The following is a 48,845-nucleotide window of genomic DNA, read 5'->3' as shown; positions in this document are numbered from 1 at the left end:
TCGACCTCGCCGCGCATGTCCGGCGTCACATCGGCCATGGCCAGCAGCAGCCGTTCGCGCTCCGGCAGCTGTTGCTTGGCGGCGGCGGCAAAGAACAGTTTTGGCAGGCCGCTCTCGACATAAGGCAGCTGTTTGCCGCGCGATAGGTCATAGACCTCCTGCTGCACCAGCGTCAGCACCGAGCGGATTTCGAGCCCGTCCGTACCGAGATATTTGGTCAGCGCCGTGGTGAAAGGCGAGTTCTGGCCGGTGCCGTCAGCGGCTGTCTCGCCGGGCGCGGCTGAAAAGGCGAACAGGATGTTTTCCGCCTTCCCGATGCGGCCGAGACCTGGCTTGACCTTGTCAGCGACATCCTTCGCCAGCGAGGTCGCACCGCGCCCCTCGCCGTTGCCGCCCGCGAACGGATCGCTGCGGCAGGCATCGAGCACGATCAGCCCGACCTTGGCGGTGGCGGCGACCGCAGCGCGCACCTCTTCCAGCGGTAGGCTGGTCTTGTCCAGCGCGTCGAGCGAGGAGGCATCGGCATCGACCGGCAGCAGCCGGTTGTCGCCCGAGATTTCCACGCCATGGCCGGAGAAATAGACCAAAGCGACATCGGCCCCTTTGGCATCCTCGCGAAAATCGTCGAGCGCGCGCCGCATGCGCCGGAGGTCGCGGTTGGTTTCGAGAACGACCTCGAAGCCGAGCGCCTTCAACGCCGCTTGCATCGCCTCGCCATCATGGAGGGGATTGGCCAAGGGCCTGACCAGCCGGTAGTCGTCTTCGGCCATGATCAGCGCCACGCGCCGCTCCGCCACCGCGGTGGCGGTGGCAGACAAGAACAGCAGCAAGGCAAGCAGCAAACGCACGTCGAACCGCCCCCGGCTCAGTCGCTTGCCGACAATTCCACCTCTTTATGGCGTGAGCAAGCCGGGCATTTGGCCAAAACCCGGCTCTTTCAGGCAGCGCGCATCGGCTTCAACGCCTCGCTCCAGCGCGACAGCTCGTCCAGCATGGTCTTGGCCCCGTTGGCAACCAGCTCGTTGGCGTTGAAAGCGCCGCTCTTGTCGAGAAGCGTCTGATACATCGGCAGTGCAATGCCTTCGGGGATCGGCATGATGCCAACCGCCGCCAGCAGCGGCTTCAAGGCCTGCGCCGCGCGCAGTCCGCCGGAGACGCCGCCATAGCTGAGGATGCCTGCCGGCTTGTATTTCCATTCCCGCGCGAGATAGTCGATCGCGTTGACGATCGCGGGGGCCGCGAAATAATTGTACTCCGGCGCAACGAACACAAACGCGTCACCGGCACCGATCGCCTTTGACCAGGCCTTGGTATGGTCGTTCTGATAGTTGCCGAGCCTGGGATGATGCGGTTCGTCCAGCACCGGCAGGTTGAAAGCGTGAATGTCGGTCAGCACCGGCTCGAATTTCCCGTGCTCCCGCGCAAATTTTTCGAGCCATTCCGCGAAAACCGGTCCGGCCCGGCCAGGCCGCGTGCTGCCGATGATGATGTTCAACTGATGCTTCAAGGGAGGCTCCTGTGTGTCAGCGGTATCTGTTGGTAACTGTCACTACGGCAGAGTGTTGTGGTGGACAAGGTTGGACGTCTGGCGCAACGGTCACGATCGGATGAACAGACTGTCCGCCTCGTGCCGTGACTTGCCTGCCGTTCGGTCACATGGACGCCCGGATTGCCAGCCACTACATTCATGAGAGCAGCGGAGCACTTCATGGACATCCAGCCCGCCCCTTTTGTTCCTCCCGCACCGAAGCCGCGTACAACGCCGCCTTCGACGCTGGAGATGATCCGCATCGTCTACCGCAATCCGCTCGAACTGTGGGGTGAGCACACCTACAACGAGCCCTGGGTTTCGGCGAACGGGGTTGGTGGACATCTGATCGTCGCCAATGATCCGGGCCTCATTCGCCATGTGCTGGTCGACAATGCGAAAAACTACAAGATGGCGACGGTGCGCCAGAAAATCCTGCGGCCGATCCTGCGCGATGGCCTGCTGACCGCCGAAGGCGAGGTGTGGAAGCGATCGCGCAAGGCGATGGCGCCGGTGTTTACGCCGCGCCACATCTTCGGCTTTGCCCAGCCGATGCTGAAACGCACGCTGGAGTTCGTCACTCGCTACGAGGCGGGCGGCACGTCCGATATCGCCCATGACATGACCTTGCTCACCTACGACATTCTGGCCGAGACGCTGTTCTCCGGCGAGATCGCGGGCGAGCCGGGCAGTTTCGCCAACGAGATCGACCGCCTGTTCGAGACCATGGGCCGCGTCGATCCGCTCGACCTGCTGCGCGCGCCGGACTGGCTGCCGCGGCTCACCCGCATTCGCGGCCGCAAGACCATGGCCTATTTCCGCAAGATCGTCACTGACACGGTCAAGATGCGAGAAGAGAAATTCAGGCGCGATCCCGATGCCGTGCCGCAGGATTTCCTGACGCTGCTGCTCAAGGCCGAAGGCCCGGAGGGCCTGACGCGAGCCGAAGTCGAGGACAACATCATCACCTTCATCGGCGCCGGCCATGAGACGACGGCCCGCGCGCTGGGCTGGACGCTGTACTGCCTCGCCGAATCGCCTTGGGAGCGCAACCGGGTCGAGCAGGAGATCGACCAGGTGCTGGCGCGCGAGACCGATCCGACCAAGTGGCTCGACGCCATGCCGCTGACACGCGCCGCCTTCGACGAGGCGCTCCGGCTCTATCCGCCGGCGCCATCGATCAACCGCGAGCCGATCGAGCCGGAGATGTGGAAGGATCTTTATATCCCCAAGCACGCGGCAGTGCTGGTCATGCCCTGGGTTGTACACCGCCACAGGAAATTATGGGACCGGCCGGATGCCTATCTGCCCGAGCGGTTCCATCCGGGAAACCGCGAAAAGATCGACCGCTTCCAGTATCTGCCGTTCGGTGCGGGCCCACGCGTCTGCATCGGCGCCAGCTTCGCCATGCAGGAGGCAATCATCGCGCTCGCTATCCTGTTGTCGCGCTTCCGCTTCGATACGACCGCCGAAACGAAACCCTGGCCGGTGCAGAAACTGACCACGCAGCCGCAAGGCGGGCTGCCCATGCAGGTTACTGCCCGCCATCGTTGACGGGCAAGAGCCGCCGCCTGGGGCTTATGCTGCGGGTTTGCGCTGTTGGAACTGGCCGGCGGCGCGGAAGCGCCAGAGGTAGCTGGGCAGGATCGTCGCGATCGATTGCGGCTGGATACCAAGCCCGGTGAGTGTCCGGTTGGCCTTGGCAGCGGCTTCCGAAACGATGTTGTGCTCGCGCAGCTGCATCACCTGGTCCTTGGTCAGCAGCGGATTGGGCAACAGGCCGAGGATCGAGGCCTGGATGTTGGCCACCCACCACGGCACCGGCAACAGCAGGCGCTTGCGCTCGATGACAGTGAGCAGCTCTTCCATGCACTGCTTGAAGGTCAGCACATTGGGACCGCCAAGCTCGTAGATCTGGCCGCCATTGATCTTGCCGTCGACCGAACGTGCCACCGCTTCGGCGACGTCGCCGACATAGACCGGCTGGAACTTGGTCTGGCCGCCACCGATCAGCGGCAGCACTGGCGAATAGCGCGCCATGTTGGCAAAGCGGTTGAAGAACTCGTCCTCCGGGCCAAAAATGATCGACGGCCGCAGGATGACGGCATCGGCGATCGTCTCCAGCACGGCCTTTTCGCCAAGCGCCTTGGTGCGTGCGTAGTCCGATTCGGAGTCTGGATCGGCGCCAAGCGCGGAAATATGGGTCAGCCCGGCACCAACGGAGCGCGCGGCCTCGGCGATGGCGCGGGAACCGAATTCGTGGACGGCGGAGAATTTCTGCCGGCCGGTCTCATGCAGGATGGCGACCAGGTTGACGACGTGGTCAGCGCCCTGCACGGCGCGGTCGACCGACCAGCGCATGCGCACATTGGCCTGTACCGGCTGGATCTCGCCGACATTGCCGAGCGGCTGGAGATGGCCGGCAAGATCGGGCCGCCGGCAGGCGACCCGGATGCGGTAGCCACGCTTGGCCAGCGCCCGCACGACATGGCGGCCGACAAAGCCCGAGCCGCCAAAGACGACGACGAGCTTCGGGGTCTGCAGGATTTCGGTCATGGCTGGCTCCGGCGCACGTTCCAGATGGCTTGGCTGAAGCCGTTTCATAGTCGGTTTTGCGCCAAAGGCAAAGGGCGACGCGTCGTCGCGTCGCCCTTCTTGCAGAGCAATTCTAGGAAAAGTGTTAAGCGGTTTTCCCTTGGGAATTGCGTCTAAACAGAGGCTTGTCAGAACGCCTTGCCGAGACGGGCGTCGACTGACTGCCGGTTGCCGCCGCGAATGACGAAGAACAGCAGAATAGCGGCCCACAGCAGCGATTTTTCCGCGCCGGAGTAACCCTGGCCCATAGTCACCCAGTGGAACCAGACCGTGACCAGCAGCACGAACAGGCCTGCAAAGGCGGCCGGCCGCGTCAACAAGCCGATGGCGATGAAGATGCCGCCGAAGAATTCCGTACAAGCAAGCATCACCGACCAGAACGCGCCGGGATAGAAACCGAGGCCTTCGACCATCTCGGCGGCGCCGAAAGGATTGGTGATCTTCTGCGAGCCGTGGATGGTGAGAAACGCGCCGGCGACGACGCGCAGCACGGTTTCGCCGGCGTCATGCAGCGACGAATACAGGCGGCCAAGTGCGGGAATGATCAGTCTGCCGCGGGAAGCGTCGGTGGTTACGGACATCGTAGCTCCTGTTTTGTGGACATCCCCTCGCAAACGCCCGATGGCCTCCATCAAGTCAAGTTAACAAAAGTTAACTTTCATAATCATGTTTCATCGTATGCGTGGGACGAAACGCAGAAAACCTCGCCGAAGCGAGGTTTTCCGGGTGAAGCTCATATCGAAAACAGGGTCCAACGAGGCGGCCTGACCTGAGACGGTATCAGCATGGCGTGAAGCAAGTACGCCCGCCCAGCCCTTGACGCATCCGACAGAAGACACCGACCGGGCAAACCCGACCCGGACAGCTATTTGTCGTCGGCAAGTGCCGGAAGGTTCATCGAAGCGCGGAAAAATTTGTGATCTGCTGCTTCAGGCCGAATAGCGCTCGGCGAATTCCGAAATACGCTGCACGACCGCCTTGGGTGCTGTGATGCCGCGCGCCTGCGCCTTCTCGGCTGCCTCGGCCCGGGCACGGCCGGGCACATGCACGCCGAAGCGGCGACGCAGGCGGTCGAGCTGGTCCTTCATCCGCTGTTCGAAATCGGGATCGAGCAGCTTGGGCTCGACGGCAAGCACGAACAGGCCGGTTCCCGGGCTGTCCGGCCCGCCGCTGAACCATGGCGCGTCGAGCGACCAGTTGGCGCCTGAAAGGCCGGCCGCCAGCACCTCGACCATCAGCGCGATGTTGGCGCCGCGCTGGCCGCCAAAGGCAAGCATGGCGCCCTTCATGGCCGCAGCGGGATCGGTCGTCGGATTGCCGCTCGCGTCCAGCGCCCAGCCTTCCGGGATCTTCTTGCCGTCCTCGGCCGCCTTGCGGATGTTGACGAAGGCGGTGGCGCTCGACGACTGGTCGATGACCAGCGGCGCACCGTCGGCGGCAGGCGCGGCAAATGACATCGGGTTGGTACAATAGACCGGCTTGACCGAACCCGAGCCGGCAAGCACGGCCGGACCGTTGGTGGCGGCGAAGGACACCAGTCCCTGCGCGGCCAGGCGTCCGGTGAAATAGCCGAGCGCACCGCACGTATAGGCGTTCTTCTGCGAGAAGATGGCGACGCCGAATAGTTTTGCCGCCTTGGCCAGGTCGTCGATGGTGCGGTCAAAACCGGTATGCGCTAGCCCGCCGCGTGCGTCGGAGAGATAGACGGCCAGCGCCGGCCTCGTGATCACCGGATCGGCATTGCCGTCGATACGGCCGGCTTCCAGCGCTTCGAGATAGTCGATGAAATGCGTCAGGCCCACCGTAGAAAGCCCTTCCGCCTCGGCTGCGATGATCGACGCTGTGAGCGATTGTGCAGCCTCCTCATTGGCGCCGGCGCCGAGTGCCGCCATCCGGCACAGTCCTCTTGCCTGGTCGAGACTGAGTTGCATCATGGTGGTCCTGCGATTGCGGAAATCTGATTGCGTTGTCTGGACTGTGATTAGCAGCAGATGAGGCGGTGTTTGTGTTGAAAATCGTCCGCGACTGCAAGAAAAGCGGCGGACGCGTCCGCCGCTACCGCCCCGGCACGGGCTAGCCGATCTTGTTGGGGATCCGCGCCTCGATCCTGCTGAAAGCGAAGACCAGGATACCGGTGATCGTCATGTAGATCAGCGCCAGCAGCAGCAGGGGTTCATAGGTGAGGTAGGTGTCCTGCCGCACCTTGCCCGCGACGGCGAAGATATCGATGACGCTGATCGTCGCCACCAGCGGTGTCGATTTCAGCTGCAGCACGGTCTCGCCGGTCAGCGTCGGCAGCGCCCTATAGAAGGCCTGCGGCAGCCAGATGCGGCGGAAGATTTTCCAGCGGCTCATGCCAAAGGCACGAGCTGCCTCCAGCTGTCCCTTTGGCACGCCGGCAAAGGCACCGCGCATCACCTCGCCCTCGTAACCGGCGAAGGACAAGGTCAATGCCAGCACACCGTAGGGCCAGGCTTGCCGCAGATACGGCCACATCCAGGATTCACGGATCCACGGATATTGCGGAAACAGCGAACCCAGGCCGTAATAGAGCAGCCATAGCTGGATCAGCAGCGGCGTGCCCCGGATAACCGTGCAGAAGACCTTGGCCGGTGCCGCGAACCAGAAGGAGCCGGTGGCCTGCGCCAACCCCAATGGCACGGCGAGCAGGAAACCCAGCACGCACGTGACGGCCAGGATCCATAGTGAGCGCCAGATGCCGAGCAGACCCATCTCGTAATATTGCGGCAGCCAATCCCAGCGCATGAAGAAGATGGCACCCAGAACCAGCCCCAGCGCGATCAGGATCAGCACGATACGGTGCGGCTGCAGCCACAGCGACGTTCGCGCGACAACGTTGATGATGGCCGCTTCGTTGGCCATCAGCGCGCTTCCTTGAGCGAGGGCATGCCGCGTCGCGACCATGCCTCGACGCGGCCGATGAGGAAATTGGAAACCAGCGACAGCAGCAGGTAGAGCACGGCCGCGGCAAAGAAGAAGGTAAAATAGGCTTTGGTGACACCCGCGGCCTGCCGCGTTGCCAGCGCCAGTTCGTAGAACCCGACGACCGCCAGCAGGGCGGTGTCCTTGGTGGCGATCAGCCAGAGATTGGCAAGGCCTGGTATGGCGAAAGGCAGCATTGCCGGCAGCGTTATACGCCGCAGCATCAGGCCCGGCGACATTCCATAGGCACGGGCAGCTTCGATTTGCCCTTGCGGAATGGCGAGGATCGCGCCGCGTATCACCTCCGTCGAATAGGCACCCTGGACGAAGCCCAGCACGGCGATGCCGGCGGCAAGGCCACTGATGTCGACGCGCTGATAGCCCATCGCCGTCAGCGCCTGGTTGATCAGGTCGGTTCCGGCATAATAGAGCAGCAGGATCAGCACCAGTTCAGGCACCGCGCGCACGATCGTGGTATAGACAGCCAGGAGGTCGCGCACCACCGGGCCGCCATAAAGCTTGCCGAAAGCGCCGCCAGTGCCGATCAAAAGGCCGAGGCAGGTGGCGCCGAGCGCGATCTCGATCGAATGCAGCAGCCCGACCAAAAGCTGACTGCCCCAGCCCGGCGGATTGGGCGAGAGAAGCTCGACAATGCCGGCCGCCGAGGCCGAAAGAAATGCGTCGATCAGCTTTGCCCCCAGATTGTTGGCGTCAGCCGCTGGCCATTTTCGTCAGCGAAAGCGTGCGTGGACAGGTTCAGGCGAAACCGCACGGCGCACGATGCGCCGCGCGGTCACAAGCCAGGCTTGCTAATCAGTTCGACTGCGCGCCGCCGCCGCCGTAAATGTCGAAATCGAAGTACTTCTTCGAGATTTCGTCATATTTGCCGTTGGACCGGATCGCCTTGATGCCGGCGTTGATCTTTGCCTTCAGGTCGGTATCTTCCTTGCGCACGCCGGCGCCCACGCCCGGTCCAAGCACCTCGTCGTCCGGCGCCACCATGCCTTTCAGGTCGCAGCAGGCCTTGCCCTGGTCGGACTTGAGGAATTCGCCCAGCGCGATGGAATCGGCCTGCACCGCATCGAGGCGGCCGGCGGCGAGATCGTTGTTGGCTTCGTCCTGGGTCTGGTATTCCTTGATCTCGGAAGCCGTGGCGCCGAAGTGCTTCTTGGCGTAGACGGCATGCACGGTCGAGACCTGGACGCCGATGACCTTGCCCTTGAGATCGTCCGGCCCGGGGCCGAATTTCTGATCCTTCGGTCCGATGATCGCCGTCGGCGTGTTGTAATACTTGTCCGAGAAGTCGATCGTCTTCTCGCGTTCGGCGGTGATCGACATCGACGAGACGATGAGGTCGATCTTCTTGGTCGTCAGCGCCGGGATGATGCCGTCCCAGGCAACCGGCGTGATGACGCAGTCGAGTTTCTCTTCAGCGCACACGGCGTCGATGAAGTCGATCTCCCAGCCGACCCATTTGCCCGACGCATCCGGCGAGGTGAAGGGCGCATAGGGCTCGGCGGCAACGCCGATCTTGACCGGATCGGCCTTGGCCACGCCCAAGGCGGCGACGCCGAGCAGCAGCGCTGCGGCGAATGTCTTCAGAACAGTCTTCATTTCAAAACTCCCAGTTTGTTGTTGGTTCCCGGTTTTCTTCCGTCTCGGCCTGTCCCTAGCCGATGTTGCGGATGAACTGCTTCAGCCTTTCGGATTTCGGTGCGCCGAAGATCTGTTCCGGCGGGCCTTCTTCCTCGACCAGCCCGTTGTAGAGATAGACGACATGGGTCGCGACCTCGCGGGCGAATTTCATTTCATGGGTGACCAACACCATGGTGCGGCCCTCGCGCGCCAGGTCGCCGATGACCTTCAGCACCTCACCGACCAGCTCCGGGTCGAGCGCCGAGGTCGGCTCGTCGAACAGCATGACGCGTGGATTGATGGCGAGCGCCCGGGCGATAGCGGCGCGCTGCTGCTGGCCGCCCGAGAGATAGGCTGGATAGACGTCGCGCTTTTCGGCCAGCCCGACGCGGACGAGAAGCTTTTCGGCCTGGGCGATCGCCTCGTCGCGCTTGACACCCAGCACATGCACCGGAACCTCGATGACGTTCTCGATCAGCGTCATGTGGCTCCACAAATTGAAGTTCTGGAACACCATGCCGAGCTTGGAGCGGATGCGCTCGATCTGCCTGCGGTCGGCGGGAACGGTGTGGCCGTGGCTGTCCGCCTTCAGTTTGATCTCTTCGCCATTGACGCGGATGATGCCGCTGGTCGGATTTTCGAGGCAGTTGATGCAGCGCAGCAGCGTCGACTTGCCGGAGCCCGAGCCGCCAATGATGGCGATCACCTCGCCGTCGCGCGCCGACAGCGACACGCCCTTCAGCACATGCAACTGGCCGAATTTCTTGTGCAGGTTCTCGACATGGATGGCTTCGGCGGCGCCGTCCTGCGCCGTATGTTTCAATGCGGGTGCGGCGCCTTGAGCCATCATCCCCTCGACGCTCCACGGAGCGGTCGAGCTCGTCGCTGCTGGATTTTTTTACCCATTACCCGTCACTGGACAGAGTTCCCATTCTCAAGATGGACCGTTCCGCTTGCCTCCGTCAACCATGGTTTTTGGACCATTGATCACAGCTTGCTGTAGTGGTTAGTGGCGGCAGCGATGTTTCGGGAGAAATTAGTGGGCAAAACATACGGTTCGCAGTCCATGGCAGGGTCGCTCAAGCGCGTGCTGATGCGCTCCGCGTCGAGCGCCATGCGCCACGCCAGGGCACAGGAATGGCACTATGGCCCGGGTTTCGACCCACAAAAAGCCGCTGCCCAGCATGAACAGCTGACTGGCATGGTCGCGGCTGCGGGCGCTGAGATCGAATGGCTGACTGATGCCGATGACGGGCTGGCCGATTCCGTCTTCACCCACGACCCCTCGCTGATGACCGACCACGGCGCCATCATCCTCTCAATGGGCAAGGCGCTGCGCCGGCCCGAGCCCGGCCTGCATGAGGCGGCCTATATCAGGATGGGCATTCCCATTCTCGGCCGCGTCGAGAGCCCCGGCCAGGTGGAGGGCGGCGACTGCGTCTGGGTCGATGCAAAAACCCTTGCCGTCGGCCGTGGCGTGCGCACCAACCAGGACGGCATCCAGCAGCTTTCGAACCTGCTCTCGCCGAAAGGCATTTCGGTTTTTGGCTTTGACCTGCCGCTCTGGCATGGCGAGGAAGCCTGCCTGCATCTGATGTCGGTGATCAGCCCGCTCGCCGACGATCTGGCGCTGGTCTATTCCCCGCTCCTGCCGGCCGCCTTCTACCAGATGCTGCGCGCGCGCGGCATCAAGCTGGTCGAGGGCGATGCCGGTGAGTTCATGGCCTCCAACGGCTTGAGCCTCAACGTGCTGCCGACCGCGCCGCACAAGGTGATCGCCGTTGCCGGCTTTCCCAAGACGGCCGAGGCCATGGAAGCCGCCGGCTGCAGGGTCGCCACCTTCGAGGCGGACGCGCTCTGCATCGCTTGCGAGGGCGGCCCGACCTGCCTGACACGCCCGGTGCTGCGCCAATGATGACCACTGGGATGAATACAGGGACGACCACTGGGCCGACCATCGGCGAAGCCCTGATCACACTACTCGAAGCCCATGGCGTCGACACCGTCTTCGGCATTCCGGGCGTGCACACGGTCGAGCTTTATCGTGGCCTGGCGCGCTCGAAAATCCGCCATGTCACGCCGCGCCACGAACAGGGCGCCGGCTTCATGGCCGACGGTTATGCCCGCGCCAGCGGCAGGCCGGGCGTCGCTTTCGTCATCACCGGACCGGGACTGACCAACACCATTACCGCCATGGGCCAGGCGCGCGCCGATTCGGTGCCGATGCTGGTCATCTCCGGCGTCAATGCCACGGCGACGCTGGGCAAGGGGCTTGGCTTCCTGCATGAGCTGCCGGACCAGCGCGGCATGATGGAGAAAGTGGCGCTGTTGTCGCAGAGGATCACAGAGGCCGGTGAATTGCCGGGTGCGCTGGCACAGGCCTTCGCCCTGTTTTCATCGTCACGCCCCGGCCCGGTGCATATCGAGATCCCGACCGATGTCATGGTCAAGCCGGCGGACGGCATCGCGGCTCTGTTGAGCAATGCAGCCCCGCCCGCGCCCGACGGTGCGGCGATAGCGAGTGCAGTCAAACTCATCGCCGCGGCTCGCCGCCCTCTCATCCTGGCCGGCGGCGGCGCCAAGCGCGCCGAGGCGCCGTTGCGGCGCCTGGCCGAGAAGCTGGGCGCGCCGGTCGTCGAGACCACCAATGCGCGCGGCCTGCTGCATCGCCACCCGCTCTGCGTGCCGGCAAGCCCAAGCCTTAAGGCGGTCCGTGCTTTGATGGCCGACGCCGATCTGGTGATTGCCGCCGGCACGGAATTCGGCCCGACCGACTATGACGGCTATGGTGACGGCGGTTTTGTGCTGCCCTCCAACCTGATCCGAATTGATATCGGCGCCGACCAGCTCGCGCGCCGCCCGGTGACGGTTGGCATCCAGGCCGACTGCGCCGAAGCAATCGAAGCCCTGCTCGCCGCGATCGGCTCCGCTCATGTAGCCGCGCCAGATGGCGAGGGGCGCGCCGCCTCGGTGCGGAAGGCTGCGTTTGCCGAGTTGAGCCCGGCCTATGTGGCGCAGGTGCATGCCGTGGAAATGATCCGCGACGCCTTGCCGGGTGCGATCATCGTCGGTGACTCGACGCAACCGGTCTATGCCGCCAATCTCTATTACGACCACGACCGGCCAGGCGGCTGGTTCAACGCCGCCACCGGCTTCGGCGCGCTTGGCTACGGTCCACCGGCGGCGATCGGGGCGGCACTGGCCATGCCCGATGCGCCGGTTGTCTGCCTGACCGGCGACGGCGGCTTCCAGTTCACGCTGCCGGAGCTGGGTGCGGCACTTGATGCCGACGCGCCAGTCATCTTCGTCGTCTGGAACAACAGGGGCTATCGCGAGATCGAGACCTCGATGCTCGATGTCGGCGTCGAACCTGTCGGTGTGTCGCCGGCGCCGCCGGACTTCTGCAAGCTGGCCGAAGCCTACGGCATATCAGCCGAACGGCTTGCCGATATCGGCGCCTTGCCACAGGCACTGAAGCGCGCCCGGGCAACCGGGTTGCCGCATGTCATCGAAATCACGGTCGATTGAGCGTCCAGGCTGGCGTTGATTTCCCAGCCTGCAGCGGTCCCTTCGCCGGCTAGCCTGTTGTACGACTACAGCCGCGTGGCTGCCGGCATAGTCGTTTATGCGGCCTGACGCATGCAAAGACGCAACAGCTGCCATGTCGAGATATCAATTGAGTGATCGCGCGAAAGGCGCGACGCTTCGCGTCGGGCGCGGCAATCAACATAATTATAAAAAAATGACAGGATCGGTCCAGGATGATGGAAACACTTGAAGGCAGGCATATCGTTGTGACCGGTGGAACCGGCGCGCTCGGCGGTGCGGTTGTTGGCCGGCTGCTGGAACAGGGCGCGATCTGCCACGTCCCGAACGCGCACGCCGCGGCGCCGCAGCATTTTCCCTTCGCCGAGCATGCAAGCGTCAAGCTGGCGCACAATGTCGACCTGTCGGACTCCGCCAAAGTTGAAGCCTTCTATGCTCAGGTGCCTGCCTTGTGGGGATCGATCCATCTCGCCGGCGGCTTTACCATGGCGCCGGTGGAAAAGATCGAATCGGCGTCCTTTGCCGAGATGATGGACACCAACGCCCGCACCACCTTCCTGTGCAGCCGCGCGGCTGTTCGCTCGATGCTGGCGTCAGGCACCGCAGGCCGCATTGTCAATGTCACCGCGCGCGCCGGGCTCGACCCCAGGCGCGGCGCCGGCATGGTCGCCTACACGGCCAGCAAGGCGGCGGTGGCCGCCATGACGGTGGCGATGGCGGAAGAGCTCAAAGCCAAGGGCATCCTGGTCAATGCCGTGGCGCCGTCGACGCTCGACACGCCGGCGAACCGCGCCGACATGCCTGATGCGGATTTCACCAAATGGGTCAGCCTCGAAGCCGCGGCCGAAGCCATCGCCTATCTCGCCTCGCCCGCCAACCAGGCGATGAGCGGTACGCTGGTGCCGCTTTACGGCCGGGCCTGAGTCATAGGCACAATTCTTCAGTTTCAGACGTAAGACATAAACAGAGAAAAACCCCGCCGGATCGCTCCGGCGGGGTTTTGTATGAGGTGACGTCGCGCGCCGGGGCGCGCGGCGGCCTTAGCTGCCCTGCTTCTTCAGCGCGGCACCCAGGATGTCGCCCAGCGAAGCGCCGGAGTCGGTCGAGCCATACTGAGCAACGGCTTCCTTCTCTTCGGCGATTTCCAGCGCCTTGATCGAGACCTGCAGCTTGCGGGTCTTCTTGTCGAAGGCGATGACGCGGGCGTCGACCTTCTGGCCGACGGTGAAGCGCTCGGGGCGCTGCTCGTCGCGGTCGCGGCTCAAGTCGGAGCGCTTGATGAAGGTCTCGATGCCGCTTTCGACCAGCCGCACTTCCAGACCGCCATCCTTGACGCCGATGACTTCACAGGTGACGACGGCGTTCTTGCGCAGTTCGCCGCTGTTGGCCGCTTCGCCGACCGTATCCTTGGCCAGCTGCTTGATGCCGAGCGAGATGCGCTCCTTGTCGATGTCGACGTCGAGCACCTGCGCCTTGACCATGTCGCCGCGATTGTACTCTTCGATGACCTGCTCGCCCGGACGGGTCCAGTCGAGGTCGGAAAGGTGCACCATGCCGTCCACGTCGCCTTCCAGGCCGATGAACAGGCCGAACTCTGTCTTGTTCTTGACCTCGCCCTCGACCTGGCTGCCGACCGGATGGGTACGCGCGAAGGCTTCCCATGGGTTTTCCAGCGTCTGCTTGAGGCCGAGCGAAATGCGGCGCTTGGCCGGATCGACCTCGAGCACCACCACGTCGACTTCCTGCGTCGTCGACAGGATCTTGCCGGGATGCACGTTCTTCTTGGTCCACGACATTTCCGAAACGTGGATGAGGCCTTCGATGCCCGGCTCCAGCTCGACGAACGCGCCGTAGTCGGTGATGTTGGTGACGGTACCCTTGATCTTCTTGCCGATCGGGAACTTGGTGCCGATCTCGGACCACGGATCGCTCTCGAGCTGCTTCATGCCGAGCGAGATGCGGTGGGTTTCCTGGTTGATGCGGATGATCTGCACCTTGACCGTCTGACCGATGTTTAGGATTTCGGTCGGATGGTTGACGCGGCGCCATGCCATGTCAGTGACATGCAGCAGACCGTCGATGCCGCCGAGGTCGACGAACGCACCGTAGTCGGTGATGTTCTTGACGACGCCTTCGACAACCTGGCCTTCTTCGAGGTTCTGCACGATTTCCGAACGCTGTTCGGCGCGGCTCTCCTCGAGCACGGTGCGGCGCGACACCACGATGTTGCCGCGGCGGCGATCCATCTTGAGGATCTCGAAGGGCTGCGGGTTGTGCATCAGCGGGGAGACGTCGCGGATCGGGCGGATATCGACCTGGCTGCGCGGCAGGAAGGCCACGGCGCCGTCGAGGTCGACGGTGAAGCCGCCCTTGACCTGGTTGAAGATGACGCCTTCGACGCGCTCACCCTTGGTGAACTTCTCTTCGAGACGGACCCAGCTCTCTTCGCGGCGGGCCTTTTCACGCGATAGCATCGCTTCGCCAAGCGCGTTCTCGATGCGCTCGACATAGACCTCGACGGTGTCACCGACCTTGAGGGTGGTGTCCTTGCCCTTGACGCCGAATTCCTTCAGCGGCACGCGGCCTTCGACCTTGAGGCCGACGTCGATGATCGCCATGTCTTTTTCAATGGCGGTGATGATGCCCTTCACGACCTGGCCTTCGCCGGAATGGCCGGCGGTAAATGATTCTTCAAGCAGGCTCGCGAAATCGTCGCGAGTGGGATTTGCAGCTGACATATTTTCTCCTGGAGTGCCCCGCATCTAGAAGCGGGACGGGCGCCGTGGGTTAGCGTTGCGTTGGCCTGCCGGCGTTCCGGGCTAAAAAAGCCCTGGGCCGCTTTCTAGGCGGCAATTCCGGCGCATGAAGAATGCTGGCAGACTGGTTCGTGCCCGATATGGGTATTTTCTGCACTTCCGGCAACGGAAACACGGGAGAAAACCCGGATCAGGCCTTGTTTCTCCTGGCCAGCACGTCATCAACGATCGCCATGGCCGCAAGAAACGCGGCTTCTATAGCCATTTCGCTGGTATCAAGCAAGTGCGCGTCGGCGGCCGGCATCAGCGGCGAGTCGGCACGGCCCATGTCGCGCTCGTCGCGGCGCACGATGTCGGCCAGAATTTCGGCGAAATTGGCGGTGCCGCCGATGCTTTCGATCTCGGCCAGCCGGCGCCTTGCCCGCACTTCCGCACTGGCGGTCACATAGAGCTTGATGTCGGCCTCGGGGCAGACGACGGTGCCGATATCACGACCGTCCAGCACTGCGCCGGGCGGCGTCCTGGCAAAGTCGCGCTGCTTTTCGACCAGGATGCGCCGCACCGTCGGGAAAACCGCGATCTTCGAGGCCGCCTCGCCGACGGCATGGGCGGACAGCACCGTACGGTCGAGCTTGGCCAAATCGACCTGGCGGGCAGCCGTTTCGGCAGCGGAGACATTGTCGAGCGGCAACGCGTACTGGATGAGTGCGTAGGCGACCGCTCGATAGGTGAGGCCGGTGTCGAGCAGGTTCAGCCGGTAGTGGTCGGCGAGCCGCCGGGCGAGCGTGCCCTTGCCGGCGCCGGCGGGTCCGTCGATAGCGATGGTGAAGGTCGAAGTCATTGACGACAACAAGCCGAGAACCGGCCTCAATGCAATATGCCACTATGGGGTTTGAGGAAGCCCTTTCAACGCGAAACTGGCCGCGCAATTGTCCTAAACAGGTAGAATACCCAACCCAGTACATGGCCGAAAAAATATACACTGAGGATCGCATAGCCACCCATTGCGAAAAATATCGCCTTTGGTTGCATGTTGATTTTTATAAGTTCGAGCACCCAACCGAAGTGCAGGCCGTACGTACACCCTATCGGCCCGCAAGATGAACCCATGCTCGCAATGGTAAGCCCGACCCAAGATCCCCCGATCAAGCCGAAGCGTATGAGTGAATAGTTCCGCTCATTGATCAACTTGGCCACGGATATGGCCTTCGCGATGATCAAAACGACACCTGCGACGACCGCAAGCAAAATCGAGGCAAGAATACTCATGGCTCTCCCCAATGTTCGTACGACCTTGAAGGGCCGACCTTAAAGAACAATTGAGTTCGTAGCCAAATTTGACGGCAATTCCAGGTTCAAGAAATCTGCGCGCCCAGCCCCGTCATCAGCCCCATGAACTCCGGAAAACTGGTCGCGATCATGGCAGCGTCATCGATGGTCACCGGCTTTTCCGTTGCCAGCCCCATGACCAGAAAGCTCATCGCGATGCGGTGGTCGAGATGGGTCTGCACCGTCGTGTCCTGGCCATTGGGATGGCCGCCAAGGCCCTTGCCGCCTGGTTTGCCGCGCACGGCAAGCGACGCTTCGCCCTCGGTGCAATCGACGCCGTTGAGCTTTAGGCCGTTGGCGACCGCCGACAGCCGGTCTGATTCCTTCACACGCAGCTCTTCCAGCCCCTGCATCAGCGTCTCGCCTTCGGCGAAGCTCGCGGCAACAGCCAGCACCGGATATTCGTCGATCATCGACGGCGCCCGCTCTGGCGGCACGGCGACGCCCTTGAGTTCGGAGTAACGCACCCGCAGATCGGCGACATCCTCGCCGCCGGCGTTGCGCGGGTTCAAAATGTCGATCTTGCCGCCCATTTCCTGCAAAGTGAGGAGCAACCCGGTGCGCGTGGGGTTCATCAGCACGTTTTCGATGATGATGTCGGAACCCGGCACGATGAGAGCCGCCACCAGTGGGAAGCCGGCCGAGGACGGGTCGCCGGGTACGGCGATCGTCTGGCCGGTCAGCTTGCCCTGGCCTTCGATGAAGATGTGGCGCACGCCGCGTTCGTCGGTCTCGACCGAGAGGTTTGCACCAAAGCCCTTCAGCATCTTTTCGGTGTGGTCGCGCGTCATCACGGGTTCGATGACGGTGGTGATGCCCGGCGTGTTGAGGCCGGCGAGCAGCACCGCCGATTTGACCTGCGCCGAGGCCATCGGCACGCGGTAGGTGATCGGGGCGGCGTGCTTGGGGCCATGCAGCGTGATCGGCATGCGATCGCCGGGTGTGGCCTTCAGCACCTGCACGCCCATCTGGCGCAAGGGTTCGAGCACGCGGCCCATCGGCCGGCCGGAAAGCGAGGCATCGCCGATAAAGGTCGTTTCCATGTCATAGGTGCCGACAAGGCCCATGGTGAGCCGCGAGCCGGTGCCGGCATTGCCGAAATCGAGCGGGCCTTCCGGCTGCAAGAGTGCGCCATTGCCGGTGCCGCGGATCACCCACTCGGCGCCGTGCTTCTCTATATGCGCGCCCATCGCCTTCATGGCGGCAGCCGTGCGCATCACGTCCTCGCCTTCGAGCAGGCCGGTGACGCGGGTTTCGCCCGAGGCGAGGCCGCCGAACATCATGGAGCGGTGGGAGATCGACTTGTCGCCCGGCACGCGGGCCGTGCCGGAAAGGGCGGATGATTTACGGGCGGTGGCCGGCTTGGGGGCGGCGGCGTGAGACATGGAATTTCCCTGGACGGATTGCCGGCGCGCCGGCGCTTTTCATTTGTTGCGGCGGTCTCGTATCACGGCGGGGCGAAATGGTCATCCCCATGGTCGTCACTTGGCGCGAGGCCTTTCAGTGCTTGGTTTTGTGACGCCGGCTTTTCGCTTTGACAGCGCTGCAAACTGTGGTTAAGGGGACCACTCTTTTATTGACGAGGCTCGACGTGGCAAAAAACGAACTTGGCACAAAGCGTGTCGACCCTGAAACGGGCCGGAAATTCTACGACCTGAACAAAGACCCGATCGTCTCGCCCTACACCGGCAAGACCTATCCGCGTTCCTATTTCGAGGACGGCAAGATCGCCGCCATCGAAGAGGAAGAGGAAGTTGCCGAGAAGGAAGTGGACGCCGAGGAAGAGGAAGGCGTCGAGGTCGTGTCGCTCGAAGAGGCCGACGAGGACGTCAAGGGTGACGATCTGCCGGATCTCGGCGACGACGAAGACGATGTCGACCTGGGCGACGACGAGGATGACACCTTCCTTGCCGACGAAGAGGAAGAAGACGACGATGTCGCCGACATGATCGGCGTTGGCGACGACGACGACGAGGTCTGATCGGCCTTTGGCGAAAGGCGTTTGCCGGCTTTCGCGACGTTGCAATAAAAAGCCGGTGTTCAGGCTTGATATCTGGGATAGGCGGGGTTAGAAGCCGCCTGCACTAACGGCGCGGTGTTCCAACCCGCGCTGATCTCTTCGCCGGAAACGGCGCCGGCTGACTGCCGGAAGTGGGGCCATAGCTCAGTTGGGAGAGCGCTTGAATGGCATTCAAGAGGTCGTCGGTTCGATCCCGATTGGCTCCACCAAACAGTCTTCAGCTTTCAGTACTGACGCCCGCCGAAGGTTCTTCTGACCTTGAGCGTCCTTTGAAAAAGACACGGACCTACAGGCAGCCGGCGAATTGTTCGCCGACCGCGCAAGCGCCTCCCCGCCTACTCCGAAGTCCCCGACCAGCTGTTGAAGCGCTCGTTGAGCTCCTCCAGGTGGTCGAGCCAGAAGGCGCGGGCCTCTTCGCTGCCGATATGCAGGCCGGTCTTGAGGTTGTCGCCGGCCGGCAGCAGCGTGATGCGCTCGGGCTTGATGAATTTGTCGGCGCCGTTGATCGTCGTCCCGTATGCGAAGATGTTGGTGAAATCGGCCTGCCGTTTCGGGTCGGACGCATATTTGATGAATTGGTGAGCGAGCTCGATGTAGGGCGACTTGGCGGGAATGGCCCAGGCGTCGACATCATACTGGGTATTTTGCCAGACAATGCCGAAATGCTTGCCCTCGTCCAGCGCCGCGGAAACCCGGCCATTGTAGGCGAGCGCCAAGGCGACGTCGCCTGATGCCAGCCACTCCGTCGGCTGCGCGCCGGCCTTCCACCACTGAATCTGCGGTTTGATCGTGTCGAGCTTGGCGAAGGCGCGGTCGATGCCTTGCGGCGTCGACAGCACCTTGTAGACGTCGGCGGGTGCCACGCCGTCGGCCATCAGGGCAAATTCGAGGTTGATCTTCGGTCCCCGGCGCATGGCGCGCTTGCCTGGCCATTTCTGAAGATTGAAGAAGTCCTGCACCGTTGCCGGGCCCTCTTTCACGCTGTCCTTGTTGTAGGCGATGACGATCGACCAGGCCGTCGTGCCGACACCGCATTGCGAAACCGCGTAGGGCACGAAATCCTTCTTGTCGCCGATCTTCGACCAATCGAGCGGCGCGAAGATGCCTTCCTCGCAGCCGCGCACCAGCTCGGCGGTCTCGACCTGGACGACATCCCAGGGCACGACGCCGGTATCCTGCATCGCCTTGAACGGCGCCCAGCCGCCTTCATAGACGTCGTCGAGAACCTTGATGCCTTTCTCCATGCCGAAGGGCGTGAAGTAGATGTTGCGCTTGGCGTCCTGAACCGCGCCGCCCCAGGCCGTCACGGTGAAATCCCGCGCCTGTGCCAGGCCTTGCTGCGCGATGCTCAGCACGGCTGCCAACAACACACTCCCGACGAAACCCTTCATATCAGATCCCCCATTTCGCGGACCTTCCATGGTCGCCCGCCCCTATCTTGGTAGCGTATGCCGCGCGACGCTGCGTGACGATTTTTGGGAGGATACCCCAAAAATCTGGCGCGTCAGGCCTTGCCCAGACCGCGCAAGGCGTGGCGGCGCAGGATCTCGAACAATCCCAGGAAAATCAGCGTGCAGGCGATCAGCAAGGTGGCGACGGCCACGATCGACGGTTCAAGCTGGTCGCGCAGGCCGGCGAAGAGTTGGCGCGGCAGCGTGAATTGCGCCGGCGAGGCGATGAACAGCGCAACCACCACCTCGTCGAAGGAGGTGATGAAGGCAAAAACCGCGCCCGACAGCACGCCCGGTGCGATGATCGGCAGCGTTATCATGCGGAAGGTGGTGAGTGGCGTTGCGCCGCAACTCCGCGAGGCACGCAGCAACTGGCGGTCGAAGCCATGCAGCGTGGCCATGACGGTGATCACCACGAACGGCGCCCCAAGCACCGCATGCGCCAGGATCAGGCCGGTGAATGTTCCGGCCAGACCAATACGGGCATAGAGGAAATAGACCCCGAGCGCGATGATGATGGGCGGAACGATCAGCGGCGACAGGAAGATGGCGATCACGATCCCGCGCCCGGGAAACCTCGCCAATGCCAGCCCGCAAGCGGCCGTCGTGCCCAGCACCGTGGCGATGATGGTCGCAACACTCGCCACGATCAAACTGTTCCTCAACGCCGTGAGCCAAGGCGACAGCTGCAGCACCTGTTCGTACCAGCGCAGCGACAATCCCGGCAGCGGATAGCTGAGGAATGTGCCCGAGCTGAACGAGATCGGGATGATGGCGACGATTGGCAGGACCAGGAAGGCGCATGCGAGCACCACGAGGATGCGCAAGGCGACGCCGCCCAGCCGCTGCTGCCAGGTGCGGTAAGCACGCGAGGAGGTCATGACCGTGCTCACGGCAGGAAACCGCGTGCGCGAAACAGCCTGGAGAAGGTGAGATAGCTGACCAGTGTCGAGATAAGCAGCAATGTGGCGGCGGCACTGGCCATGCCCCAATTGCCGATCTCCAGCGCGAACTCGGTCACCAGCGAACTCAGCATCTGGTCGCCGGGGCCGCCGACCAGCGCCGGCGTGGTGTAGTAGCCAAGCGACAGGATGAAGACGAGCATCGCGCCGGCGCCGAGCCCGGGCAGCGATTGCGGCAGGTAGACGCTGAGGAAAGCCGACAGCGGCGTGGCGCCTAGCGAACTGGCGGCGCGCATATGCAGCGCGGGAATGGTTCTCATGACGCTGTAGAGCGGCAGCACCAGGAATGGCAGCAGCACATGCACCATCACGACATAGACGCCGAAGCGATCGAAGATGAGTTGCACCGGCTGGTCGACGATCCCAAGCCAGACAAGCAGGCTGTTGACGATGCCGTTCTTCTGCAGCACGACGATCCAGGCGGCCGTTCGCACCAGTACGGAAACCAGGAACGGCAGCAGCACCGAGCCAAGCACCAGGCGCCTGGCGAACGGTCGGCAGTGCGCGGCATAAAAAGCCAGGGGATAGCCGATGGCGACGCACAGCAGCGTGACGACGATGCTCATCCAGAAGGTGCGTGTGAGATAGGTGATGTAGACAGCGCGGTCCGGCGCGACGCTGACGATGCTGCCATCCCATTCCCGTTCGAGATCGAGCACCTGCAGCAGATAGCGCGGCGTAAGCGGCCCGGCGGCCGACTTCATGGCCCGCCATGTGGCGACATCCTCCCAACGCGGATCGACCGCCGCGAAGGCTGCCCTGTAAGGAGGGGGCAACGTTTCGGCTTTGCGCGCGGTCTGCATCACCAGGCTGCGCAAGCCCGGTATCTCCTGATTGAGTCGCGTTGCGATGCCGGCGACCGTTTTTGCCGCGTAGCCTTGCGCCAGATCGGCGGCGAGCGCGGCATAGGTGGTTTCATCGGGCAGGGCATCGCCGCTCCAGTTGGCCAGTGCCGCGGTCGTTCGCGGCAGTGCCGTTTTCATCTCCGTGCTCGAAATCGAAAACAGCAGCGTCGAGGCGATCGGCAGCACGAAGATTGCCAGCATGAAGGCAAGCAGTGGCGTCACCAGCCCGAAGGCGCGCACCTGGCGCCTCCGCTCGGCGCGGCGCAGGCCGGCACGCAGATCGGTCATCGCTGCTGGGCTGGCAGCCGTCATCGCGCCTGCCTTGCATCCAGCACGCGGGCGCTGCCCGCCGCCCAACGCAACGCGACGCGTGCGCCGACCGACAACCGCTCGGGTGCTGCGACCGTCGTCCTTGCCATGATGTCGGCGCAGCCGTCGACCTCGATTTCATAGCGTAGATGATCGCCATGGTAGATCTTCGAGCGCACGGTCGCCGGTATCGCGCCCGTGTCATCCGCCTTCGGCTGGCTGAGAATTGTCTGCTCTGGCCGCACCGCGACGTTGACGCGCATGCCCGGCTTCGCTGCGATCGCATTGGTGGCCTGGACGGTGACGCCGCAGTCGAGTTCAACCATGCAGACGCCCTCGTCCTCGCGCACCGTGCCGGGAAAATTGTTCATCTCGCCGATGAAGTTGGCGACGAAGGAGGAGTTCGGCGTTTCGTAGATCTGTTCAGGCGTTCCGACCTGCAGGATTACGCCCTTGTCCAGCACCGCGATCCTGTCCGACAGGGTCAGCGCCTCCGACTGGTCGTGCGTGACATAGAGAACCGTCACGCCGAGCGCCGCATGAAGATGCTTGATCTCGATCTGCATCTCTTCGCGCAACTGCTTGTCCAGCGCCCCCAGCGGCTCGTCCATCAGGACAATGTCTGGCCTGAAGACGAGCGCGCGGGCAAGCGCCACGCGTTGCTGCTGGCCGCCGGAAAGCTGTGCCGGCAGCCGCTCGCCGAAGCCGTCCAGATGGATCATGCGCAGCGCCTCGTCGACCCGCCGCGCGATCTCGGCCTTGGCCATGCCGCGCTGCAGCAGAGGATAGCCGATATTCCGACGCACGCTCATATGCGGAAACAGCGCATAGCTTTGGAACACGATCCCCATATTGCGCCGGTGGGCCGGGGTGTGGTCGAGCGACCGGCCGTCAAGCAGCAGGTCGCCCTCGGTCGGGTTCTCAAATCCGGCCAGCATCATCAGCAGTGTCGTCTTGCCCGAACCGGAGGGCCCGAGCAGCGTCAGGAATTCGCCGCGCCCGATATCGAGGTTGAGCCTGTCAATGACGTTACCCAGCCCGTCATAGGTCTTGCTGACATCTCGGAATTGGACGATCGGCGCGGCCGCGGCATCGTGGGCCGGCTGTGCCTGGGCATCCTGGGGCGGCCGCTGTCCGGCATCCAAATGGCCGGCAAGGGCCGAAGGCTGCTCGTTCATGATCCCCCTCTGGAACGAAGTCGTTGCGGATGTTGCCGGTCCAGTCCGAAATAGCAAGCTGTTGACCAGCATGCGGTGTCAACTTGCCGGCACGGCGCGTCGGTGCTTATTTGCGCCGGGTTGGGCAGGGGTAAGACGGTGATCAAGCGAATAGATTTGCTAGGGGAGCGTCAGCCCCGATTGGCCAGCTTGAAGGCAAACGCCGAGCTTTCGCTGAAACATCGCATCGTTCTGGCTGTGGCGCGGCTCGTCATCACGCTTCGGCATCCGCTGCTTGTCGCGCGCTTCGCGAGAAAACTCCGCTACCTGCCCAATCCCGCCGCACCGCAGCGGTACAATGAGTGCATGCTTTGGCGCCGGCTGATCGACCACAATCCGCTGTTCGTCACGCTGTCGGACAAGCTTGCCTCGAAGGATTACATCCGAAGCATCTGCCCCGATCTGCCGGTGCCCAGGACGCTGTGGCGGGGCCGCGATCCCAACACGATACCGGCCGCCCTGCTTGCGGGCGATGTCATCGTCAAGGCCAACCATGGCTGCGACATGAACATCGTCGTTTCAGGCGGCCAGCCGGATCGCGCCACCGTTGTGGGTGAGGCGAGGGGGTGGCTTGCCAAACGCCAGGGACGCTACAACAGCGAATGGGGCTATTGGCCGATCGTGCCTGAAATACTGGTCGAGGAGATGCTGCCGCTCGCCGGTGGCGAGATCGCCACCGAAATCAAGGTTCACATGTGCAGCGGTGTCGTCTGTTTTGTCAGGGCCGAGGACAAGAAGCTCCTGATGTCGCGCATGTTCGATCCCGCCGGCAATCCCTTGCCCGGCCGCGACATCGATTATCCCCGGGAGGATCAGGCGCTTCCGGTGACCCCGCGCCTGTCCGAATGCATTCGCCAGGCAGCCGCCATTGCTCCGCGTATCGCCGGCGATCTCGATTATGTCAGGGTCGATTTCCTCGTCACTAGCGAACGGCTGTTCGCCGGTGAGGTCACCGTCTACACGGCGGGTGGTTATTCCACCTGGAGCAATCCCGCCATCATGGCCGGCATCGAGCGGCACTGGCGGCTCGATCAGGCTGATTTCTTGCGCAGGCGGCACACCGGGCTCATCAGACTCTACGCCGAGGCGCTTCTTGCAAAATGTGGGAGGGATGGCAGCGATCCGGTACCGGTTCATCTGGCCGAAAAACAGCCCGTGCAAAGCCTGTCGAGCTAAAGCGCGTCAGGCGCAGCCTTCAGATGTCTTCGGTGAAAGTCTCGACAATGATTTCGAAAGTCCCGATCTGGCGCCACTCGCTGCGGCGGGCGACGACGGTTTCGTCGGAGACCATGGTAATGGAGAATTCGCGGCCGTTGCCGTCGCGGAACTGACTGGCAGGCGCATCCCATTGACAGCAGGAACGTTTGAGCCGGTTCAGTCCTGTGTGCCGGACAAGGTCGGCTTCGGCCGCGGCCGCAAACCGGCCCGCTACATGATAGACCGCCTGAAGCGGCTTTCCTTGCCGGTCAGGCATGGAGCTGCATCCGAGATAGATGACATGGGCGGGCTTTTTGCCCATCTGTGCCAGGAAGTCGCCGCAACCTTGCACCGCCTGTGCCGGCGCCAGCACGGAAACGAGGTCCGCGTGCGCAGGTACGGTGGTGATGCAGGCCATCAGCAATGCTGCGAAAGTTTCTGCTCTCATGGGCGCTGTTGCCGACCTAGTTTCCTGTTTCGATATTGATCTCATAGTCGTCCAGCAGGCTCTGGACGTCTGGATTGCTGGCGTAGGCGCGCTTCAGCCGGGTCAGCTCTGCATCGGTCCCGGTGCAAAGCTCCCGCAACGCCGCGTCGATTTGCGCCCTGCGTTCGGCGTCGGGCGAATCCTCGCCACGGAAGTGATCGCATCCGTCACGGCGGTCTATGAAGGCCCGGACATCGTCGGGCACGGAGGGGCCTGTGCTGCTTGGAGCAGCGCCGAGCGCAGGCCCGCAACTCAAACCGGCGAGGACGAGAAGCACCAGCCCTTTGGCGATCTCGCGTTTGCGGTTCGTCATCTCCGGAAATGCCGTCATTCGCTCTGATCCAGGATTTCCGCAATGGCTGCGCAATATGGCGCGGGCGCCTGTTTGGCCTACGAGTCACCGAATGCTTTGCCGTCGGTAAGACTCGATCCGATCCTCGACACTGCCTTTCAATCAGGAGTCATCGGCATTTCTGTGGCGCGGCTTAGCTTTCGCCAGCCCGTGTCGTGTATCTCGGGTCGACCGCTTGATAGACGATCTCTTGCCGACCGTCGCCGGCATCCACATTGGTTGGATGGCCATCGAAGCCGCTGACCCTGGTCAGCATTGTGCCGTTGCGCCACACCAGCAACAGACCGTGGTCTTCCTCCCAGCCGCAATTGGCTTCCAGATAAATATAGGGATTGTCGTCATCGTCATCGGCGGGCCAGATGCCAAGCTCACTGGGGGTAAACGAACGACCAGATATCCTCCGGCTTTTCGGGCACCCCCATTTCGGCGTCCATCCAGTCCTCGCCACCGACAGCTTCCCGGAAATCGCGGTAGTAGGCATAGACGTGTCGAGTGTCCCCTAGCCGATCGTCGGATGTGAGCATCAGGAAGGCATTGAGGGCGGCGACAACCGGCTGATCGTCCGGGTCGTAGTCGTCATCGGACAATTCGATTTCCATATTATCGAAATAGGGAACCTTGAGCTTCACCTTCTTTCCTCCAACCGAGCGCAGAGATTGCCAGCAATCCGGCAAGGGCGGAAGCCTGTCTCACCATTCCGCGAAGGAGCCGTCCTTGTGGCGCCAGATCGGGTTGCGCCAGCGGTGGCCCTCCTTGGCGCGTTCTTTCACATACTCTTCGTCGATCTCGACGCCGAGACCCGGCCCATCGGGGATGGCGACATAGCCGTCCTCGTAGCGGAAGACGTCCTTGTTGGCGGCATAGTCGAGCAGGTCGTTGGCGGCGTTGTAGTGGATGCCGAGGCTCTGCTCCTGGATGAAGCAGTTGTAGCTGACGGCATCGAGCTGCAGGCAGGCTGCCAGCGCGATCGGCCCGAGCGGGCAATGCGGCGCGACCGCAATGTCATAGGCTTCCGCCATCGCCGCGATCTTGCGGCATTCGGTGATGCCGCCGGCATGTGACAGATCGGGCTGGATGATGTCGACGGCGCCTTGCTCGAACACCGACTTGAAGTCCCAGCGGCTGTAGAGCCGCTCGCCAAGCGCGATCGGCGTCGAGCCGAGCGCGGCGATCTCCTTCAGCGCCTCGCGGTTTTCGCTGAGCACCGGCTCCTCGATGAACATCAGCCGGTAGGGCTCCAACTCCTTGACCAGCATGCGCGCCATTGGCCGGTGCACGCGGCCATGGAAATCGACGGCGATGCCGATATTGGGGCCGACCGCCTCGCGCACCATGGCGACGCGTTCCACTGCGGCATCTATTCTGTCGTGGCTGTCGACGATCTGCAGCTCCTCGGTGCCGTTCATCTTCAGCGCCTGAAAACCCCGCGCGACCACTTCCCTGGCGCCATCAGCCACCTCCGCCGGCCGGTCGCCACCGATCCAGGAATAGACCTTGATCGTATCGCGCAATTTGCCGCCGAGCAGTTCGTGCACGGGAACGCCGAGCGCCTTGCCCTTGATGTCCCAAAGCGCCTGGTCGATGCCAGCAATGGCGCTCATCAGGATCGGCCCGCCACGGTAGAAACCGCCGCGATGCATCACCGTCCAGTGGTCTTCGATCAGCCGAGGGTCCTTGCCGATGAGATAATCGGCCAGTTCCTTGACCGCCGCCTCGACGGTCAGCGCCCGGCCTTCCACCACCGGCTCGCCCCAGCCGGTGACGCCGGCATCGGTCTCGATCTTCAGGAACAGCCAGCGCGGCGGGACGATGTAGGTGGTGAGCGCGGTGATTTTCATGCAGGTCTCAGTTGTTCTTGAGTTTCTTGGCGCTGACGAGGTCACGCGCCGCGAGGTCGAGGATTTTGTTGGCCGCACCGCGCGCGGCCTCGGCGTCCCGCATGCGCAGCGCCTCGACCACCTCGCGATGTGCCGCCACGGCTTCGGCGCGCCGCACGGGCGATATCGTCGCCGTGGCTTCCAGGGAGAATTTGAGCCCGGTGTCGATCAGATTGCCGATCTGGCGGAAGATCGGGTTGTGGCTCGCGGCATAGACGATCTGGTGGAAGACGATGTCGGAGCGCGAGAAGGCGGCGAGATCCTCGCCGGCGTTGGCCATGCCGCGCCATGCCGCTTCGAGATCGGCGATCTCCTGCAGCGTCGCGCGTGTGGCGGCAAGTTCGGCGACCAGCGGTTCGATCGCCCGGCGCGTCTCGAGGATGGCGTCGAACAGCTTGTCGTCAAGCGCATGCGGTGCGTGCCAGGCCAGCACTTGCGGATCGATGATGTTCCAGTTGTCCTGTTCACATATAACCGTGCCGATGCGCGGCCGCGACAGCACAAGCCCCTTGGCGGCCAGCACCTTGAGGGCCTCGCGGATGACGGTGCGGCTGACGCCATATTCGACGCCGAGTTCGTTTTCGGTCGGCAGGGAGGAGCCGGCCGGATAACGTCCGGAAAAGATGTCGGAGGCGATTGCCTTGATCACGTCGGGCATGACGCGCGGTCGGCGGATGGGCGTATCGCCATGTATCTTTTTAGAAGTCTCGGTCACCTCAGCCCTCCTCCAAGGCGGCGAAACCGCCGATCTCGCACAACCCGACCGGCCTTACCGGATGCGGAAGATTTGCGCCAGCGATCCTTGGTCAGAGCATGTATCTTAATTATCATACCAGATCAATTGACTAGTATGATAAAAACAATTAGAGACTCCAGCACCCGGGCCTGAGCGCCCGGCCATCGCTGGGAGGTAATCATGCGACTTTTGAAGACCGCGCTCGTCGCGGGCGCGCTTGCCGTGCTGTCCGTCACGACCATTGCTGCATATGCTCAGGACACCAAGATCGGTTTCATCGTCAAACAGCCCGAGGAGCCTTGGTTCCAGGACGAATGGAAGTTCGCCGACCAGGCCGCCAAGGAAAAGGGTTTTACCCTGGTCAAGATCGGCGCCGAGGACGGTGAGAAGCTGATGTCGGCGATCGACAATCTCGGCGCCCAGGGCGCGCAAGGCTTCATCGTCTGCACGCCGGACGTGAAGCTTGGCCCCGGCATCGTCGCCAAGGCCGCCGCCAACAATCTCAAGGTCATGACCGTCGACGACCGTTTGGTCGGTGCCGATGGCAAGCCGTTGGAAGACGTGCCGCATATGGGCATTTCGGCGACCAAGATCGGCGAGGCCGTCGGCCAGGCGATCGTCGACGAGATGAAGGCGCGTGGCTGGAAGGCCGACGAGGTCGGTGCCATCCGCGTCTCCTACGATCAGCTGCCGACCGCCGTCGACCGTGTCGAAGGCGCCATCTCGGTGCTGAAGGCGAACGGCTTCAAGGCCGAGAACATTTTTGATGCACCGCAGGCCAAGACCGACACGGAGGCTGCCCTCAACGCCGCGACGGTCGTTCTCAACGCCCATGCCGACATCAAGAAGTGGGTCTCCTTCGGTCTCAACGATGAAGCCGTTCTGGGCGCCGTTCGTGCTTCCGAAAGCGTCGGCATTCCCGCCGATAGCGTGATCGGCGTTGGTATCGGTGGCGCGGATTCGGCAATCAACGAGTTCAAGAAGCCGACCGCCACCGGCTTTGTCGGCACGGTGATCATCTCGCCGAAGCGTCACGGCTACGAGACAGCACTCAACATGTACGACTGGGTCGCCAACAACAAGGAGCCGGCGAAGCTGACCCTGACCTCCGGTGCGCTGGCCAAGCGCGACGACTACCAGAAGGTCCGCCAGGGTCTCGGCATCGAATAATCCTCCCTGTACAAACAGGCGGCGGCTCATCCCGCCGCCTGTTTTGCATGGCTCAAGAAGGATCGGCCCGTGTCCTTTCTCGACTTCTCCCGCATCACCAAGGCCTATCCGGGCGTCAAGGCGCTGTCGGGCGTCTCCTTCGGCGTCGACAAGGGCGCCGTGCATGGCCTGATGGGCGAGAACGGCGCCGGCAAATCCACCCTGATCAAGATCCTGTCGGGCGACCAGCATGCCGATGACGGCGAAATCCGCATCGACGGCAAGGTCCAGGCCTATTCATCGACCCGCGATGCCTTCGACAATGGCGTCATCGTCATCCACCAGGAACTGCAACTCGTCCCCGAACTGACCGTTGCCGAAAACCTCAGCCTCGGCCGTTTTCCCGCCCGTGCCGGCATCATCGCCGGCCGCCAGATGCTGGAAGACGTCGGCGCCAAGTTGAAATCGGCCGGCATCGACATCGACATCAGCCGCAAGGTCAAGACGCTCTCCATCGGCGAGCGCCAGATGGTCGAGATCGCCAAGGCGATCATGCTCGACGCGCGCGTCATCGCACTGGACGAACCGACCTCGTCGCTGTCGTCGCGCGAAAGCGAAATCCTGTTTGCGCTCATCGATCGCCTGCGCGGCGAGGGCAAGGTCATCATCTATGTCTCGCATCGACTGGACGAGGTGTTCCGCCTCTGCGACAGCCTGACGGTGCTGCGCGACGGCAAGCTCGCGGCGCATCACACATCGCTGAAAGGCGTCACCCGTGACCAGGTCGTCGCCGAAATGGTCGGCCGCGAAATCTCCGACATCTGGGGTTTTCGCCCGCGCAAGGCGGGCGATATCAGACTGAAGGCCGAAGGCCTGTCCGGAGCAAAGTTGAAGACGCCGGCCAGCTTCGAGGCGAGGGCCGGCGAGATCGTCGGCTTCTTCGGCCTGATCGGTGCCGGGCGCTCCGAACTGATGCGGCTGGTGTTCGGGGCCGACCCGCGCTTCGGCGGCTCCGTTACTGTCGATGGCAAGCTGGTCCACGCCGCCGATCCGCATGACACGATCCGGGCGGGCATCGTGCTGTGTTCGGAAGACCGCAAGCATGACGGCATCATCCAGGGCCGCTCGATTGAGGAGAACATCAACATCTCCTCGCGGCGCCACCACACCAGCTTCGGCGTCCTGAACCGCGCCAGCGAGATCGCCACGGCGGAAACCTTCATCAAGAAGCTCAAGGTGCGCACGCCGTCGCGAAAACAGGACATCATCAACCTGTCCGGTGGCAACCAGCAGAAGGTCATCCTTGGCCGCTGGCTGTCGGAACAGGGCGTGCGAGTGCTCATCATCGACGAGCCGACACGCGGCATCGATGTCGGCGCCAAAGCGGAAATTTACGAACTGCTCTACCAGCTTGCCGAAGATGGCATGGCGATCGTCGTCGTCTCGTCCGAATTGCCGGAGGTGATGGGCATCTGCGATCGCATCCTGGTGATGTGCGGCGGCCGCGTCAGCGCCGAATTCTCGCGGGACCAGTTTGCCGAAAAGGCGATCCTGGCCGCCGCTCTTCCTGACACCAAAACCCCCGACGCGATCGCATCCTGAGGATATTTGCCATGACCGATCAGTTGAAGAAGATCCTACTCGGCGAACAGGGCCTCGTCGTAATCTTCATCGTCGCCTTCGCTCTGGTGTCGCTGCTGGTGCCGAACTTCCTAACTGATCGCAACATGCTTGGCCTGCTGCAATCGGTGGTCACCGTCGGCATCGTCGCCTGTACCATGATGTTCTGTCTCGCCGCGCGCGACTTCGACCTGTCGGTTGGCTCGATCGTCGCCTTCGCCGGTATGGTCGCGGTGATGGCGTCGAACTACACCGGATCGATCCTGCTCGGCCTCCTGGCGGCGATCGCTTGCGGCGGGTTCGTCGGCTTCATCAACGGCGTCGTCATCGCCAAATTCCGCATCAATGCGCTGATCACCACGCTCGCCACCATGCAGATCGTGCGCGGCCTCGCGCTGATCGCCTCCGATGGCCGCGCGGTTGGCATCAACAGCCCGGATTTTTATCAGCTGGCGCTGTCGAAATTGCTCGGCATCCCGACGCCGGTCTGGGTTTTGGCCGTGCTGTTCTGCGTCTTCGGCTTCATCTTGAACCGCACCGTCTTCGGCAAGAACACGCTGGCCATCGGCGGCAATCCGGAGGCCTCGCGGCTGGCCGGCGTCAATGTCGACCGGACGCGCATCTGGATCTTCGCGTTGCAGGGCGTCGTCTGCGGCATCGCCGGCATCCTGCTGGCCTCGCGCATCACGTCGGGCCAGCCTAATGCCGCCGTCGGGCTCGAGCTCTCGGTCATCTCGGCCTGCGTGCTCGGCGGCGTCTCGCTCGCCGGCGGCCGCGCCACCATGTCGGGCGTCATCGTCGGCGTGCTGATCATGGGCATTGCCGAAAACGCCATGAACCTGCTTAACATCCCGGCCTTCTACCAGTACATCGTGCGCGGAGTTATTTTGCTCCTGGCGGTGTTGCTCGACAATCTGCGTTCTTCGGCTTTGGGCCGACGCTGACCGTCTTCGACTGGAGTGACTGATTTGGCTGAACGCCTGTCCGGCAAACGCATCTTCCTGACCGGTGCCGCGCAAGGCATCGGGCTGGCCATCGCCGAGGCCTGTCTGGCCGAGGGGGCGAAACTGTTCCTTGTCGACCGCGACGGCGCGTTGTTGGACAAGACCGTCGCCGGCCTCGCCGCACAGCGTGGGTCTATCGGGCATGCGACAGCCGACATCAGCGACGGCGCGGCGATCACCGCTACCGTTCTGCGGGCTGCTGCTGAAATCGGCCCGATCAATGCGTTGATCAACAATGCCGGCATGAACGTGTTCTCGACGCCGCTCGAGGCGACCGAGGAGGAGTGGAACCGCAATTTCGACGTCAACGTCAAGGGCGCCTGGAATTGCAGCAAGGCGGTGCTGCCGGGCATGATCGCAAGCGGCGGCGCCATCCTCAACATCGCTTCCACGCACAGCTTCACCATCATCCCGCACACCTTCCCCTATCCCGTCGCCAAGCACGCGCTGCTTGGGCTGACCAAATCGCTGGCGCTTGAATATGCGGGGCAGGGCGTGCGCGTGAATGCGCTGGCGCCTGGCTATGTCGAGACGCAGAAGGCGATCGACTACTGGAACAGTTTTCCTGATCCGGCGGCGGCGCGCGCCAACACCATGGCGCTGCATCCGGGTGGCCGCATCGCCACGGCCGGCGAGATCGCGCTTGCCGCGGTGTTCATGATTTCCGACGAGTGCCCGTTCATGAACGCAGCCACGCTCGTCGTCGATGGCGGGCTCAGCCAGCTTCAACATCCCGCCTGAGCGCTGAGAAAACCATGACCAAGAGACGATCGCAGCACTGGTTCGGCGGCCAAGGCAAGGACGCCTTCATCCACCGCAGCTGGATGAAGAACAACGGCATGCCCGATGATGCCTTCGATGGCCGCCCGGTGATCGGCATCTGCAACACTTTCTCCGAGTTCACGCCGTGCCATGTGCATTTTCGCGGTCTGATCGAGCACATCAAGGCCGGTGTGCTGGAAGCCGGCGGACTGCCGCTGGAATTCCCGGTCTTCTCCTGCGGCGAATCCAATCTGCGGCCGACGGCAATGCTGTTTCGCAATCTCGCCTCGATGGATGTCGAGGAGGCGATACGCGGCAATCCAATGGACGGTGTCGTGCTGATGGCCGGCTGCGACAAGACCACGCCGTCGCTGGTCATGGGTGCGGCCTCCTGCGACCTGCCGGCGATCGTCATCTCCGGTGGACCGATGCTCAACGGCCGCTTCCAGGGCCGCGAGATCGGCTCGGGTACCGATGTGTGGAAATTCTCCGAGGATGTGCGCGCCGGTGTGATGAGCGAACAGGATTTCGCCAATGCCGAAAGCGCCATGTCGCGCTCGCCCGGCCATTGCATGACCATGGGCACGGCCTCGACCATGGCCTCGATGGTCGAGGCGCTCGGCCTGGCGTTGCCAGGCAACGCCGCCTATCCCGCCGTCGACGCGCGCCGCAGCCGCATCGCCCGCATGACCGGGCGGCGCATCGTCGAGATGGTCAATGAGGATTTGCGGCCGTCGGCGATCCTGACGAAGGCGGCCTTCGCCAACGCCATCCGCGTCAATGGCGCGATTGGCGGCTCGACCAATGCGGTGGTGCATCTCTTGGCGATTGCCGGCCGCGTCGGCACGGATTTGACGCTGGACGATTGGGATGCCCTTGGCCGCGACGTACCGACCATCCTCGACCTGATGCCGTCGGGCCGCTTCCTGATGGAGGATTTCTGCTACGCCGGCGGCATTCCGGCTGTCATGAAAGAGATCGCCGACATGCTCGATCTCGATGCGCTGACGGTGACCGGCAGGACCCTGCGCGACAACATCGCGGACGCCCAGAACTACAATCCGGAGGTGATCCGCCCGCGCGACAAGGCGCTGACGCCGCACGGCGGCATCGCGGTGCTGCGCGGCAATCTGGCGCCTGATGGCGCCATCATCAAACCGTCCGCCGCCACGCCGGCCCTGATGAAGCATCGGGGCCGCGCCGTGGTCTTCGAGGACATCGACGACTACAAGGCCCGCATCGACGATCCCGCCCTCGACATCGACGGGAGCTCGATCATGGTGCTCAGGAATTGCGGCCCGAAAGGCTATCCCGGCATGGCCGAGGTCGGCAACATGGCACTGCCGCAGAAGCTGCTGAAGCAGGGCGTGTGCGATATGATCCGCATCTCCGACGCCCGCATGTCCGGCACCGCCTTCGGCACGGTCGTGCTGCATGCCGCACCCGAAGCCGCCATCGGCGGACCGCTGGCGCTGGTCCACAGCGGCGACATCATCGAACTCGATGTGGAGGCGCGGAGGTTGCATCTCGAGGTCTCCGAGGAGGAACTGGCGGAGCGGCGGACACACTGGACGCCGCCGGAGCCGGCGATGCGTGGCGGCTACCAGGGCCTTTACACCGAGCATGTCTTGCAGGCGGATCGCGGCGCCGATCTCGACTTCCTCGTCGGCAGCCGTGGCCACGCCATTCCGCCCGAAAGCCACTGAGGCTGACCACGATGCCGAATTTCCAGCCCGATGATTTCCATGGCATCCACGCCATTCTCTATGCCCTGTTCGACGAGAACGAGCGGCTGGACCGCGTGGCGATGCGCAGGCAGGTCGAAATCTGCCTGGCGACCGGCGTGCACGGTATGGCGGCCCTCGGTCTCGCCACGGAAGTCGCCAAGCTGACCGAGGCCGAGCGCCGGACGATCATGGACTGGACGGCTGAGGACACCGCCGGCAAGGTGCCGCTCGCCTTCACCATCTTTGGCGCATCGGTGGCCGAACAGGTCGCGCAGGTGCGTCACGCCGAAAGCGTTGGCGCCGACTGGGTGATCCTGCAGCCGCCGCCGGCCGGGTCCTACGGCGCGCCGGAATACATCCGCTTCTTCGGCCGTGTCGCCGAAGCGACCGGCCTGCCGGTGGCGATCCAGAATGCGCCGGTCTTTTTCGGCCGTGGCCTGACTTCCGACGAAATCCGCGACCTCGTCACGCAGCACCCCAACATCAGGCTGATCAAGGGCGAGGGCCCGGTCACCGACATTGCCGGCCTGATCGAGCGCACGGAAGGCCGGATTCCTGTCTTCAACGGGCGCGGCGGGCTCGAACTGATCGACAATTTCCGCATCGGCTGCCGTGGCATGATCCTGGCACCGGATTGCATCGACCATGCCGTTCGTGTCTTCGAGGCGTTCCGATCCGGAGACGAAACAACGGCCGAGGCCGAGTATGCCAAAATGCTGCCGGCGGCGGTCTTCGTCATGCAAGGTATCGAGAACCTGATCTGCTACGGCAAGCGGCTGTTTGGCGCTCGCGCCGGCATCGCCATACAGGATCGGGCGCCGGCGATGCGGCCCAATGAGATTGGACTTGCGATGGTGGCGCGATTTGCTGCTCACCTGGGCCGATTGCCCCACGGCAGCTCCTGACCAACAGGTTGTCTGCCCACCCACGGCTGTCAGCCGAGTAGATCAGCAGCGACCTCGAGCGTGTTGCGTAAAGACGTTTCGAGATGGTGTTCCATCGCTTGTGCGGCGCCCTCGGCGTCGTGACGTTTCAGCGCGTCGAGAATGGCTTCGTGCTGCTCGATCGTCTGTTCGCCATAGCCGGGCTTCGGGATGACGAGGTAGCGGCCCCGATCCATCTGCGCCTTGGAGATGTCGACGGCGCGCCAGATTTTCGGCAGGCCGCAGATCTCGGCAATGGTGCGGTGGAAGACGTCGTCGAGCTGGATCGCGGTGGCATATCTGCCGCGCAATATGGCGAGCCGGTGCGCCGCCATATTGGCCTCCAGAAGTTCGCCGGCTGACGGCGTGAATTTGGCGGCCGCGCGCCTGGCGCTTTCCATCTCCAGGGCGCGGCGGATGACATAGGCTTCTTCCAGATCGGCCCGGCTGATCGGTGCGACATAGGTGCCGGTCTGCGCCAGGATATTGACCAGGCCCTCGTCGCTGATGCGCTTGACCGCTTCGCGCACCGGTGTGCGTGAGACGCCGAGGGCTTCGGCGATGGCCACCTCGTTGATGACTTCCCCCGGCTTCATTTGGCCGACGACGATCAGGTTGCGGATCTGGTGATAGATCTGATCGCGCAACGGAAACGTCCGATTGAGCGTCGAAGGGTCCAGGTCCATGGCAAATCCACATCTTCGGTCACCAGAAGTGATGAGATTATATTGGAATGCCGCGTGTTCGATAGGCCGGCTCAACGAGGTGAAAGCCACTTGATCTGGCTGCCTCGTGACCGAGGACCTTCGGCATCCCCGAACGTGACGTGGGGGCCGCTGCGGCCATCCTGCGGAGAGATTTTCCAATTTAGGCAGCGGATTTGGAATAAACTAACTCTACAGAGTTTATAGAATAAGCAAAGTGCGCTGGCGATCTGGTTTTCCCCGGACAGGACTCCGCCATGCCCGCCCTTCTGCGCCCGCTTTCAACCCCGTCAGGAACAGGCCGCCGCCGCATTGCGGGAGGCCAGCCATGACCAAGGACGTTCCCGACCGCATCAAGGTTCTCTGGTTCCTGCCGACGCATGGCGACAGCCGTTATCTCGGCACGACCGAAGGCGGCAGGGCCGTCGACCTGCCCTATCTGACGCAAGTGGCGAAGGCCGCCGACACGCTGGGCTATTATGGGGTGCTGCTGCCGACCGGCCGCGCCTGCGAGGATTCCTGGGTGATCGCCTCGGCGCTGGCGCCGCTCACCGAGCGGCTGCGCTTCCTCGTCGCCGTGCGGCCCGGCCTGCAGTCGCCGACACTCGCCGCACGGATGACCGCCACGCTCGACCGCATCTCCAATGGCCGGCTGTTGATCAATGTCGTCACCGGCGGCGATCCCTTGGAGAACAAGGGCGACGGCATCTTCCTCTCGCATGCCGAGCGCTACGAAGTGACGCAGGAATTCCTGCAGATCTACAAGCGCGTGCTGAGCGGCGAGACGGTCGAGCACCAGGGCAAGCATTTCCACATCGAGGACGGCCGCCTGTTGTTTCCACCGGTGCAGACGCCCTATCCGCCACTCTATTTCGGCGGCTCGTCGGATACCGGCTCGGTGGTCGCGGCGCAGGAGATCGACAAATACCTGACCTGGGGCGAGCCTCCAGCCGATGTCGAGCGCAAGTTGGACGCCGTGCGCGAACTGGCCGAGAAGGCCGGCCGAAAACTTTCCTTCGGCATTCGCCTGCATGTCATCGCGCGCGAAACCACCGAACAGGCCTGGGCCGCGGCGGAGAGCCTGATCAGCCGGCTCGACGACGCAACGATCGCCTCGGCCCAGAAAGTCTTCGCCCGCATGGATTCGGTCGGCCAGGCGCGGATGAGCGCGCTGCATGGCGGCAGCCGCGACAAGCTCGAAATCGCGCCCAACCTGTGGGCCGGCGTCGGTCTGGTGCGCGGCGGTGCGGGCACAGCGCTTGTCGGCGATCCCGATACGGTCGCGGAGCGGATCGACGAATACCGGCACCTCGGCATCGACACCTTCATCCTGTCCGGCTATCCGCATCTCGAAGAAGCCTATCGTTTCGGCGAACTGGTGCTGCCGAAACTGCCGACGGATCATCCGGTCAAAGCGGCCAGCATGTCGGTCAACACCGGACCGTTCGGCGAGACCATCGCCGGCGACCACCGGCCGAAGTCGCTCGCCAGCGCCTCGTGAACGCGCTGCCCCCGGCCCGCCGATTGCGCGTCGCCATCATCGGCGGCGGCTTTACCGGCGCTGCAGTAGCCTGGCATCTGGCGCGGGCGCATCGGCCGGAGCGCCTGTCGATTTCGGTGATCGAGCTGCGCCCGGCGCTCGGCGGCGGCCTTGCCTATTCCAGCGAGGAGCCATCGCACCGGGTCAATGTCCCGGCTATCAGGATGAGCATGGCGCCCGATGACCCGCAGCACTTTGCGCGCTGGTTGGCTGCCAGTGGAGAAATTGAGAGCGACACGGACGCCCTCTGGCAAAACGGCGACATCTATCCGCGCCGGCGCGTCTTCGGCCGCTACGTCGCCGAGCACCTCGCTCCCTATCTTGCTTCAGGCGCGGTTCGTCACGTGGAAGGCGCTGCCACAGGCGTGACGCGCGACGGTGATGGCCTTGGTTGGATTGTGCAGACATCCGCCGGGCCTGTCGCAGCCGACATCGTCATCCTGGCGGCGACGCATCCTCAACCTGGAATTCCCAATGCGCTGGAGTCACTGGCGGAAGCGCCAGGCTTCATCGCCGATCCCTACGCCGCTTCGGCACTTGCCGGCATCGGACCGCAAGCCTCGGTGCTGATCGTCGGGTCCGGGCTGACCTCGGCCGACATGGTCGCCGAGCTTGATCGTCGCGGCCATCGCGGCCGCATCCTGGCGCTGTCGCGTCGCGGACTGCGCTCGCGCGGCCATCCCGATGTCAGAGGCGAGCCCTTCGGCGATTTTGCTTCGGCGCCGGCCACATCAGCGCTCGGCCTGCTGAAGAACATTCGCGCGACACTGACGGCGGCTCGCGAGGCCAACGTCAACTGGCAGTCGGTTTTCGATCAGTTGCGCCTGCAGGGTCCGCTGCTGTGGGCCGCCCTTGCGCCGCCGGAGCGGGCAAGGCTGGTTCGTCAGCTTCGCGTGTTCTGGGACGTGCATCGCTTCCGGATCGCGCCGCAGATCGCTTCCGTGCTCGACCGCCGCCAGAGCGCCGGCACGTTCGACACCATCGCCGCCAGGCTTGTCGCGTCGAACGATGAGGGCGACAGCCTCGCGGTCAGCCTTCAACGGCGCGGCCAGACGCGGATCGAGACCGCCCGCTTCGATGCCGTGATCAACACGACAGGACCGGCCCATGGGCAGGCGCTTCAGCTCAATCCGGCGCTGCGCTCACTGGCCGAGGCCGGGCTGATCAGGGTCGACCAATACGGACTAGGCATCGAGACGAATCTCGACAGTCGTGCTGTCGGCCGGGATGGCCGGGCGGCCGCCAGCCTCTTCGTCGCCGGCCCATTGGCGCGAGGGATCTTTGGCGAACTCATGGGCCTGCCCGAGGTCGCTCGCCATGCCCAGGCAGTCGCTGGCGAAATCGCAAGATTGCTCGAAACGCTCCTGCCGGCCGAGGCCATCGGCGCCAATGCCGCGCATAGTCCGGTCGGGCGCTGACAGGCGAAAGCCGGCTTGGCCGGGCAAAATTGGTATTTCCGACCCAAGAGGGCGCCAAAAACGGAAAATCCTACTTTGTATATATAATCAATAGACATAATAAATACTGTGGAAATCCGGCGTCGACCGGACCGATCAACGACACGGCCTGAATGGGAGACAGTTCATGGCACATGCAGAGACCGACGCGGTCAAGTTCGCCTACTGGGTGCCGAATGTTTCGGGCGGCCTGGTGATTTCCGACATCGAGCAGCGCACCAACCATTCGGCAGAGTACAACCGCAAGCTGGCGCAGATCGCCGAAAAAGCCGGCTTCGACTACGCGCTGAGCCAGATCCGCTTCACCGCCGGCTACGGCGCCGACGAGCAGCATGAATCGGTGGCGTTCAGCCACGATCTGCTGGCGGCCACCACGACGCTCAAGGTCATCGCGGCGATCCTGCCCGGCCCGTGGAATCCGGCACTCGCCGCCAAGCAGCTCGCCACCATCAGCTATCTGACCAATGGCCGCGTCGCCATCAACCTCGTCTCCGGCTGGTTCCGTGGCGAGTTCCACGCCATCGGCGAGCACTGGCTCGACCATGACGAGCGCTACCGCCGCTCGGAGGAATTCATCCGTGCACTGCGCGGAATATGGACCGAAGACAGCTTCACCTTCCGGGGCGATTTCTACCGCTTCAACGAATATTCGCTGAAGCCGAAGCCGCCGCAGGTGCCTGAAGTTTTCCAGGGCGGTTCGTCGCGTGCGGCACGCGACATGGCTTCACGCGTTTCGGACTGGTACTTCACCAATGGCAACACGCCGGCCGAAATCGCCAAGCAGGTCGACGACCTGAAGTCCAAGGCCAAGGCCAACAACCATTCCGTCAAGGTCGGCGTCAACGCCTTCGCCATCGTCCGCGAGACCGAGGAAGAGGCCAAGGCGGTGCTCGCCGAAATCATCGGCAAGGCCAATCCCGAGGCCGTCAACGCCTTTGGCCACGAGGTCAAGAATGCCGGCAAGGCTTCGCCCGAAGGCGAGGGCAACTGGGCGAAATCCTCCTTCGAGGATCTGGTCCAGTACAATGACGGCTTCCGCTCCAACCTGATCGGCACGCCGAAGCAGGTCGCGGAGCGCATCGTCGATCTGAAGCGTGCAGGCGCCGATCTCATCCTGCTCGGCTTCCTGCATTTCCAGGAAGAGGTCGAATATTTCGGCAAGCACGTCATCCCGCTCGTTCGCGAGCTGGAGGATGCCGAACAGGCAGCTTCACTGGCAGCGGAATAGCCATCCCACTGGCTGGCCGGGAGAGTTTCCGGCCAGCACATCCATGAAGATATCCGGCGCGCTCGAGGGATCGAACCGCAACGGGGATTTGTGCGCCTGCTGAAGCAATCGAGGACGATTGGAATGCCGTTGGCCAGCTATGCCCTTGGAATGATGGAGGCCGCGGTCTATGCGCCGGAGGTCTTTGCGCGTGGCTTGCCGTCGGCATTGCGCCGTGAGCAGCAGTCCGAAGGCAGCACCGAACCCACGGGGGCTGCCACGGCCGCCGCCACTCCGCTGCTCTCGCTTCACGGCATAGGCCTGTCGTTTGGCGGTGTCGTCGCGCTCGCCGATATCGACCTGTCGGTTTACCCGGGCGAAATCCGCGCCATCATCGGCCCGAACGGTGCCGGCAAGAGCTCGCTCATCAACGTCATCAGTGGCGTCTATCGGTCGGACCGCGGCCATGTCCAACTCGATGGCGTCAGCTATGCCCAGGTGCCGACGCAGCGGCTGGCGCATCTCGGCGTCGCCAGGACGTTTCAGAACCTTGCTCTGTTCAAGGGCCTCAGCGTCCTCGACAATGTCGCGTCCGGCCTCGCCTACAAGGTCCGCTCCAATTTCGCCGGCCAGGTGCTGGGCATTGGTCGCTCGCGTGGCGAGCAGCGCGACTCGCAGAGCCGCGCCGACCAGATCCTCGAATTCCTCGATCTCACCGCTGTCCGCGACCGTCTCGCTGGCACGCTGCCCTACGGGCTGCAGAAGCGGGTCGAACTGGCCCGCGCGCTGGTTGCAGAGCCGCGCCTGCTGCTGCTCGACGAACCGATGGCCGGCATGACCGCCGGTGAGAAGAGCGAGATGGCTGACTTCGTGCGCGCCGCGCGTGACCGTTTCGCCACCACCGTCGTGCTGATCGAGCACGATGTCGGCGTCGTCATGGGCCTGTCCGATCGCATCGCCGTTCTCGACTACGGCCGCAAGATCGCCGACGCCACGCCTGATGAAGTCAGGAACGACCAGCGTGTCATCGACGCCTATCTCGGCGTTGCCTCCGACAATGAGGATGGGGCAGGCATATGATCGCCGATTTCGACTACCAGTTCTTCATCGAAGTGCTCGTCGGCGGCCTGCTCTCCGGCGTCATGTATTCGCTGGTCGCGATCGGCTTCGTGCTCATCTACAAGACCTCGGGCGTGCTCAATTTCGCGCAGGGCGCGATGCTGCTGTTCGCCGCGCTCACCTTCGTCAGCCTTGTCGAGCGCGGCATTCCGTTCGCGTTGGCGCTGGTCATCACCTTCGCCATCATGGTGACGATGGGTGTCGCCATCGAGCGCACCGTGCTGCGGCCTCTGACCAACAAGCCGCCGATCACATTGTTCATGGCCACGCTCGGCCTGTCCTACATCATCGAGGGCGCCGCCCAGTTGATCTGGGGCACGCAGGTCCATGGTCTCGATCTCGGCATCGAGGACGTGCCGTTGGAGATCGGCGGCGTGCTGATAAGCCAGTTCGACATTTTCGCGGCGGTGGTCGCCGCCGGCATGGTTCTGCTGTTGTCACTGTTCTTCCGCTACACCCGCATCGGCCTCTCCTTCCGCGCCGTCGCAGACGATCAGTTCGCCGCTCTCGCGGTTGGCCTCAGGCTGCCGTTGATCTGGGGCACCGTCTGGGCCGCGGCCGGTCTCGTCGCGCTGGTAGCCGGGCTGTTGTGGGGCGCGCGCCTCGGGGTGCAGTTCTCGCTGTCGCTGGTGGTGCTCAAGGCGCTGCCGGTGCTGGTGCTCGGCGGCTTCGATTCCATCCTCGGCGCCATTGTCGGCGGGCTTTTGATCGGCGCCAGCGAGAAGCTCGCCGAGGTCTATATCGGCGACTATTTCGGCGGCGGCATCGAGAGCTGGTTCGCCTATGTCGTCGCCCTGGTCTTCCTCCTGATCCGTCCTTCCGGCCTGTTCGGCCAGAAGCTTGTGGAAAGGGTCTGAGCCATGACCGCAATCACAGGCAGTTTTTCCTCCGCACCGGTGCTGCCGAAATGGATCGTGCCCTTTCTGCTGCTCGCCTTCGCCTATGGCGTCGTGCCGCTCATCGGCTCGAGCTATCTGTTCGAGGCCATCCTGCTGCCGTTCCTGGCGCTCAGCCTCGCCGGCGTCGGCTTGAACATCCTCACCGGCTATGCCGGCCAGGTTTCGCTGGGCAGCGCTGCTTTCATGGCGGCCGGCGCCTTTGCCGCCTACAATTTCAACCTGCGCGTCGAAGGCCTGCCGCTGATCGGCAGCATCTTCCTGGCCGGCATTGTCGCCGCCGCGATCGGCATCGTCTTCGGCCTGCCCAGCCTGCGGCTAAAGGGCTTCTATCTCGCGGTCTCGACGCTTGCCGCGCAGTTCTTCGTGCAATGGGCGCTGACCAAGTTCAGCTGGTTCTCCAACGACTCCGCGTCGGGCGTCATCGACGCGCCGAAGCTGTCGATAGCAGGCTTCGCTTTCGACGGTGCCGTGGGCCGCTATCTCTTCGCCCTGACCATCGTTACGGCGCTGACCTTCCTCGCTTACCGGCTGGTCTCGTCGCAGACCGGGCGCAACTTCATTGCCATCCGCGACAATGAAACCGCCGCCCGCATCATCGGCATACCCGTATTGAAGACCAAGCTTCTGGCCTTCGCCATCTCCTCCTTCATCATCGGCGTCGCCGGCGTCATCTGGGCCTTCGCCTATCTCAGAACCGTCGAGCCGGACGGCTTCGATCTCGATCGCTCGTTCCAGATCCTGTTCATCATCATCATCGGCGGCCTCGCTTCGATCCGTGGCGCCTTTTTCGGCGCCGCCCTCATCGTCGTCTTTCCGCTGGCTTTGTCGCGCCTTGGCGGCTTCCTGCTTGGCGATGTCTTTGACTCAGGCGTGCTCGACATGAGCCAGCGCATTGTGCTCGGCGCCCTCATCATCCTGTTTCTGATCCTTGAACCCGACGGGCTTGTGGCCCTGTGGGACAGGGTCCGAAGACGGCTCCTGTTCGCCTGGCAGTCGACCTGAGCCGCGCATCTGAAAGTGAATCGCATTTGAAAATGAACCAGAGGCCGAACCTAAGACGGCTCACACCGGAGTAACCCTAGCCATGACCTTCCTCAGCACAATCAAGGCGGCGGCGCTGTCCGCGGCGATGATCGTGTCGGTGGCCTTGCCGGCCGCCCACGCCGACGAACAGTATTTCCCGCTGCAGAGCTATCGCGTCGGGCCTTATGCGGCCGGCGGCACCGGCTTCTTCGGCGGCTTCATCGACTATCTCAACCTCATCAACATCCGCGATGGCGGCGTTAACGGCGTCAAGCTGACCTGGGACGAATGCGAGACCCAGTATGAGGTCGAGCGCGGCGTCGAATGCTACGAGCGACAGAAGAGCCATGCCGGTGCTGCCGCCTGGAACCCGCTTTCGGTCGGCATCGCCTATGCCATGATCGACCGCATCACCGCCGACAAAGTGCCGCTGATCACGGTCAACCATGGCCGCACCGACTCCACCGACGGACGTGTCTTTCCGTACGTTTTCCCGCTGCTGCTCAACCCCTACAGCGAGACATCAGGCATCGTGAACTACATCGCCTCCAAGGAAGGTGGCATTGACAAGCTCAAGGGCAAGAAGATCGTCGTGCTCTATCACGGCTCGCCTTACGGCAAGGAGACCATCCCAATCTATGAATTGCTGGCGCAGAAATACGGCTTCACCGTGCAGCAGATCGAGGTGCCGCATCCCGGCAACGAGCAGCAGTCGCAGTGGCTGACCATCCGCCGCGCCAAGCCGGATTTCGTCGTCCTGCGCGGCTGGGGCGTGATGAACCCGGTGGCGCTGAAGACGGCGGTCAAGGTCGGCTATCCCGTCGACCATATCGTCGGCAATGTCTGGTCGAATTCGGAAGAGGATGTCATCCCGGCCGGTGACGCCGCCAAGGGCTACACCGCCATCACCACCCAGGCTTCCGGCAACTCCTATCCGGTGGTGCAAGAGATCGTGAAGACCGTCTACGGCGCCGGCAAGGGCAACCTCGAAGACAAGTCGCGCATCGGCTCGGTCTACCACAATCTCGGCATCGTCAACGGCATTTTGAATGTCGAGGCGATCCGTGTCGCGCAGGAGAAATTCGGTCATCGCACGCTGACCGGCGACGAAGTCCGCTGGGGCTTCGAACACCTCAAGCTCGATCCGGCCAAGGTCGAGGCGCTCGGCGCCAAGGACCTGTTCCACTCGATCAATGTCAGCTGGGACAATCACGAGGGCGAAGGCTACGTGACCTTCCAGCAGTGGGACGGCAAGAAGTGGAACGTCGTCTCCGACTGGATCGCGCCGGACTGGGCCCTGCTGCGGCCGATCATCGAGAAGTCGGCTGAAGCCTATGCCAAGGAGAAGGGCATCAAGCTGCGCACCGCCGACGATGCCAACGCCGTGACCACCAACTGATCAGCCAATGCCGGGCGCCACGGACAAGGTTCCGTGGCGCCCGGCCCTTACGGTTCCTGGAACCGCGGAAGAAGAGCCCATGCCGGACAATGACGTCATCCTTGCAGTGGACATGATCCATGCCACCTACAACCACGCCATCACGGCGCTGCACGGCGTCAGCTTCGAGATCCGGCGCGGCGAAATCCTGGCGCTGCTCGGTGCCAATGGCGCGGGAAAGACCACGACGCTGAAGGCCGTCTCCAACCTGTTGCCGGCCGAACGCGGCCAGGTCAACGCCGGCACCATCCGCTATGACGGCAACGATGTGTCGCGCCGCAAGCCCGGCGACCTCGTGCGCGCCGGCCTGGTTCCGGTGCTGGAAGGCCGCCATTGCTTCAAGAGCCTCACCGTCGAGGAGAACCTGGTCACCGGTGGCATCGGCCGCAGCGGCAGCCGGGCCGAGATCAATGCCGATCTCGAACGCATCTATGGCTACTTCCCCCGTCTCCTGGAAAAGCGCCGGACACTGTCCGGCCTGACCTCCGGCGGCGAACAGCAGATGACCGCCATTGGCCGGGCACTGATGTCACGGCCGCGCCTGCTGGTCCTGGATGAGCCGTCAATGGGGCTCGCCCCGCTCATCGTTCAGGACATCTTTCAGACGCTGAGAAAGCTCAACCGCGAGACCGGCTTGTCGATCCTGGTCGCCGAACAGAACTCGGCGGTGGCTCTCAAATACGCCGACCACGCCACGGTGCTCGAAAACGGCGTTTCCGTTCTCTCGGGCGCGGCTGCCGATCTTCGCCAGCGCGAGGACGTCCGCGCCTTCTATCTCGGTCAATCGACCACCGGGCAACAGCCATCGCCGGCTGCCAAATCAGCCCATCTCCACGCCGTCGCTTGAAATCAGATATCAAGGAGCAGTGAAATGACCGTCTCGACCGTCAAGACCGACCACGCTTCCGCCGCCGTGCCGCCAGTCGCAAGGCCGTCGGCGCCGGCCCACATCATCAGCGATGACGCCGAAGCGATCGCGATCGCTCATGCGCTCGCCGCCGAATTCGTCAAGGGCTCCTCCAAGCGTGACCGCGAGCGCATCTGGCCGGTCGCCGAACTCGACGCCTTCTCGCAAAGCGGCCTGTGGTCGATCAATGTGCCCAAGGCATTCGGCGGGCCGGAAGTGTCCTACGTGACGCTGGCCAAGGTGATCGAGATCATCTCGGCGGCGGATTCCTCGATCGGCCAGATCGCGCAGAACCATCTCGGCGTTATCGCCGCGATCCGCACCGTGTCGGACCCGGAACAGCAGAAGCTGCTGTTCGCCGAAGCGCTGAAAGGCACGCGGTTCGGCAATGCCTTTTCCGAGTTCGGCTCCAAGCGCGCCGCCGATTTCGAGACCCGCTTCACCGATGCCGGCGACCATGTCGTTGTCAATGGCCGTAAATTCTATTCGTCCGGTGCGCTGCTTGCCCATCTGGTGCCGATCGTGGCGCTCGACGACGAGGGCCGTGCCTGGTATGCGATCGCCGACCGTGGCGCGCCCGGCCTGACCGTCATCGACGACTGGTCGAGCTTTGGCCAGCGCACGACTTTGTCGGGCACGGTGATCATCGACAACGTCAAGGTGCCGAAGACGCATCTGGTGCCCGGCTACAGGGGCTATGACAAGCCGACCGCCGACGGCGCTATCTTCCAGATCATCCAGGTGGCGGTGGACACCGGCATTGCCCAGGCGGCGATCGACGAGACGGTTCACTTCGTCAGGACCAGAAGCCGCGCCTGGATCGACAGTGGCGTCGACAATGCCTGGGACGATCCCTACACCATCCAGGCGGTCGGAGACCTGACGCTGCGCCTGCACGCCGCGCAGGCGCTGCTGGAAAAGGCCGGCCTGGCAATCGATCGGGCGGTTGCTGAGCCGACCGCCGAAACGGTGGCGCATGCGCAGATCGTCACCGCCGAGGCGAAGATCCTGTCGACGGAGGTTGCCATCGCCGCGACGAACAAACTGTTCGAACTGGCCGGCACGCGCTCGACGCTGGCCGAGCACAATCTCGACCGGCATTGGCGCAACGCCCGCACCCACACGCTGCACGACCCGGTGCGCTGGAAGTACTCGATCCTCGGCAAATACTTCCTCAACGGCGAAAACCCGCCGCTGCACGCCTGGAGCTGATTTCACACCGGCGGGCGGGTGGCCCGCCCTTCAAGATTTCGACCATCATGACCAAAGAGAGCCCAGTCACCATGTCAAACCCAACAGTCGTCGGCTTCTCCGGCAACATCACCCGACCGTCAAAGACGCGCGCCTTCGTCGAGCTGGTCACCAGGGACATCGCCGCGCGCCATGGCTTATCGGCAAGCACCTACGACATTGAGGATGTCGGCCCGTCGCTGGGTACGGCAAGGTGGGCGCGCGACCTCGACAGCCAGGCGCAACCGATCCTGGCCGAGATACTCGCGGCTGATGTGCTGGTGGTCGGCTCGCCGACTTACAAGGGCAGCTATACCGGTCTGTTCAAGCACTTCTTCGACCTGATCGATCCGGCAGCACTGCGCGGCAAGCCCATCCTGCTGACCGCCACCGGCGGCGGCGAGCGCCACGCCTTGATCGTCGAGCACCAGTTGCGGCCGCTGTTCGGCTTCTTCGAGGCCTTCACGCTGCCGACCGCCGTCTATGCCACCGACAAGGATTTCACCGACGGCGTGCTGCGCTCCGATGCCATCCTGAAGCGTGCGGCGCAAGCGGTCGACGAGGTCGGCTTCGTGCTGGCCAATCGTTCTGCAGGCAGGGTCGCTGCCGAGTAGCAGGCCGACAGCGGATTTCGCTGATCGAAATTCGCGCGGGCGGCACGCTCGCTTACGTGCAATTTACGACCACCGGTTAAACCTGTTCCTGTCTGATTCGCCCGGGACAGGAGCACCATGAGCAAAGCCCTCACGACCTTCGCACTTGTCGCCGTGCTGACCGCCTTGCTCATGGCGCTAAGTCTGGCGGTGGCCCGGCACGGCTATCCCTATGGCGTGATCGGGGTGAAGCGCCTCGACGGCATCGCCGATGCCGGAACCTTCATTCCGCTGGCTGCGGTCTTCTTCCTCAGCGCGCTGCTGATGATGATCCTGCCGATCCGCGCGGCCAGCATCGTGCTGACCCATGCCGCCGACGCGATCTTCTGGACGGTGATCGTGCTGTTTGCCACCATTGTCGGCGGCCTTCTCGCGCGATGGGCCTTCGGCCAGGGCAGCGCTCTTCTGGCATTGCTGAACTGGCGGTTCCTGTTTGCCGTAGCGATTGTCGGCTGTCATTTCGTCATGAACGAACTGCGCCGCAACGTGCTGTTGCGCAGCCTGTTCTTCGTGATCTTCGCCGCCGCGACGCTGGCCTGCCTGTTCTGGTCGTTCACGCTCTGAACGTGCTGGCTATTTGCCGGCCGCGATATGGCCGGCAGCCTGCTCCATCCACGTCCAGAGATAGGCTGCGAGACCGCGATCGACATGGATCCGCAGCCTGTGCTCACGACGATAGACGATGGCGCTGATGCCGGCGAAGGAAAGCGCGGCACTGGCGCTTGGCTGCCGGGGATCGAGCGTCGTCCCGCGTGCGATGAAAGCGTCAAGTGCCGAGCCTTCGACCTCGAACACCTGCAGCCCGGCGCTGATCTCCGTCACCGCAAACCCTTGGGGGAACCATCCCGTCGCCATGCCGATCGGCGTGGTGGACACGGCAAGCAGCCGGTCGCGTGCCAGGCGTACCGTGTAGCGTATGCCTTCGGCCGGGCCGAATGCCCCGACCGCCGTTCCATCGAAGCCGGATGCCTCGGCCCACGCGGTAAGGTCGCCGCTGACGAGACGTTGGTGCAGCCCGGAGATCGAGCCTATCTTGAGTCCCGGCACATCGATTGTGGCGTTCTGCCAGTCCGGTGCGACAGACCATTTTTCCGCGAGGTCACGCATTGAGCCGGTCTCCTGCGGGGTCGAAGGCACAAGGCGCGGCGATCATTGCCTTCCTCACCTTGCCGAGATGCTGGATTTCGATCGTCTCGCCATGCCTTGTCGCGCCGCGCTCGATCAGGCCAAGAGCGATCGGTCGGCCAAGCGTCGGGCTCTGGTAGCTCGAGGTGACAAAGCCCTGGCTGTGCAGCTTGCCGTTCTCCCGCTTTATGCCATGCGCCCCGGTTGGCAACGGCGCCTCGCCCTGCGGCACCGTCAGGCCGACAAGCTGCATGCGGTTGTTTCGCGAAGCCTCCTCGGTAAACAGCGAGCGGCGGCCGACATATTCGGTCTGGCGTTTGGTACGCGGTCCTTCGCTGCCGAGATCATGCGGCAGCGTCGTGCCGTCCGTGTCCTTGCCGATGACGATAAAGCCTTTCTCGGCGCGCAGGATCATCAGCGCTTCGAGTCCGATGAGAACGGCTTCGAAAGCCTGGCCGGCCTGACGCAGCTGCGCCCATAGCGGCTCGGCGCGATCCGCCCGGATCGAAATTTCGTAACTCCTGTCACCGGTGAAACTGACGCGGGTGACGCGCACTTCGTTGCCGGCATAGC

Annotated in this window: 49 protein-coding genes and 1 tRNA gene (1 of these 50 only partly in view); 24 read left to right on the top strand and 26 right to left on the bottom strand. The window is 63.5% G+C overall.

Going from position 1 to position 48,845, the window contains the following annotated elements; all coding sequences use genetic code 11:
* Positions 1-848: caspase family protein (locus A3A9_RS0129785; RefSeq protein WP_027061896.1), on the bottom strand; the 848-nt coding region annotated here is incomplete at its 3' end.
* 89 nt (positions 849-937) lie between these two features.
* Positions 938-1,507, bottom strand: coding sequence for an NADPH-dependent FMN reductase (locus A3A9_RS0129780; protein ID WP_027061895.1), 570 nt, complete (start codon positions 1,505-1,507; stop codon positions 938-940).
* 201 nt (positions 1,508-1,708) lie between these two features.
* Between A3A9_RS0129780 and A3A9_RS0129775 the strand changes: the two genes are divergently transcribed.
* The gene (locus A3A9_RS0129775) at positions 1,709-3,082 is read left to right on the top strand and encodes a cytochrome P450 (protein WP_027061894.1); all 1,374 of its coding nucleotides are present in this window, start codon (positions 1,709-1,711) and stop codon (positions 3,080-3,082) included.
* A gap of 24 nt (positions 3,083-3,106) precedes the next feature.
* Here A3A9_RS0129775 and A3A9_RS0129770 read toward each other — a convergent pair whose 3' ends face one another.
* The 7 genes from A3A9_RS0129770 to A3A9_RS0129740 all read right to left on the bottom strand — a co-directional run bounded on the left by A3A9_RS0129770 (position 3,107) and on the right by A3A9_RS0129740 (position 9,548).
* Entirely contained in the window at positions 3,107-4,084 is a 978-nt protein-coding gene (locus A3A9_RS0129770; RefSeq protein WP_027061893.1) for a complex I NDUFA9 subunit family protein, read from the bottom strand.
* Positions 4,085-4,251: 167 nt separating this feature from the next.
* The gene (locus tag A3A9_RS0129765) at positions 4,252-4,704 is read right to left on the bottom strand and encodes a DoxX family protein (RefSeq protein WP_027061892.1); all 453 of its coding nucleotides are present in this window, start codon (positions 4,702-4,704) and stop codon (positions 4,252-4,254) included.
* Between the two features lie 348 nt (positions 4,705-5,052).
* A complete protein-coding gene (locus A3A9_RS0129760; RefSeq protein ID WP_027032675.1) occupies positions 5,053-6,054 on the bottom strand; it encodes an Ldh family oxidoreductase in 1,002 nt (333 codons plus the stop codon).
* 142 nt (positions 6,055-6,196) lie between these two features.
* A complete protein-coding gene (locus A3A9_RS0129755; protein ID WP_027061891.1) occupies positions 6,197-7,006 on the bottom strand; it encodes an ABC transporter permease in 810 nt (269 codons plus the stop codon).
* Complete coding sequence (locus A3A9_RS0129750) at positions 7,006-7,719, bottom strand: ABC transporter permease (protein ID WP_202596417.1); 714 nt, start codon at positions 7,717-7,719, stop codon at positions 7,006-7,008. The genes A3A9_RS0129755 and A3A9_RS0129750 overlap by 1 nt, the downstream gene beginning before the upstream one ends.
* A gap of 160 nt (positions 7,720-7,879) precedes the next feature.
* Positions 7,880-8,680 (bottom strand): transporter substrate-binding domain-containing protein, encoded by an 801-nt coding sequence (locus A3A9_RS0129745; protein WP_027061889.1) that lies wholly within the window; start codon positions 8,678-8,680, stop codon positions 7,880-7,882.
* A gap of 55 nt (positions 8,681-8,735) precedes the next feature.
* Positions 8,736-9,548, bottom strand: a complete 813-nt coding sequence (locus A3A9_RS0129740) for an ABC transporter ATP-binding protein (protein ID WP_027061888.1) — start codon at positions 9,546-9,548, stop codon at positions 8,736-8,738.
* A gap of 219 nt (positions 9,549-9,767) precedes the next feature.
* On the opposite strand from A3A9_RS0129740, the gene A3A9_RS0129735 reads away from it, so the two are divergent.
* The 3 genes from A3A9_RS0129735 to A3A9_RS0129725 all read left to right on the top strand — a co-directional run bounded on the left by A3A9_RS0129735 (position 9,768) and on the right by A3A9_RS0129725 (position 13,170).
* The gene (locus A3A9_RS0129735; RefSeq protein ID WP_027061887.1) at positions 9,768-10,616 is read left to right on the top strand and encodes a dimethylarginine dimethylaminohydrolase family protein; all 849 of its coding nucleotides are present in this window, start codon (positions 9,768-9,770) and stop codon (positions 10,614-10,616) included.
* Positions 10,617-10,627: 11 nt separating this feature from the next.
* Positions 10,628-12,229 (top strand): 5-guanidino-2-oxopentanoate decarboxylase, encoded by a 1,602-nt coding sequence (locus A3A9_RS0129730; protein WP_027061886.1) that lies wholly within the window; start codon positions 10,628-10,630, stop codon positions 12,227-12,229.
* 233 nt (positions 12,230-12,462) lie between these two features.
* Positions 12,463-13,170: an SDR family NAD(P)-dependent oxidoreductase gene (locus A3A9_RS0129725; RefSeq protein WP_027061885.1), complete on the top strand. Its 708-nt coding sequence runs from the start codon at positions 12,463-12,465 to the stop codon at positions 13,168-13,170.
* A gap of 117 nt (positions 13,171-13,287) precedes the next feature.
* Here the strand turns inward: A3A9_RS0129725 and rpsA are convergent, their stop codons facing one another.
* From rpsA to aroA, 4 genes are all read right to left on the bottom strand, one after another.
* The gene (gene rpsA / locus A3A9_RS0129720; protein WP_027061884.1) at positions 13,288-14,985 is read right to left on the bottom strand and encodes a 30S ribosomal protein S1; all 1,698 of its coding nucleotides are present in this window, start codon (positions 14,983-14,985) and stop codon (positions 13,288-13,290) included.
* Positions 14,986-15,193: 208 nt separating this feature from the next.
* Positions 15,194-15,844: a (d)CMP kinase gene (cmk, locus tag A3A9_RS0129715; protein ID WP_027061883.1), complete on the bottom strand. Its 651-nt coding sequence runs from the start codon at positions 15,842-15,844 to the stop codon at positions 15,194-15,196.
* A gap of 65 nt (positions 15,845-15,909) precedes the next feature.
* The gene (locus tag A3A9_RS0129710; RefSeq protein WP_027061882.1) at positions 15,910-16,272 is read right to left on the bottom strand and encodes a hypothetical protein; all 363 of its coding nucleotides are present in this window, start codon (positions 16,270-16,272) and stop codon (positions 15,910-15,912) included.
* An 86-nt stretch (positions 16,273-16,358) separates the two neighbouring features.
* Positions 16,359-17,717, bottom strand: coding sequence for a 3-phosphoshikimate 1-carboxyvinyltransferase (aroA, locus tag A3A9_RS0129705; protein WP_027061881.1), 1,359 nt, complete (start codon positions 17,715-17,717; stop codon positions 16,359-16,361).
* A 206-nt stretch (positions 17,718-17,923) separates the two neighbouring features.
* On the opposite strand from aroA, the gene A3A9_RS0129700 reads away from it, so the two are divergent.
* Both A3A9_RS0129700 and A3A9_RS0129695 read left to right on the top strand, forming a co-directional pair.
* On the top strand, positions 17,924-18,313 hold the full coding sequence (locus A3A9_RS0129700) for a TIGR02300 family protein (protein ID WP_027032688.1): 390 nt from the start codon (positions 17,924-17,926) through the stop codon (positions 18,311-18,313).
* 172 nt (positions 18,314-18,485) lie between these two features.
* Positions 18,486-18,561, top strand: a tRNA-Ala gene (locus A3A9_RS0129695).
* Positions 18,562-18,687: 126 nt separating this feature from the next.
* On the opposite strand, the gene A3A9_RS0129690 is transcribed toward A3A9_RS0129695, so the two are convergent.
* The 4 genes from A3A9_RS0129690 to A3A9_RS0129675 form a co-directional block, all read right to left on the bottom strand.
* Positions 18,688-19,743, bottom strand: a complete 1,056-nt coding sequence (locus A3A9_RS0129690; RefSeq protein ID WP_027061880.1) for an ABC transporter substrate-binding protein — start codon at positions 19,741-19,743, stop codon at positions 18,688-18,690.
* A 113-nt stretch (positions 19,744-19,856) separates the two neighbouring features.
* On the bottom strand, positions 19,857-20,684 hold the full coding sequence (locus tag A3A9_RS0129685) for an ABC transporter permease (RefSeq protein WP_027061879.1): 828 nt from the start codon (positions 20,682-20,684) through the stop codon (positions 19,857-19,859).
* An 8-nt stretch (positions 20,685-20,692) separates the two neighbouring features.
* Positions 20,693-21,922, bottom strand: a complete 1,230-nt coding sequence (locus A3A9_RS0129680) for an ABC transporter permease (RefSeq protein ID WP_027061878.1) — start codon at positions 21,920-21,922, stop codon at positions 20,693-20,695.
* Entirely contained in the window at positions 21,919-23,097 is a 1,179-nt protein-coding gene (locus A3A9_RS0129675; protein WP_082222276.1) for an ABC transporter ATP-binding protein, read from the bottom strand. Before A3A9_RS0129675 ends, A3A9_RS0129680 begins: the two co-directional genes overlap by 4 nt.
* Before the next feature lie 180 nt (positions 23,098-23,277).
* Here A3A9_RS0129675 and A3A9_RS41930 point away from each other — a divergent pair, with 180 nt between their 5' ends.
* A complete protein-coding gene (locus A3A9_RS41930; RefSeq protein WP_051371253.1) occupies positions 23,278-24,312 on the top strand; it encodes an ATP-grasp fold amidoligase family protein in 1,035 nt (344 codons plus the stop codon).
* 19 nt (positions 24,313-24,331) lie between these two features.
* On the opposite strand, the gene A3A9_RS0129665 is transcribed toward A3A9_RS41930, so the two are convergent.
* The 6 genes from A3A9_RS0129665 to A3A9_RS0129645 all read right to left on the bottom strand — a co-directional run bounded on the left by A3A9_RS0129665 (position 24,332) and on the right by A3A9_RS0129645 (position 27,707).
* A complete protein-coding gene (locus tag A3A9_RS0129665) occupies positions 24,332-24,751 on the bottom strand; it encodes a DUF4952 domain-containing protein (RefSeq protein ID WP_033838868.1) in 420 nt (139 codons plus the stop codon).
* A 46-nt stretch (positions 24,752-24,797) separates the two neighbouring features.
* Complete coding sequence (locus tag A3A9_RS41925) at positions 24,798-25,151, bottom strand: hypothetical protein (RefSeq protein ID WP_051371248.1); 354 nt, start codon at positions 25,149-25,151, stop codon at positions 24,798-24,800.
* A gap of 154 nt (positions 25,152-25,305) precedes the next feature.
* The gene (locus tag A3A9_RS46555) at positions 25,306-25,653 is read right to left on the bottom strand and encodes a DUF6985 domain-containing protein (protein ID WP_430515901.1); all 348 of its coding nucleotides are present in this window, start codon (positions 25,651-25,653) and stop codon (positions 25,306-25,308) included.
* Positions 25,541-25,801, bottom strand: coding sequence for a DUF6985 domain-containing protein (locus tag A3A9_RS43080; protein WP_051371247.1), 261 nt, complete (start codon positions 25,799-25,801; stop codon positions 25,541-25,543). The genes A3A9_RS46555 and A3A9_RS43080 overlap by 113 nt, the downstream gene beginning before the upstream one ends.
* A 60-nt stretch (positions 25,802-25,861) precedes the next feature.
* Positions 25,862-27,010, bottom strand: coding sequence for a galactonate dehydratase (gene dgoD, locus A3A9_RS0129650; protein ID WP_027061875.1), 1,149 nt, complete (start codon positions 27,008-27,010; stop codon positions 25,862-25,864).
* A 7-nt stretch (positions 27,011-27,017) separates the two neighbouring features.
* Entirely contained in the window at positions 27,018-27,707 is a 690-nt protein-coding gene (locus tag A3A9_RS0129645) for a FadR/GntR family transcriptional regulator (protein ID WP_161634552.1), read from the bottom strand.
* Between the two features lie 258 nt (positions 27,708-27,965).
* On the opposite strand from A3A9_RS0129645, the gene A3A9_RS0129640 reads away from it, so the two are divergent.
* The 6 genes from A3A9_RS0129640 (at position 27,966) to A3A9_RS0129615 (ending at position 34,952) form a co-directional block, all read left to right on the top strand.
* The gene (locus A3A9_RS0129640) at positions 27,966-28,955 is read left to right on the top strand and encodes an arabinose ABC transporter substrate-binding protein (RefSeq protein WP_027061873.1); all 990 of its coding nucleotides are present in this window, start codon (positions 27,966-27,968) and stop codon (positions 28,953-28,955) included.
* A gap of 69 nt (positions 28,956-29,024) precedes the next feature.
* Positions 29,025-30,536, top strand: coding sequence for an L-arabinose ABC transporter ATP-binding protein AraG (gene araG / locus A3A9_RS0129635; protein WP_027061872.1), 1,512 nt, complete (start codon positions 29,025-29,027; stop codon positions 30,534-30,536).
* Positions 30,537-30,547: 11 nt separating this feature from the next.
* Positions 30,548-31,498: an L-arabinose ABC transporter permease AraH gene (gene araH / locus A3A9_RS0129630; protein WP_027061871.1), complete on the top strand. Its 951-nt coding sequence runs from the start codon at positions 30,548-30,550 to the stop codon at positions 31,496-31,498.
* A gap of 24 nt (positions 31,499-31,522) precedes the next feature.
* Complete coding sequence (locus tag A3A9_RS0129625) at positions 31,523-32,299, top strand: SDR family oxidoreductase (RefSeq protein WP_027061870.1); 777 nt, start codon at positions 31,523-31,525, stop codon at positions 32,297-32,299.
* Between the two features lie 14 nt (positions 32,300-32,313).
* Positions 32,314-34,026 carry an L-arabinonate dehydratase gene (gene araD, locus A3A9_RS0129620; RefSeq protein ID WP_027061869.1) on the top strand — a complete coding sequence of 571 codons (1,713 nt, stop codon included), beginning with the start codon at positions 32,314-32,316 and terminating at the stop codon, positions 34,024-34,026.
* Between the two features lie 11 nt (positions 34,027-34,037).
* A complete protein-coding gene (locus A3A9_RS0129615; RefSeq protein ID WP_027061868.1) occupies positions 34,038-34,952 on the top strand; it encodes a dihydrodipicolinate synthase family protein in 915 nt (304 codons plus the stop codon).
* A gap of 29 nt (positions 34,953-34,981) precedes the next feature.
* Here the strand turns inward: A3A9_RS0129615 and A3A9_RS0129610 are convergent, their stop codons facing one another.
* On the bottom strand, positions 34,982-35,656 hold the full coding sequence (locus A3A9_RS0129610) for a GntR family transcriptional regulator (RefSeq protein ID WP_027061867.1): 675 nt from the start codon (positions 35,654-35,656) through the stop codon (positions 34,982-34,984).
* Positions 35,657-36,002: 346 nt separating this feature from the next.
* Here A3A9_RS0129610 and ssuD point away from each other — a divergent pair, with 346 nt between their 5' ends.
* From ssuD to A3A9_RS0129555, 11 genes are all read left to right on the top strand, one after another.
* Positions 36,003-37,175: an FMNH2-dependent alkanesulfonate monooxygenase gene (gene ssuD / locus A3A9_RS0129605; RefSeq protein WP_027061866.1), complete on the top strand. Its 1,173-nt coding sequence runs from the start codon at positions 36,003-36,005 to the stop codon at positions 37,173-37,175.
* On the top strand, positions 37,172-38,632 hold the full coding sequence (locus A3A9_RS0129600; RefSeq protein WP_027061865.1) for an FAD/NAD(P)-binding protein: 1,461 nt from the start codon (positions 37,172-37,174) through the stop codon (positions 38,630-38,632). The genes ssuD and A3A9_RS0129600 overlap by 4 nt, the downstream gene beginning before the upstream one ends.
* Positions 38,633-38,798: 166 nt before the next feature.
* Positions 38,799-39,899 carry a dimethylsulfone monooxygenase SfnG gene (gene sfnG / locus A3A9_RS0129595; protein ID WP_027061864.1) on the top strand — a complete coding sequence of 367 codons (1,101 nt, stop codon included), beginning with the start codon at positions 38,799-38,801 and terminating at the stop codon, positions 39,897-39,899.
* 123 nt (positions 39,900-40,022) lie between these two features.
* Complete coding sequence (locus tag A3A9_RS0129590; protein ID WP_027061863.1) at positions 40,023-40,958, top strand: ABC transporter ATP-binding protein; 936 nt, start codon at positions 40,023-40,025, stop codon at positions 40,956-40,958.
* Positions 40,955-41,854 (top strand): branched-chain amino acid ABC transporter permease, encoded by a 900-nt coding sequence (locus A3A9_RS0129585; protein ID WP_033838867.1) that lies wholly within the window; start codon positions 40,955-40,957, stop codon positions 41,852-41,854. The genes A3A9_RS0129590 and A3A9_RS0129585 overlap by 4 nt, the downstream gene beginning before the upstream one ends.
* 3 nt (positions 41,855-41,857) lie before the next feature.
* The gene (locus A3A9_RS0129580; RefSeq protein WP_027061861.1) at positions 41,858-42,898 is read left to right on the top strand and encodes a branched-chain amino acid ABC transporter permease; all 1,041 of its coding nucleotides are present in this window, start codon (positions 41,858-41,860) and stop codon (positions 42,896-42,898) included.
* An 82-nt stretch (positions 42,899-42,980) separates the two neighbouring features.
* Positions 42,981-44,318 (top strand): ABC transporter substrate-binding protein, encoded by a 1,338-nt coding sequence (locus A3A9_RS0129575; protein ID WP_027032710.1) that lies wholly within the window; start codon positions 42,981-42,983, stop codon positions 44,316-44,318.
* Positions 44,319-44,397: 79 nt separating this feature from the next.
* A complete protein-coding gene (locus tag A3A9_RS0129570) occupies positions 44,398-45,204 on the top strand; it encodes an ABC transporter ATP-binding protein (protein ID WP_027061860.1) in 807 nt (268 codons plus the stop codon).
* Between the two features lie 24 nt (positions 45,205-45,228).
* On the top strand, positions 45,229-46,476 hold the full coding sequence (locus tag A3A9_RS0129565) for an SfnB family sulfur acquisition oxidoreductase (protein WP_027061859.1): 1,248 nt from the start codon (positions 45,229-45,231) through the stop codon (positions 46,474-46,476).
* A 71-nt stretch (positions 46,477-46,547) separates the two neighbouring features.
* Positions 46,548-47,108, top strand: coding sequence for an FMN reductase (msuE, locus tag A3A9_RS0129560; RefSeq protein WP_027061858.1), 561 nt, complete (start codon positions 46,548-46,550; stop codon positions 47,106-47,108).
* Positions 47,109-47,225: 117 nt separating this feature from the next.
* A complete protein-coding gene (locus tag A3A9_RS0129555) occupies positions 47,226-47,711 on the top strand; it encodes a hypothetical protein (protein ID WP_027061857.1) in 486 nt (161 codons plus the stop codon).
* A gap of 9 nt (positions 47,712-47,720) precedes the next feature.
* Here the strand turns inward: A3A9_RS0129555 and A3A9_RS0129550 are convergent, their stop codons facing one another.
* Complete coding sequence (locus tag A3A9_RS0129550; RefSeq protein WP_027061856.1) at positions 47,721-48,254, bottom strand: hypothetical protein; 534 nt, start codon at positions 48,252-48,254, stop codon at positions 47,721-47,723.
* Positions 48,247-48,845: the 3' end of a sarcosine oxidase subunit alpha family protein gene (locus A3A9_RS0129545; RefSeq protein WP_027061855.1), read on the bottom strand. It continues 2,287 nt past the right edge of the window; 599 of the gene's 2,886 nt are visible here — the last part of the coding sequence; the start codon falls outside the window, past its right edge — the gene reads right to left on this strand; the stop codon is at positions 48,247-48,249. Before A3A9_RS0129545 ends, A3A9_RS0129550 begins: the two co-directional genes overlap by 8 nt.

Source organism: Mesorhizobium loti CJ3sym (assembly GCF_000472785.1).
GTDB lineage: Bacteria > Pseudomonadota > Alphaproteobacteria > Rhizobiales > Rhizobiaceae > Mesorhizobium > Mesorhizobium loti_E.
This window is presented reverse-complemented; position numbering and strand designations above follow the sequence as displayed.

Coding starts and splice junctions, on each gene's coding strand:
- A3A9_RS0129775 (WP_027061894.1), top strand. CDS start 1,709: ATGGACATCCAGCCCGCCCCTTTTGTTCCTCCCGCACCGAAGCCGCGT.
- A3A9_RS0129770 (WP_027061893.1), bottom strand. CDS start 4,084: ATGACCGAAATCCTGCAGACCCCGAAGCTCGTCGTCGTCTTTGGCGGC.
- A3A9_RS0129765 (WP_027061892.1), bottom strand. CDS start 4,704: ATGTCCGTAACCACCGACGCTTCCCGCGGCAGACTGATCATTCCCGCA.
- A3A9_RS0129760 (WP_027032675.1), bottom strand. CDS start 6,054: ATGCAACTCAGTCTCGACCAGGCAAGAGGACTGTGCCGGATGGCGGCA.
- A3A9_RS0129755 (WP_027061891.1), bottom strand. CDS start 7,006: ATGGCCAACGAAGCGGCCATCATCAACGTTGTCGCGCGAACGTCGCTG.
- A3A9_RS0129745 (WP_027061889.1), bottom strand. CDS start 8,680: ATGAAGACTGTTCTGAAGACATTCGCCGCAGCGCTGCTGCTCGGCGTC.
- A3A9_RS0129740 (WP_027061888.1), bottom strand. CDS start 9,548: ATGGCTCAAGGCGCCGCACCCGCATTGAAACATACGGCGCAGGACGGC.
- A3A9_RS0129735 (WP_027061887.1), top strand. CDS start 9,768: ATGGCAGGGTCGCTCAAGCGCGTGCTGATGCGCTCCGCGTCGAGCGCC.
- A3A9_RS0129730 (WP_027061886.1), top strand. CDS start 10,628: ATGAATACAGGGACGACCACTGGGCCGACCATCGGCGAAGCCCTGATC.
- A3A9_RS0129725 (WP_027061885.1), top strand. CDS start 12,463: ATGATGGAAACACTTGAAGGCAGGCATATCGTTGTGACCGGTGGAACC.
- rpsA (WP_027061884.1), bottom strand. CDS start 14,985: ATGTCAGCTGCAAATCCCACTCGCGACGATTTCGCGAGCCTGCTTGAA.
- cmk (WP_027061883.1), bottom strand. CDS start 15,844: ATGACTTCGACCTTCACCATCGCTATCGACGGACCCGCCGGCGCCGGC.
- A3A9_RS0129710 (WP_027061882.1), bottom strand. CDS start 16,272: ATGAGTATTCTTGCCTCGATTTTGCTTGCGGTCGTCGCAGGTGTCGTT.
- aroA (WP_027061881.1), bottom strand. CDS start 17,717: ATGTCTCACGCCGCCGCCCCCAAGCCGGCCACCGCCCGTAAATCATCC.
- A3A9_RS0129690 (WP_027061880.1), bottom strand. CDS start 19,743: ATGAAGGGTTTCGTCGGGAGTGTGTTGTTGGCAGCCGTGCTGAGCATC.
- A3A9_RS0129685 (WP_027061879.1), bottom strand. CDS start 20,684: ATGACCTCCTCGCGTGCTTACCGCACCTGGCAGCAGCGGCTGGGCGGC.
- A3A9_RS0129680 (WP_027061878.1), bottom strand. CDS start 21,922: ATGACGGCTGCCAGCCCAGCAGCGATGACCGATCTGCGTGCCGGCCTG.
- A3A9_RS0129675 (WP_082222276.1), bottom strand. CDS start 23,097: ATGAACGAGCAGCCTTCGGCCCTTGCCGGCCATTTGGATGCCGGACAG.
- A3A9_RS0129665 (WP_033838868.1), bottom strand. CDS start 24,751: ATGGCCTGCATCACCACCGTACCTGCGCACGCGGACCTCGTTTCCGTG.
- A3A9_RS41925 (WP_051371248.1), bottom strand. CDS start 25,151: ATGACGGCATTTCCGGAGATGACGAACCGCAAACGCGAGATCGCCAAA.
- A3A9_RS46555 (WP_430515901.1), bottom strand. CDS start 25,653: ATGCCTACTACCGCGATTTCCGGGAAGCTGTCGGTGGCGAGGACTGGA.
- dgoD (WP_027061875.1), bottom strand. CDS start 27,010: ATGAAAATCACCGCGCTCACCACCTACATCGTCCCGCCGCGCTGGCTG.
- A3A9_RS0129645 (WP_161634552.1), bottom strand. CDS start 27,707: ATGCCCGACGTGATCAAGGCAATCGCCTCCGACATCTTTTCCGGACGT.
- A3A9_RS0129640 (WP_027061873.1), top strand. CDS start 27,966: ATGCGACTTTTGAAGACCGCGCTCGTCGCGGGCGCGCTTGCCGTGCTG.
- araH (WP_027061871.1), top strand. CDS start 30,548: ATGACCGATCAGTTGAAGAAGATCCTACTCGGCGAACAGGGCCTCGTC.
- araD (WP_027061869.1), top strand. CDS start 32,314: ATGACCAAGAGACGATCGCAGCACTGGTTCGGCGGCCAAGGCAAGGAC.
- A3A9_RS0129615 (WP_027061868.1), top strand. CDS start 34,038: ATGCCGAATTTCCAGCCCGATGATTTCCATGGCATCCACGCCATTCTC.
- A3A9_RS0129610 (WP_027061867.1), bottom strand. CDS start 35,656: ATGGACCTGGACCCTTCGACGCTCAATCGGACGTTTCCGTTGCGCGAT.
- ssuD (WP_027061866.1), top strand. CDS start 36,003: ATGACCAAGGACGTTCCCGACCGCATCAAGGTTCTCTGGTTCCTGCCG.
- sfnG (WP_027061864.1), top strand. CDS start 38,799: ATGGCACATGCAGAGACCGACGCGGTCAAGTTCGCCTACTGGGTGCCG.
- A3A9_RS0129590 (WP_027061863.1), top strand. CDS start 40,023: ATGCCGTTGGCCAGCTATGCCCTTGGAATGATGGAGGCCGCGGTCTAT.
- A3A9_RS0129585 (WP_033838867.1), top strand. CDS start 40,955: ATGATCGCCGATTTCGACTACCAGTTCTTCATCGAAGTGCTCGTCGGC.
- A3A9_RS0129580 (WP_027061861.1), top strand. CDS start 41,858: ATGACCGCAATCACAGGCAGTTTTTCCTCCGCACCGGTGCTGCCGAAA.
- A3A9_RS0129575 (WP_027032710.1), top strand. CDS start 42,981: ATGACCTTCCTCAGCACAATCAAGGCGGCGGCGCTGTCCGCGGCGATG.
- A3A9_RS0129570 (WP_027061860.1), top strand. CDS start 44,398: ATGCCGGACAATGACGTCATCCTTGCAGTGGACATGATCCATGCCACC.
- A3A9_RS0129565 (WP_027061859.1), top strand. CDS start 45,229: ATGACCGTCTCGACCGTCAAGACCGACCACGCTTCCGCCGCCGTGCCG.
- msuE (WP_027061858.1), top strand. CDS start 46,548: ATGTCAAACCCAACAGTCGTCGGCTTCTCCGGCAACATCACCCGACCG.
- A3A9_RS0129555 (WP_027061857.1), top strand. CDS start 47,226: ATGAGCAAAGCCCTCACGACCTTCGCACTTGTCGCCGTGCTGACCGCC.
- A3A9_RS0129550 (WP_027061856.1), bottom strand. CDS start 48,254: ATGCGTGACCTCGCGGAAAAATGGTCTGTCGCACCGGACTGGCAGAAC.